The organism is Pseudoalteromonas sp. Cn5-37 (assembly GCF_021532495.1).
Taxonomy (GTDB): Bacteria; Pseudomonadota; Gammaproteobacteria; order Enterobacterales; family Alteromonadaceae; genus Pseudoalteromonas; species Pseudoalteromonas simplex.
Genome location: NZ_JAKGBA010000009.1, coordinates 1 through 57671, shown reverse-complemented (window position 1 = coordinate 57671; position 57671 = coordinate 1). Strand labels below are relative to the sequence as shown.

General features: G+C 41.6%; 54 protein-coding genes (1 of these 54 running past the window's edge). 21 read left to right on the top strand and 33 right to left on the bottom strand.

The features are described 5' to 3' along the window. Positions 1–744: the 3' end of a nitric oxide reductase transcriptional regulator NorR gene (gene norR / locus L1266_RS12480; RefSeq protein ID WP_235377637.1), read on the top strand. It extends 819 nt beyond the left edge of the window; only the last 744 of its 1563 coding nucleotides appear in the window; its start codon lies beyond the left edge, outside the window; it ends in the stop codon at positions 742–744. Here norR and L1266_RS12475 read toward each other — a convergent pair. After that, positions 741–1634, bottom strand: coding sequence for a LysR family transcriptional regulator (locus L1266_RS12475; protein ID WP_235373263.1), 894 nt, complete (start codon positions 1632–1634; stop codon positions 741–743). The genes norR and L1266_RS12475 overlap by 4 nt on opposite strands. Positions 1635–1749: 115 nt before the next feature. Between L1266_RS12475 and L1266_RS12470 the strand changes: the two genes are divergently transcribed. Further along, positions 1750–2319, top strand: a complete 570-nt coding sequence (locus tag L1266_RS12470) for an NADPH-dependent FMN reductase (protein ID WP_235377636.1) — start codon at positions 1750–1752, stop codon at positions 2317–2319. Positions 2320–2342: 23 nt separating this feature from the next. Here L1266_RS12470 and L1266_RS12465 read toward each other — a convergent pair whose 3' ends face one another. Continuing rightward, a complete protein-coding gene (locus L1266_RS12465) occupies positions 2343–2789 on the bottom strand; it encodes a tellurite resistance TerB family protein (RefSeq protein ID WP_054554468.1) in 447 nt (148 codons plus the stop codon). 175 nt (positions 2790–2964) lie between these two features. On the opposite strand from L1266_RS12465, the gene L1266_RS12460 reads away from it, so the two are divergent. Continuing rightward, complete coding sequence (locus tag L1266_RS12460) at positions 2965–3282, top strand: hypothetical protein (protein WP_251603649.1); 318 nt, start codon at positions 2965–2967, stop codon at positions 3280–3282. 2 nt (positions 3283–3284) lie between these two features. On the opposite strand, the gene L1266_RS12455 is transcribed toward L1266_RS12460, so the two are convergent. From L1266_RS12455 to fabR, 19 genes are all read right to left on the bottom strand, one after another. Then, positions 3285–3878, bottom strand: coding sequence for a hypothetical protein (locus L1266_RS12455; RefSeq protein WP_166341157.1), 594 nt, complete (start codon positions 3876–3878; stop codon positions 3285–3287). Between the two features lie 93 nt (positions 3879–3971). Next, complete coding sequence (locus L1266_RS12450; protein WP_328260331.1) at positions 3972–4895, bottom strand: hypothetical protein; 924 nt, start codon at positions 4893–4895, stop codon at positions 3972–3974. 159 nt (positions 4896–5054) lie between these two features. Next, positions 5055–5309 carry a hypothetical protein gene (locus tag L1266_RS12445; RefSeq protein ID WP_235377634.1) on the bottom strand — a complete coding sequence of 85 codons (255 nt, stop codon included), beginning with the start codon at positions 5307–5309 and terminating at the stop codon, positions 5055–5057. Further along, on the bottom strand, positions 5288–7303 hold the full coding sequence (locus L1266_RS12440; RefSeq protein ID WP_235377633.1) for an Ig-like domain-containing protein: 2016 nt from the start codon (positions 7301–7303) through the stop codon (positions 5288–5290). Before L1266_RS12440 ends, L1266_RS12445 begins: the two co-directional genes overlap by 22 nt. Before the next feature lie 131 nt (positions 7304–7434). Beyond that, positions 7435–8034 carry a 3-isopropylmalate dehydratase small subunit gene (gene leuD / locus L1266_RS12435; protein ID WP_054554473.1) on the bottom strand — a complete coding sequence of 200 codons (600 nt, stop codon included), beginning with the start codon at positions 8032–8034 and terminating at the stop codon, positions 7435–7437. Continuing rightward, positions 8034–9434, bottom strand: coding sequence for a 3-isopropylmalate dehydratase large subunit (leuC, locus tag L1266_RS12430; protein WP_054554474.1), 1401 nt, complete (start codon positions 9432–9434; stop codon positions 8034–8036). Before leuC ends, leuD begins: the two co-directional genes overlap by 1 nt. Before the next feature lie 57 nt (positions 9435–9491). Beyond that, positions 9492–10568: a 3-isopropylmalate dehydrogenase gene (gene leuB / locus L1266_RS12425; protein ID WP_054554475.1), complete on the bottom strand. Its 1077-nt coding sequence runs from the start codon at positions 10566–10568 to the stop codon at positions 9492–9494. Next, a complete protein-coding gene (gene leuA / locus L1266_RS12420; protein ID WP_235377632.1) occupies positions 10565–12112 on the bottom strand; it encodes a 2-isopropylmalate synthase in 1548 nt (515 codons plus the stop codon). The genes leuB and leuA overlap by 4 nt, the downstream gene beginning before the upstream one ends. Before the next feature lie 451 nt (positions 12113–12563). Then, positions 12564–13076 carry a DUF2931 domain-containing protein gene (locus tag L1266_RS12415; RefSeq protein ID WP_235377631.1) on the bottom strand — a complete coding sequence of 171 codons (513 nt, stop codon included), beginning with the start codon at positions 13074–13076 and terminating at the stop codon, positions 12564–12566. 17 nt (positions 13077–13093) lie between these two features. Next, positions 13094–13612, bottom strand: a complete 519-nt coding sequence (locus tag L1266_RS12410; RefSeq protein WP_235377630.1) for a DUF2931 domain-containing protein — start codon at positions 13610–13612, stop codon at positions 13094–13096. Positions 13613–13621: 9 nt separating this feature from the next. Further along, positions 13622–14140, bottom strand: coding sequence for a DUF2931 family protein (locus L1266_RS12405; RefSeq protein ID WP_235377629.1), 519 nt, complete (start codon positions 14138–14140; stop codon positions 13622–13624). 17 nt (positions 14141–14157) lie between these two features. After that, entirely contained in the window at positions 14158–14670 is a 513-nt protein-coding gene (locus tag L1266_RS12400; RefSeq protein ID WP_235377628.1) for a DUF2931 domain-containing protein, read from the bottom strand. A 17-nt stretch (positions 14671–14687) separates the two neighbouring features. Beyond that, the gene (locus tag L1266_RS12395; RefSeq protein ID WP_235377627.1) at positions 14688–15206 is read right to left on the bottom strand and encodes a DUF2931 domain-containing protein; all 519 of its coding nucleotides are present in this window, start codon (positions 15204–15206) and stop codon (positions 14688–14690) included. 9 nt (positions 15207–15215) lie between these two features. Beyond that, entirely contained in the window at positions 15216–15734 is a 519-nt protein-coding gene (locus tag L1266_RS12390; protein WP_235377626.1) for a DUF2931 domain-containing protein, read from the bottom strand. Positions 15735–15743: 9 nt separating this feature from the next. Next, entirely contained in the window at positions 15744–16256 is a 513-nt protein-coding gene (locus L1266_RS12385; RefSeq protein ID WP_054554478.1) for a DUF2931 family protein, read from the bottom strand. Continuing rightward, the gene (locus tag L1266_RS12380; protein WP_235377625.1) at positions 16241–17956 is read right to left on the bottom strand and encodes a T6SS phospholipase effector Tle1-like catalytic domain-containing protein; all 1716 of its coding nucleotides are present in this window, start codon (positions 17954–17956) and stop codon (positions 16241–16243) included. The genes L1266_RS12385 and L1266_RS12380 overlap by 16 nt, the downstream gene beginning before the upstream one ends. 3 nt (positions 17957–17959) lie before the next feature. After that, on the bottom strand, positions 17960–18616 hold the full coding sequence (locus tag L1266_RS12375) for a PGRP and LysM peptidoglycan-binding domain-containing protein (protein WP_235377624.1): 657 nt from the start codon (positions 18614–18616) through the stop codon (positions 17960–17962). A 19-nt stretch (positions 18617–18635) separates the two neighbouring features. Then, on the bottom strand, positions 18636–19784 hold the full coding sequence (locus tag L1266_RS12370) for a hypothetical protein (protein WP_235377623.1): 1149 nt from the start codon (positions 19782–19784) through the stop codon (positions 18636–18638). Between the two features lie 109 nt (positions 19785–19893). Further along, positions 19894–20526, bottom strand: coding sequence for an HTH-type transcriptional repressor FabR (gene fabR, locus L1266_RS12365; RefSeq protein WP_166341163.1), 633 nt, complete (start codon positions 20524–20526; stop codon positions 19894–19896). A gap of 116 nt (positions 20527–20642) precedes the next feature. Between fabR and L1266_RS12360 the strand changes: the two genes are divergently transcribed. Then, positions 20643–21776 (top strand): acyl-CoA desaturase, encoded by a 1134-nt coding sequence (locus tag L1266_RS12360; protein WP_058586121.1) that lies wholly within the window; start codon positions 20643–20645, stop codon positions 21774–21776. 13 nt (positions 21777–21789) lie between these two features. Continuing rightward, positions 21790–23220: a Si-specific NAD(P)(+) transhydrogenase gene (gene sthA, locus L1266_RS12355; protein WP_138618468.1), complete on the top strand. Its 1431-nt coding sequence runs from the start codon at positions 21790–21792 to the stop codon at positions 23218–23220. A 49-nt stretch (positions 23221–23269) separates the two neighbouring features. Here sthA and hemE read toward each other — a convergent pair whose 3' ends face one another. Continuing rightward, complete coding sequence (gene hemE / locus L1266_RS12350) at positions 23270–24334, bottom strand: uroporphyrinogen decarboxylase (RefSeq protein WP_054554485.1); 1065 nt, start codon at positions 24332–24334, stop codon at positions 23270–23272. 611 nt (positions 24335–24945) lie between these two features. Between hemE and rsd the strand changes: the two genes are divergently transcribed. After that, a complete protein-coding gene (rsd, locus tag L1266_RS12345) occupies positions 24946–25416 on the top strand; it encodes a sigma D regulator (RefSeq protein ID WP_166341170.1) in 471 nt (156 codons plus the stop codon). 146 nt (positions 25417–25562) lie between these two features. Beyond that, positions 25563–26609 (top strand): S66 peptidase family protein, encoded by a 1047-nt coding sequence (locus L1266_RS12340; protein ID WP_194442645.1) that lies wholly within the window; start codon positions 25563–25565, stop codon positions 26607–26609. Positions 26610–26663: 54 nt separating this feature from the next. Here L1266_RS12340 and fkpA read toward each other — a convergent pair whose 3' ends face one another. After that, a complete protein-coding gene (gene fkpA, locus L1266_RS12335) occupies positions 26664–27419 on the bottom strand; it encodes an FKBP-type peptidyl-prolyl cis-trans isomerase (RefSeq protein ID WP_054554488.1) in 756 nt (251 codons plus the stop codon). A gap of 200 nt (positions 27420–27619) precedes the next feature. Between fkpA and L1266_RS12330 the strand changes: the two genes are divergently transcribed. Both L1266_RS12330 and L1266_RS12325 read left to right on the top strand, forming a co-directional pair. Next, positions 27620–28618: a WD40 repeat domain-containing protein gene (locus L1266_RS12330; RefSeq protein WP_138618472.1), complete on the top strand. Its 999-nt coding sequence runs from the start codon at positions 27620–27622 to the stop codon at positions 28616–28618. Continuing rightward, positions 28605–28817 carry a SlyX family protein gene (locus tag L1266_RS12325; protein ID WP_054554490.1) on the top strand — a complete coding sequence of 71 codons (213 nt, stop codon included), beginning with the start codon at positions 28605–28607 and terminating at the stop codon, positions 28815–28817. Before L1266_RS12330 ends, L1266_RS12325 begins: the two co-directional genes overlap by 14 nt. Positions 28818–28840: 23 nt before the next feature. Here the strand turns inward: L1266_RS12325 and L1266_RS12320 are convergent, their stop codons facing one another. Continuing rightward, positions 28841–29044: a YheV family putative zinc ribbon protein gene (locus tag L1266_RS12320; protein WP_054554491.1), complete on the bottom strand. Its 204-nt coding sequence runs from the start codon at positions 29042–29044 to the stop codon at positions 28841–28843. Positions 29045–29173: 129 nt separating this feature from the next. Between L1266_RS12320 and L1266_RS12315 the strand changes: the two genes are divergently transcribed. From L1266_RS12315 to L1266_RS12285, 7 genes are all read left to right on the top strand, one after another. Continuing rightward, the gene (locus L1266_RS12315) at positions 29174–31093 is read left to right on the top strand and encodes an ATP-binding cassette domain-containing protein (protein WP_235377622.1); all 1920 of its coding nucleotides are present in this window, start codon (positions 29174–29176) and stop codon (positions 31091–31093) included. Then, complete coding sequence (locus tag L1266_RS12310) at positions 31080–31505, top strand: TIGR02444 family protein (protein ID WP_235377621.1); 426 nt, start codon at positions 31080–31082, stop codon at positions 31503–31505. The genes L1266_RS12315 and L1266_RS12310 overlap by 14 nt, the downstream gene beginning before the upstream one ends. Positions 31506–31725: 220 nt before the next feature. Beyond that, entirely contained in the window at positions 31726–31866 is a 141-nt protein-coding gene (locus tag L1266_RS12305; protein ID WP_074989877.1) for a DUF3149 domain-containing protein, read from the top strand. Positions 31867–32008: 142 nt separating this feature from the next. Then, the gene (locus L1266_RS12300) at positions 32009–32989 is read left to right on the top strand and encodes a hydrolase (RefSeq protein WP_054554494.1); all 981 of its coding nucleotides are present in this window, start codon (positions 32009–32011) and stop codon (positions 32987–32989) included. Further along, positions 32986–33243, top strand: coding sequence for a YheU family protein (locus tag L1266_RS12295; protein WP_138600969.1), 258 nt, complete (start codon positions 32986–32988; stop codon positions 33241–33243). The genes L1266_RS12300 and L1266_RS12295 overlap by 4 nt, the downstream gene beginning before the upstream one ends. A gap of 60 nt (positions 33244–33303) precedes the next feature. Then, positions 33304–34497, top strand: a complete 1194-nt coding sequence (locus L1266_RS12290; RefSeq protein WP_166341182.1) for a dipeptidase — start codon at positions 33304–33306, stop codon at positions 34495–34497. 129 nt (positions 34498–34626) lie between these two features. After that, on the top strand, positions 34627–35511 hold the full coding sequence (locus L1266_RS12285) for a hypothetical protein (RefSeq protein WP_187490139.1): 885 nt from the start codon (positions 34627–34629) through the stop codon (positions 35509–35511). Positions 35512–35542: 31 nt separating this feature from the next. On the opposite strand, the gene L1266_RS12280 is transcribed toward L1266_RS12285, so the two are convergent. Next, positions 35543–35755: a hypothetical protein gene (locus tag L1266_RS12280; protein WP_054554498.1), complete on the bottom strand. Its 213-nt coding sequence runs from the start codon at positions 35753–35755 to the stop codon at positions 35543–35545. A gap of 43 nt (positions 35756–35798) precedes the next feature. Further along, positions 35799–36863 (bottom strand): potassium channel family protein, encoded by a 1065-nt coding sequence (locus L1266_RS12275; protein WP_138600963.1) that lies wholly within the window; start codon positions 36861–36863, stop codon positions 35799–35801. Positions 36864–37008: 145 nt separating this feature from the next. Between L1266_RS12275 and L1266_RS12270 the strand changes: the two genes are divergently transcribed. Together L1266_RS12270 and L1266_RS12265 are read left to right on the top strand one after the other, a co-directional pair. Further along, on the top strand, positions 37009–37962 hold the full coding sequence (locus tag L1266_RS12270) for a chemotaxis protein CheV (protein ID WP_054554500.1): 954 nt from the start codon (positions 37009–37011) through the stop codon (positions 37960–37962). Positions 37963–38077: 115 nt separating this feature from the next. After that, positions 38078–39391, top strand: coding sequence for a short-chain fatty acid transporter (locus L1266_RS12265; RefSeq protein WP_235377620.1), 1314 nt, complete (start codon positions 38078–38080; stop codon positions 39389–39391). A gap of 50 nt (positions 39392–39441) precedes the next feature. Here L1266_RS12265 and L1266_RS12260 read toward each other — a convergent pair whose 3' ends face one another. Then, a complete protein-coding gene (locus L1266_RS12260; protein WP_054554502.1) occupies positions 39442–40458 on the bottom strand; it encodes a metalloprotease in 1017 nt (338 codons plus the stop codon). 173 nt (positions 40459–40631) lie between these two features. Between L1266_RS12260 and L1266_RS12255 the strand changes: the two genes are divergently transcribed. Further along, positions 40632–41852 (top strand): EAL domain-containing response regulator, encoded by a 1221-nt coding sequence (locus tag L1266_RS12255; RefSeq protein WP_054554503.1) that lies wholly within the window; start codon positions 40632–40634, stop codon positions 41850–41852. Here L1266_RS12255 and L1266_RS12250 read toward each other — a convergent pair. Further along, the gene (locus tag L1266_RS12250; RefSeq protein ID WP_166338889.1) at positions 41849–42913 is read right to left on the bottom strand and encodes a hemolysin family protein; all 1065 of its coding nucleotides are present in this window, start codon (positions 42911–42913) and stop codon (positions 41849–41851) included. The two genes, L1266_RS12255 and L1266_RS12250, sit on opposite strands and share 4 nt — an antisense overlap. 144 nt (positions 42914–43057) lie before the next feature. Here L1266_RS12250 and L1266_RS12245 point away from each other — a divergent pair, with 144 nt between their 5' ends. Together L1266_RS12245 and L1266_RS12240 are read left to right on the top strand one after the other, a co-directional pair. Beyond that, entirely contained in the window at positions 43058–45553 is a 2496-nt protein-coding gene (locus tag L1266_RS12245; RefSeq protein ID WP_235377619.1) for an alpha/beta hydrolase family protein, read from the top strand. A gap of 165 nt (positions 45554–45718) precedes the next feature. Beyond that, a complete protein-coding gene (locus tag L1266_RS12240) occupies positions 45719–46423 on the top strand; it encodes a response regulator transcription factor (RefSeq protein ID WP_138618059.1) in 705 nt (234 codons plus the stop codon). A gap of 7 nt (positions 46424–46430) precedes the next feature. On the opposite strand, the gene L1266_RS12235 is transcribed toward L1266_RS12240, so the two are convergent. From L1266_RS12235 to L1266_RS12215, 5 genes are all read right to left on the bottom strand, one after another. Next, positions 46431–47942: a YifB family Mg chelatase-like AAA ATPase gene (locus L1266_RS12235; protein ID WP_235377618.1), complete on the bottom strand. Its 1512-nt coding sequence runs from the start codon at positions 47940–47942 to the stop codon at positions 46431–46433. A gap of 39 nt (positions 47943–47981) precedes the next feature. After that, complete coding sequence (locus L1266_RS12230; RefSeq protein WP_138618064.1) at positions 47982–48596, bottom strand: trimeric intracellular cation channel family protein; 615 nt, start codon at positions 48594–48596, stop codon at positions 47982–47984. 426 nt (positions 48597–49022) lie between these two features. Next, positions 49023–52520, bottom strand: a complete 3498-nt coding sequence (locus L1266_RS12225) for a PKD domain-containing protein (RefSeq protein WP_235377617.1) — start codon at positions 52518–52520, stop codon at positions 49023–49025. A 290-nt stretch (positions 52521–52810) separates the two neighbouring features. Further along, complete coding sequence (locus tag L1266_RS12220; RefSeq protein WP_235377616.1) at positions 52811–56800, bottom strand: hybrid sensor histidine kinase/response regulator transcription factor; 3990 nt, start codon at positions 56798–56800, stop codon at positions 52811–52813. A 422-nt stretch (positions 56801–57222) separates the two neighbouring features. Next, the coding region (locus L1266_RS12215) for an EF-Tu/IF-2/RF-3 family GTPase (protein WP_328260312.1) at positions 57223–57671 on the bottom strand (449 nt) is incomplete at its 5' end.

Below are 57671 nucleotides of genomic sequence, written 5' to 3'. Positions count from 1 at the left end.
GGCGCACATACTGCTCGCCAGGGTAAGTTTCAACTCGCCGATGGCGGCACGCTATTTTTAGATGAAATCGGCGAACTTCCGCTTGCCATGCAAAGTAAGTTATTGCGTGTATTACAAAGTGGTGAAGTACAAACGGTGGGGGAAGATCAAAGCCGTTATGTTGATGTCAGAGTGATTGCAGCAACCAATCGCGATTTAAAACAAGAAGTCGCTGCGGGGCGCTTTCGTGCAGATCTTTATCACCGATTAAGCGTTTACCCATTGCATGTTGCACCACTAAAAGAGCGCGATAACGATGTTATTTTATTAGCAGGCTTTTTTATTGAGCAAACATCTAAAAAACTGGCAATTAAGCAACTTAAGCTTAGTAGCGATACACAATTACTACTGCGTCAATATGATTGGCCAGGCAATGTGAGAGAGCTTGAACATGTGATCAGTCGCGCAGCACTCAAAGCCAAACAACAGCAATGGCAACAAAGCATTGTCACAATCGAGCCTGAACATTGTGATATTGCTAAAACCGCCGTTGCCGCACCAAGCCCTATTGCAGTTAACGAACAAAAAGCCACTCGCTTATCGCTGAAAGAGGCAACTGACGCTTTTAGTTATCAATTGATTATGCAACAACTTGAACTACATAACCTAAACTGGGCTGCCACAGCACGTAGCTTAAGTGTTGATAGAGCCAACCTTGTGCGCCTAGCCAAACGGCTAGGCATTAGCGTTAAAAAGTCTGTTTAAGCTTTTAAATCTTTAAAATAGGCTTTTAAAAGCTGACTAAATGCTTGGACTTTGGCTGTGCGATGCACCAAGTGATGCGTTACCAGCCAAAGATCCGTTGGCCAGTTTAGCTCTTTAGGAAGCACTGGCAGCAGTTCAGGGTATTGGCTTGCCACTTCATGCTGTAAACCACCAATTCCTAAGCCCCTCACAATCGCCCGTGTAGCTTCTGATGTTTCAGACACCCGTAGCTTAATTTGCGAAGGTTCAATGTGTTGATCAACCCATGCAAAATAAGGCACTTTACCGTTATAGCCAGCCACCCCAGAGACAAAACTATGCTGCTGCAACTGCTCAATATTCTTTGGCATGCCATACTTTTCAATATAACTTTTAGAGGCATAAAACCCTGACGAAAGTTCAGCTAAATGCTGGGCAATATAGTCGCCTTCATCAGGCCGAGGACCTGCTCGCACGGCAATGTGTGCCTGACCGTGATCAAGACGTAAGCGGTTTTGATCAAGAATAACTTCGAGCTGCACTTGCGGGTGCAGGCTTTGAAACTGTTCGCAGACATCACTAAGCACATCAATAAAACCACTGACCGTAGTTAATAATAAACTGCCTCGCAGTTGGCTATCAGCGGCAATAATATCGTTGTGAAGTTTTTCAAGTTCAGCGTTAATCGATTTTGCAGTCGCAAACAACTTAGCGCCAATTTCTGTCACTGTATAGCCACGGGCATGACGGTGGAATAACCGCGCATCAAGGTTATCTTCTAAATTGTTGATTCTTCTAAGCACTGTGCTGTGATGAACACCTAACGATTCAGCAGCAGCGGTTAACGTACCGAGCCTTGCCACCTCATAAGCAACTTTTACATCTTGCCAATCATCAAATTGAATCGCCATAACGGCTCCTTGTGTGCATATACGCACATAAGTTTTGCGTTTATTTGGCTTTTCTGCAAGCTGTTTTTTGCTACAGTGAGTATATCAACAGTGAAGCTTAAAAAAGGAAGCCATCATGACAGCACCAAAAATTATTGCCCTAGCAGGCAGCCTACGTAAAGACAGCTTTAATCAAAAACTGATTAATGAAGCTGCACGCTTCGCCCTCGAAAGTGGTGCTGAAGTAGAAGTGATTAAATTAAGTGATTTAGACTTACCTTTATTTGACGAAGATATTGAAGCGCAAGGTACACCTGCTGGCGCACAATTATTAAAAGATAAGCTTCGCGCTGCTGATGGCATTTTATTAGCAAGCCCAGAATATAATGGCTCAATTACAGCGCCACTTAAAAACGCAATCGATTGGGCTTCTCGTACAGAGCAAGGCGCAGTACCCGCATTTCGTAATAAAGTCACAGCACTTTATGCATCTTCACCAGGTGGTTTAGGCGGCTTACGTGGTTTAAATCACGTACGTGATATTTTATCGGGTATTGGTAGTTTAGTGCTTGCAGATCAACTTGCAGTGCCTGCTATCCACAGCAAATTAGATGAGCAAGGCCGCATCAGCGATGCTGATACAGCCGATAAAGTTGCCAGCCTTGCCCAGCAACTTGTGAGCGTAGCGAGCAAATTAAATAAATAATTGCTAGCCTAGTTTTATCGCTACTAACTTAGTTTTGTCGCTGCTAACTTAGCAGCGATAAAATCTTCATGGGTTACATACAATAAACTTGCGACACGGCGAATAACCATTTCTTCATGCTTATCTAAATTGCCATCTGCGTAGGCTAAACGCCACAACAGCTCGATGATATCAATACGCTGCTCGGCGCTGCACTGGGCATTAATTTGCTTTGAAAACTGAAAATAATCTATTGCATCATCTAGGCTTTGCGATGCACTTGCAACTAACTCTTGAACCTCTTCCTCGTTAAGCGAGAAATACTTCTTTAAGGTCTCATTCAGGGTCTGTTGCTCATCATCTTGTAACTCATTATCTGCACGCATAACCTCAATCAATAACGCAGCAACGGCGGTTTTTAGGTCATGCTCAGTAATGCTAGATTGGGTATCATTCAGCGCTGAAAACAGCTGTTTTATTTTATTGAGCATCACATTTTCCCTTTTTGGGTGTTAGACTACATGTAAGACGTAACGTTACCTTAGTTTGACTATGGATGCTAATTCAGGTTCAACATCACGATGAAACAAGGTATTAATCACATGGAGTTAAGTGTTTATGAGTGAACTGAGAAGTACACAAGCACTATTAATTAGCGCCGTTTTAATGTTAGCGGGGTGCAGTAATGCACAAGCAGCAAAAGGCGAAACCGAAAAGCTCTATGACTTCGACGAAAAAGTCCATTACTACCAAACTAAATTGGCCGACGGCCGCTACCACCTCGAAATTCAGTCTGACGACTACAAGCACTTTCGCAATCAAAGCGTATTCTTACTGCGCCATGCAAGTCGCTTATGTAGAGACAAACCTTTTATGCTAAGAGTGACTGATGGGGTGCAGGAGTATGAACGTTTTCCAACTAAACCACGCGCCTATCAGCCACCTTTAACGGTTGTTTTACAGTGTGAAGACGAAGCTAAATAGTACTAGTCTTCATATCCCCACGGCGCGCTTGGCGGCGTGATAGGTTTTGTTAAGTCAAAATCAACGCGAAACTCACGTCCTTCACGCACTAAGCGATACGTAAATTGCTTTGGATAAATATACATTTGCCACGTGTTACCCATTGATTGGGGAATACCTTGACTCACAAACAACTCTTTTGAATACTGATCAGCCGGGAACGACTGTGCGTTAGCAAAACCCGCATCAAGAGTATGCCCACCATACATGGTTGATTTATCATCGCTGCCATCTTTATGGCGATGGTCATGCTTTAAACTAAGTCCACTGCCCGTTTTTGTGATGATCCAAGTACGAGATGCATCATCCCCTACATGAAATGGCACTTGTAACTCACGCTCGTTACAACGACGTACATGCATTACTAACTTTTTGCCCACAAATGAGCTCGGGCCAGCTGCGTTATCAACGCTCACTTTACCTTCGTAAGCTTTACCGCAATGGGCAGCGATATTATCAAAAAAGCCATCATGGCTTGGAATTGACACTAACGGTGCAGGTCGTGCAGCCGCTACTGATGATGCTGCCAAGAGCATCGATGCCACTAAGTATTTCATGGTGTGTTCCCTAAATAAAATTTCAGCCTAGCCTAATAGCTTAATAGCCATAAAGAAAACAATTACGATAAGCTGCTAGACAGCGAGTCGTCATCATGCTTTTACAACTAATATGTTGTCATTTTCAGCGCGAACTTTCATTAGCTTGAGAAGTGCTCGGTGAAAGTCCTGAAAGATCACCTCCCCCCATACTCGTGAATAAATGCCAAAGTTAGTGTTATCAAGTACCGTCGTTTTAAGGCTTAACAGCGTTTGATTATTACCACTTGTAACTAACTCATAACCGCCATGTAGCGGCGAAAAATATTCACCACCTAATTTCACATGCTGATCAAGTGCATGATCAGGAATTAACTCTGGGTCAATCTCAAAGTTATATAGCATTTTCTCATTCGGCAGCCACTCGCTTATTACCTCTTTAAATACAACATTTTTCTGCCACTGGCTGGTTCTAATTGCACCTACCCCATCACCACTCATATCAGCTCGAATTGGCCTAGGAATACCAATTAATTGCGAAAATGAACTTGGATATTCGCCCTCATGAATTTGGCTAACATTAGCTAATTGTTGCCACACAACATCAACAGGCGCATTGATAACAATTGTATTTTTAACTTCGTAAGTTTTCGATAAGTGTAAAAAGTTGAGCTCTAAAGAAGAAAGGATCAACGGCAACAAAGCTACCGACATCACCGCTTTGTTGCTTTTCTTTTCCCAAAGGCGATGACATAGCCCTGCTAACATACCGCCAATACTAGCAAAAAACATAAATGCAGGGAGAGCCATTGCAACGCAGATACTTCCTTCTAAAAGAGTTACTACGCTGACAAATAAGAACACAAAAATAGGTTGCCAAGCGACTACCGCCATTCTTCCATATGTCATCGGCGATAGTTGATTGTACTCAAAATGTACCCGTATAAACCCAATAGCCACAGGCACTAAAAACATAAACGAAATAGTAACAAGGCTACCGAAATTAAAGGTTCCGCTAATTTCAAGAAAGATGCGCATGCTGATGCCATAAAACACACCCATCAAGATGCCGATAGATTTAGGAGAAAGAGGCCACATAGTTATTTGTTGTTTTCGTTATCTTACCAACCAAATTAACAACTTTATTTTTTAGAAACAAATAAAAACGCGGCCTTGGCCGCGTTTCAATATCTATAGTTATTGATTTAATGGTACTGCTGAATTAAATCGAATATAAGCTTTTAACTCTGGAGATTCTCCACTTCCACATATCTGTGTAAGATTTACAGCTAATTTTTGAATTTCATCATTAGAACTTTCTTCTAATTCAAATATTTCAAAATGTCCATAAAGCGTATTGCACCCTCTATGCATACCAGAAAGCTCTAATCCTGCTGCCGAATCATCTTGAAAAGGGTAGCGAGTAGCATTTAAATATTCGCCAACAGACAAGCTTGAATCACGAGGGCTTTCAGGTTTATATTCCAATAACTTTCATCATTATAAAAAGAGAACTGCAAATGGGATTGATCATTTGAATCACGAGATACAGAAAAATCCCCCGTTGTCAGCGTCTCTACTACCTTCTCACCTTGGCTAACGTAATCACCTTCAATACCATCAATAAAAAGATATGTTCCTGAGTAAGGTAAGTACTGCAAAATTATCCTTTCTTTTGCAACATCACCTAGATCATTAGTCATCACCACTTCAATGGTTATATCTGACTCAACTCCTTCTGGTAAGCTAAAACTTGTAGAAACTGCATTTTCGTCATCAAATTCTATACCAGCATTATATAAATCAACCCACTTATAAGATTGAGCTTGGCCTTCATTGAAAGTACTACCTACAACACTCAGCGTAGGATAATGATTGTCTTGATAAAAATAGCTAGAACTTGTTAGATTAGGAATAATACTATCAGTAGTTTTTATATCCAAATCTATCCAGCTATACTCTTGTCCTGTAATACTTGTAATACCCGAAACATGTAACTCATAGATTGTATCAGCTTTTAATGGCTGTTCTGGATAAATATTAATTAATGCACCATTAACCTCAACTCTAGCTGGAATATTAATATACTTATACCCTAATGGAGTTTGAAAATATGCACTGGCAGAGGTATCAGCAGCTACAGGTCTTGAAAAAATTAACGTTACTGGACCATCTAACTGAACAGAATTATTATTAACACTTCCAGTATCAAGCACATGCTCAAAGTTATCTGCCCGAAATGTTTTGATATTGTTAAATATATTAAACGAAGACATAGCTGAAACGAGGTAGCTGGACCAATAAATTTGACGCTGCTCTTCACTATAGCTAACGTTTAGCTTTTCAGAATCTGAAACAAAATTACTAGCAAGTTGAACTGACTCTTTTGCTGAGCTAATTTTGATAGAGCCTTTATGCGGATACTCCATAAAGTACCCATACCATGCATCTTCTTGAGAGAAACTATACTCACCATTTAAATTTGTATCATTAACAGTACCATTGATATCTATAGTGTAAGTCGCTGTATTAAAGTCGATTACTTTTTCAATGTTCAATTCTTTAATATTGACGTAATAAAAAGCTTCTTCGTAGCTAAATGGCTTTAAAGATATACCTTGGAGTTTTTCATCTGCTGCTATAGCTATAGTTCGAACGCTAGGTGAATATGAAAAGTGAGTAGAGTAGCTTCCCTTAAACGTCATCAACTCATTATATGAGTAAACACTTTCCAGTATTTCAATATCACTGTTGTTGACGTTAAACTCAATAATACCGTTTTGCAGGTCAGCCTCTAAAATCGTAACTACTCTGAGACCACTTAAGGTATTCCGGTAATAATCAGAACAATCCTGGAAAGATTCCTGTAATACATCCCCTACAGAAATAGTGCTAGAATCATCATTATCCAAATATGAAAGAGTATATAACCCTCCATTTTCACATACTTTATCGAGGTCGATATTTTTTCGTTCAAGCTTTGCTAACAAGTGATTACTAATAGTTTGTGCTTCATCGAGAAGTACGTTTTGCAATAGCAAAACTGTTTTAGCTGCATCTAAAGGTTGTTTCCAAACATTAATGCGATGCTTTACATTAATTGTATGCTCAGCCTTAAATTCTTTACCTTCATAGTATACGTATAACCTGTATTTAAAAGCAGTATCTTCAACCACATCTAATGATTCTACTTTTAATATCGCCTTATCACTTACTATGCTGTTTTCTGAATCAAGCCATTGAAATGAGACATCAGTATCACTTTTGTTTATATTTGCTTGCAGCGTAAACCCGTCATCCTCCGATACACTTACAGGGCCATCTATTGAAACTGTTAATGGCTGCTCATTGGGAGCGTCTGAGTCACTTCCACCACCGCCACATCCAACCATCATTAAAGCAGCGACTAGAAGCGCTCCAAAATTCCTTTTTAACTTGTAACTCACGCAATTCACCTTACTTTTATTGTTTGTAGATTGTAGATTGTACCCATAAAACTAAATATTGTAATTTTAATTAATGCACCACAAATAAAAACGCGGCCTTGGCCGCGTTTAGGTTCACATGGAAAAACAGGTTATTGCCAAGGGCGTTCTGCTGCAAGTTGCTGCTCAAAGGCATCAATTTGGCTGTTAAGTGTTTCAGTCACACCGATAAAGTCCAAGCCACTTAATAAACGCTCTTTGATGTCATGGCGAATATCAAAGTGAATAGTGTCAAACTTATCGCTACGAAGTTGTTGGTTTTCTAAATCAACTTCGATATTAATATCATCATGCTGTTCACTCAGTACAAATAATTGCTCAAGTGTTTCTGCAGGTAATGCGATAGCAAGCATTTGGTTATTGCCGCAGTTATTAAAGAAAATATCAGCAAAGCTTTCCGCTAAGATCACTTCAAAACCATATTGCTTTAATGCCCATGGCGCATGCTCACGCGATGAACCACAACCAAAATTGTCGCGAGTTAAAAGAATTTGCGCACCTTGGTAACAAGGGCGGTTCAAAATAAACTCAGGGTTTGGCTCGCCGTTATCTAAATAACGCCAATCGTAAAAAAGCGCCGCATCAAAGCCATCACGGCTGGTCGAAGTTAAAAACTGCTTTGGAATAATTTGGTCAGTATCAACATTGTTTTTATCTAACGGGGCCATTAAGCCACTAAAAAATACACTCATTAGGCTTCTCCTCTGATATCAACAAAACGACCATGAATTGCCGCTGCCGCAGCCATTGCAGGGCTCACTAAGTGAGTGCGGCCACCGCGACCTTGGCGACCTTCAAAGTTACGATTTGATGTAGAAGCACAGCGTTTACCTGCTTCTAATCTGTCGTCATTCATTGCTAAGCACATTGAACAACCTGGCTCACGCCATTCAAAGCCAGCTGCTTTAAAGATATCTGCAAGACCTTCGTCTTCGGCTTGTTTTTTAACAAGACCTGAGCCTGGAACAATCAGCGCTTCAACACCCGCTGCAACCTGCTTACCTTCAACAATTTGCGCAGCAGCACGTAAATCTTCAATTCGGCTATTTGTACATGAGCCAATAAATACGGTATCAACAGTCGCAGAAGACAATTTATCACCGGCTTTTAAACCCATATATTTTAGTGCGCTACGGATTGCATCAGCTTTGATTAGGTCTGGTTCTTGCTCAGGATCAGGAATGAATTCATCTACGCCAATCACTTGCTCAGGGCTGGTACCCCACGTAATTTGCGGTTGAATATCAGCAGCCTCTAATTCAACAACATGATCAAACTCTGCGCCTTCATCAGTTTTTAGTGTTTGCCAGTAGGCAACGGCACTATCAAAGTCAGCACCTTGTGGTGCAAATGGGCGACCTTTTAAATAATCATAAGTTGTTTGATCTGGTGCGATTAAACCCGCTTTTGCGCCCATTTCAATACTCATATTACAAAGCGTCATACGCGCTTCCATAGACAGCGCTTCGATCCCTTCACCACAAAACTCAGCAACATAGCCAGTACCACCCGCAGTGCCTAATTTACCGATCACTGCCATGATTAAATCTTTGGCAGTAACGGTTGGACGTAGGCGACCATTTATTTGAATTTTTAATGACTTGGCTTTTTTCTGCTGCAGTGTTTGAGTCGCTAGAACATGCTCAACTTCTGAAGTACCAATACCGTGCGCTAGTGCACCAAATGCACCATGTGTAGAGGTATGGCTGTCACCACACACTATGGTTGTGCCCGGTAAGGTAATGCCCTGCTCAGGCCCCATTACATGCACAATACCTTGATTAATCGAATTTAAATCATAAAGTTGAATACCAAACTCTTTACAGTTTGCATCCAGTGCCATTAATTGATTTTTTGACACTTCACTCGCAGCATCTAATGAGCGACTTTTTGTTGAAACATTATGGTCCATAGTCGCAAAGGTTTTTTCTGGGCAACGTACTTTGCGGTTTTTCTCACGTAAACCCGCAAAGGCTTGCGGCGATGTAACTTCATGAACTAGGTGACGGTCGATATAAAGTAAATCGGTTTGATCATTTATGCTGGCGACTACATGAGCTTGCCAAATTTTATCGTATAAGGTTTGGGCCACTTGCTATTCCCTCATTTTAGTTACGCTGAGTGACGAGCTCAGCGCAAACAATTTTAATTAAATACGTGCCACAATTGCCGCAGCAACATCACTGGTGGTGTACCCTGCATTTGGGTAGATATCTGGCGTACCAACACCGGCTTCAACCGCTTCTGCCACCGCTTTTTCAATCGTACGAGCCGCTTCATCTTGACCTAGTGAGTAGCGCAACATAAGCGCAGCACTTAAAATTTGTGCGATTGGGTTTGCAACCCCTTTACCCGCGATATCAGGTGCTGAGCCACCAGCTGGCTCATACAAACCAAAGCCAGACTGATTTAAACTCGCTGATGGTAATAAGCCCATAGAGCCGGTGATCATCGCGCACTCATCAGACAGAATGTCGCCAAATAAGTTATCGCAAAGTAATACATCAAACTGACTTGGCTGTTTAACTAACTGCATTGCCGCGTTATCAACATAAATGTAGTCAAGGCTTACCTCTGGGTAGTCTTTGCTCACTTCAGAGACCACTTCACGCCAAAGTACGCTGGTCGCCAACACATTCGCTTTATCAACCGAGGTAACATGATTACTACGCAGCTTAGCGGCTTCAAATGCAAAGCGTGCGATGCGCTCAATTTCTTTACGTGAGTATGTTTGGGTATCGAAAGCAGCTTCTTGCTCCCCTTCGCCACTGCGGCCTTTTTCACCGAAATAAATACCACCGGTTAACTCGCGCACACATAAGATGTCAAAGCCTTGTGCACTGATATCTGCACGCAGCGGTGATGCAGCACTTAGTGCTGGTAATAATTGTGCTGGGCGTAAATTACAGAACAAACCAAAATGCTTGCGCAGTGGCAACAGTGAAGCTCGCTCTGGTTGCTCGTTCGGTGGTAAGTTTTCCCACTTAGGACCACCTACCGAGCCAAATAAAATCGCATCGGCATTTTCACAAGCACTCAATGTACTTTGCGGCAGTGCCTGACCAAACTCATCAATGGCAGCACCACCAATCGCGTGGTGATGACGAGTCAAAGTAAAACCAAATTTTTCGCTTACAGCATCCAAGACGGTTTCTGCTGCTGCCATAACTTCTGGACCAATCCCGTCGCCTGCTAATACTGCGATACTGTAATTCGATTGACTCATCCTGCTTTCCTCTGTTGTTTTAAATCAGACACTTTTTGTGCACGATAAATTAAGTTATAAACGCGGATCATAGCGCGTACCGACGCTTCTACCACATCCGCTGCAATGCCCGCGCCGTGATATGGGCGACCATCGTATTTAGCGATAATATTCACTTGTCCTAGCGAGCTGGCGCCTTGGCCTGTTGCTTCTAGATTATATTCAATCATCTCAACCGACATACCCGTTAAGCGCTCAATTGCTAAGAATGATGCTTCGACAGGGCCGTTACCCGTTGCTGCCTCTTGCTTAGACTCGCCATCAATTGTCATGCCGATTGTTGAGCTCGCCACTGATTGTGAGTTAGACGTAGAGTTAACAAACTCAAGTTGGTACTTCTCGTCTTTATCTTTGATTTGATTAAAGTAAATCATCGCTTCTAAGTCGTAGTCATACACAGTGCCTTTTTGGTCTGCTAATGCTAAGAAGCTGGTGTATAAGCTATCCATATCGTAATCAGATTTTTGATAGCCTAACTCTTCTAAACGATGCTCAATAACATGACGACCTGAACGCGAAGTCATGTTTAATTGGTTATTAGGTACACCGACACTTTCTGGCGACATTATTTCGTAAGTGTTTTGGGCTTTTAATACGCCGTCTTGGTGGATCCCTGAGCTGTGTGCAAAGGCATTTTCACCAACAATTGCTTTGTTTGGTTGTACTGGCATATTACAAATCTTCGCGACTTGACGCGAAGCACGGTAAATTTCTTCACTACGAATATCGGTATGCACTTTTAAGTGGTCTTCACGCATCTTCATGATCATCGCCACTTCTTCAAGCGAACAGTTACCTGCGCGCTCACCAATACCATTAATCGTACATTCGATTTGGCGAGCACCGGCTTGTACTGCAGCGATTGAGTTAGCAACCGCTAAACCTAAATCGTTATGGCAATGTACGCTTAAACGAGCCTTGTCGATATTTGGCACATTGTTCATTAAGTGATGGATCATCGCAGCATATTCGTCTGGCGTTACATAGCCAACAGTGTCAGGTAAGTTGATAGTTGATGCACCCGCATCAATAGCTTTTTCAACGATGCGGCATAAATCCCAATGCGGTGTACGACCAGCATCTTCACACGAAAACTCAACGTCATCGGTGTAGTTACGTGCAAGTTGAATCGACTTAACAGCCATTGCCGTTGCATCGTCTAAGCTCATACGTAATTTGTGCTCAAGGTGTAATGGGCTGGTTGCAATAAATGTATGAATACGGCCCTGCTCTGCCGAGCGAAGCGCTTCACCACATGCTTCAATATCTTTTGCTACAGCACGTGCTAAGCCACAAATAATCGGCCCTTTCACTTCAGTCGCAATGCGCTGTACAGAGCGAAAATCTGCTGGGCTAGATACCGGAAAACCCACTTCCATTACATCCACATTTAAGCGGCTAATGGTATGCGCAAGTTGAATTTTGTCGTCTTCGGTTAGGCTTGCTTTTAATGCTTGCTCACCATCACGTAACGTTGTGTCAAAAATCCAAACCTTATCTTTCATAAACTGTCCTCGTTCCCAATGACCCATTAGCGAGATAAAAAAAACCCCGCGGTTGCGGGGTTTTTTAATGTTCTACAAATGCAAATACACTAAGCCCCGCTCACTGATTTAAGCAGTAAGAGGTTTAGTTTTAATGTAATTGAATGTGTAATTTGCATCTTAATTTACTAAATGTGTGTTCAGTGGCTGTATTTTTAACATTCAAAAAACCAGCTTGCAAGCATAATTTTTCCACAAAATCGATTTTTAAATCGCGTTAATGAAATTAAAAATCCATAAAAACACGCTTTAAAGGTTAATTAAACCCAATTGAATGCATTGAACGTTTAAAGTTTCGGAAGGTAAAGCTTCTATTGCTTAGATTAACTTTTAAATGTGATAGTTATCACATACACATAAAGTAACAGTACGAGGAAAAAATCTAATTATTTAGTGAGGTGCTCTAAAAACATCATTGATTCTCGCGCCATTGCGCTTGCCCTGAGCCAAGTTCATGTAATACACGGCCTGTGAACCCTGCTGAAGGTGTATTTGATATCCACACTTTTATTTCACCGGTCTCACCCATACCAATAATTAAATAAGGTTTTACATCGTTAAAAACTTTACCTGTGTGCGCAGTGAATGGGGGTAAGTTTTTAGCTAATTTATATCCCGCCTTATCTATGGCCACTTCACCGTAATAAATTCTATTTTCTGATTTATCGAGCCACTCAACCGCCACTTTTTCGGGGAATTTTTGCCCATAAACACCGGCCATTGCACCTGCCGTAGCTCGGCAACACGACATTGCACCTGCAGGGACACTCCACCGCCCATCAAATTCTATTAATGTCGCAAAAATATCATTACCTTCATCAGTTGAGCCAGATACGACCATGTAATCTATTTTTCCCGTTGTCGAGCAACCTACCAGTAACAAAGCACATGCAATTGAGATAAGTGGTTTTATAAACTTGTCCATCGTTGCCAAGTGCATTTTTATTTATTCTCACGCCATTGCGCTTGCCCTGAGCCTAGTTCATGTAATACACGATCAGTTCTATTTCTTCCCGAGGGCGCATTGGATAGCCAAAAGTTGATTTCGCCTGTCTCGCTCATTCCTATTATTAAATAAGGTATGATTTCTTTTGCTTTGCGCCCAGTGCTCACAACGGTGTATCTAGGTAAGTTTTTAGCTAATTTATATCCCGCCTTATCTATGGCCACTTCACCGTAATAAATTCTATTTTCTGATTTATCGAGCCATTCAACCGCCACTTTTTCTGGGAATTTTTGGTCGTATACACCAACTGTCGCTCTTGTTTCTCCATAACAGCAACCAATAGCCCCTGATGGTATGCCCCATGCATCATCAAATACCACTGAGCGCCCCCAAATAGCATTTCCACTCTCAGTGCCTACGCCCGCTACCATGTAATCTATTTTTCCCGTTGACGAGCAACCTACCAGTAACAAAGCACATGCAATTGAGATGAGTGGTTTTATAAGCTTTTCCATAGTCGGTTTTTATTTATTCTCGCGCCATTGCGCTTGCCCAGAGCCAAGTTCATGTAATACACGGCCAATTCTATTCCTTTCAGAGCGCGCATTAGTTAACCAAACCTTAATCTCGCCAGTTTCTCCCATACCAATAATCAAGTAGGGGGTTATATTTTTTTCTATCTCTTCTGTGCTTACCCATGAATATGCAGGTAAGTTTTTAGCTAATTTATATCCCGCTTTATCTATGGCCACTTCACCGTAGTAAATTCTATTTTCTGATTTATCGAGCCACTCAACCGCCACTTTTTCGGGGAATTTTTGCCCATAAACACCGGCCATTGCACCTGCCGTAGCTCGGCAACACGACATTGCACCTGCAGGGACACTCCACCGCCCATCAAATTCTATTAATGTCGCAAAAATATCATTACCTTCATCAGTTGAGCCAGATACGACCATGTAATCTATTTTTCCCGTTGTCGAGCAACCTACCAGTAACAAAGCACATGCAATTGAGATAAGTGGTTTTATAAACTTGTCCATCGTTGCCAAGTGCATTTTTATTTATTCTCACGCCATTGCGCTTGCCCTGAGCCAAGTTCATGTAATACTCGCCCTGTGAACCCTGCTGAAGGTGTATTTGATATCCACACTTTTATTTCACCTGTCTCACCCATGCCAATAATTAGATAGGGAAAAATCTCGTCCTCAACTTCACCTGTGTAATAACTAAAATTAGGTAAGTTTTTAGCTAATTTATACCCTGCCTTATCTATGGCCACTTCACCGTAATAAATTCTATTTTCTGATTTATCAAGCCACTCAACTACCACTTTTTCTGGGAATTTTTGGTCATATACACCACTTGTTTTGCCTGCACTTTCCCAACAACAACCGAGGCTTCCCATAGGAATCCCCCAATTATCATCAAAAGTAATTGCCTGCACCCAAATTTGGTTACCTTTTTCTGTTGCACCTCCTGCAACCATGTAATCTATTTTTCCCGTTGACGAGCAACCGGCTAAAAACAAAGCACATACAATTGAGATGAGTGGTTTTATAAACTTATCCATAGTCGCCAAGTGCATTTTTATTTATTCTCACGCCATTGCGCTTGCCCTGAGCCAAGTTCATGTAATACACGACCAACCCTATTCATTTCTGAGCTTGTATTTGATAACCAAACCTTAATCTCGCCAGTTGCTCCCATACCAATAATCAAGTAGGGGGTTATATTTGTTTCTATCTCTCCTGTGCTTACCCATGTATAAGTAGGTAAATTTTTAGCTAATTTATACCCTGCCTTATCTATAGCCACTTCACCGTAATAAATTCTATTTTCTGATTTATCAAGCCATTCAACCGCCACTTTTTCGGGGAACTTTTGGTCGTACAAACTGACTGTACCGCCAGCCTCAGCATAACAACACTCAACTGCCCCTGATGGTATGCCCCATGTATCATCAAATACCACTGAGCGCCCCCAAATAGCATTTCCATTCTCAGTGCCTACGCCTGCTACCATGTAATCTATTTTTCCCGTTGACGAGCAACCTGCTAAAAACAAAGCACATGCAATTGAGATGAGTGGTTTTATAAACTTGTCCATAGTCGGTTTTTATTTATTCTCGCGCCACTGCGCTTGCCCAGAGCCAAGTTCATGTAATACACGATCAGTTCTATTTCTTCCCGAGGGCGCATTGGATAGCCAAACGTTGATTTCACCTGTCTCGCTCATTCCTATTATTAAATAAGGTATGATTTCTTTTGCTTTGCGCCCAGTGCTCACAACGGTGTATCTAGGTAAGTTTTTAGCTAATTTATACCCTGCCTTATCTATAGCCACTTCACCGTAATAAATTCTATTTTCTGATTTATCGAGCCACTCAACCGCCACTTTTTCGGGGAACTTTTGGTCGTACAAACTGACTGTACCGCCAGCCTCAGCATAACAACACTCAACTGCCCCTGATGGTATGCCCCATGTATCATCAAATACCACCGAGCGCCCCCAAATAGCATTTCCACTCTCAGTGCCTACGCCTGCTACCATGTAATCTATTTTTTCCGTTGACGAGCAACCTACCAGTAACAAAGCACATGCAATTGAGATGAGTGGTTTTATAAACTTGTCCATAGTCGGTTTTTATTTATTCTCACGCCATTGCGCTTGCCCTGAGCCTAGTTCATGTAATACACGGCCTGTGAACCCTGCTGAAGGTGTATTTGATATCCACACTTTTATTTCACCTGTCTCACCCATGCCAATAATTAGGTAGGGAAAAATCTCGTCCTCAACTTCACCTGTGTAATAACTAAAATTAGGTAAGTTTTTAGCTAATTTATACCCTGCCTTATCTATGGCCACTTCACCGTAATAAATTCTATTTTCTGATTTATCAAGCCACTCAACTACCACTTTTTCTGGGAATTTTTGGTCGTATACACCACTTGTTTTGCCTGCACTTTCCCAACAACAACCGAGGCTTCCCATAGGAACCCCCCAACTATCATCAAAAGTAATTGCCTGCACCCAAATTTGGTTACCTTTTTCTGTTGCACCTCCTGCAACCATGTAATCTATTTTTCCCGTTGACGAGCAACCTGCCAAAAACAAAGCACATACAATTGAGATGAGTGATTTTATAAACTTGTCCATAGTCGGTATCCATTTATTAGTTGTGATTGCCATTGTGTGCTTGTTTCAGCTTGGCTTGGCTGGTTATAAAAAAGCTCGCGCTGTTGGTTTTGGGTGGTAAATTCTGCTTCTTCTTCGGGGCCGTGAGCTATCGCATCAATCGTTGCCGCGTATTTAACACTATGGTGAATGTAGTCTTTGTATAAAGCATGCCAGGCTTCACTTTGCGGGCCAAAACTGCGCGCTGTATCTACAAGCGATTTAAGCTCGCTTGGTAAAACATAAGGAAAAGCCTGACCATCGGCTTGCTTACGGTTGGCAAGCTCTGCTAGGTTTTGCAACGGCACCCCTTGATTTACAGCTGTTTCGTGCATTAGCGCTAGACTGTAATGCGGCAGAATATTGCTTAACTTCCGGCGCCAATACGGCCTATAGCTGGTGTAAATTGTATTTTCTGATTTATTCCAAATGCGCTTTGGTTGCCGATTTATTCTTGGCCGGCTTGCTTTAAATTGAATATTAATTGTTGGCCAATAATATTTTTGTTCAAGTGACTGTTTAAGCTGTACGAGTTCTTTGTCGTGCTCTGGCTCACCGGCTTGGCCCGCAATATAATGCCGAGGGTAAAGAATGCTCGTTTCAACGGGGCCGTAACCGCCACCAATATCTGAGTGCACACCTGGGAGCTCAATTTCTTTGTGGTTTTCTGATAGCTGCTTATTACTATTGAGTAATGAGCTAAGAGGAAATTTATCGCGCTTTTCATCAAACGCAGCTAAGTGCATCACATACCCGGCACTGCTGCTCGCTAAGTTTAAGTTAATGGGGTAGTCAAGTTCGTCATCGGCGTAAAACTCGCTGTGGTTGTTATCGCCATCGCCGCCAATAGATGCAACACTATCAAATAAGCCCACAAAACGAATAACAGGCTTAATGCCGCCCCAATAATTTGGCTTGTCTTGATATATTGCATTGACCTGATTAATAAACGCTCGCGCTTGGGCTGCACCTCGACTAAAACCAAACACATCAATTAAAGCGATGCTAATATGCTCAAAATTACTGTTCCTTATAAAACGGTTCAATGATATGAGTGATTTTTTTATGCGCTCATCAAAACTAAACGCCAAGCCCATATCTAATGTTGAATCGCTTTTATTCGCTTCAGTGCCAATCCCTTCAATGTAATAGGCGTCTATAAACTCATCTCCTCTCGGATATAACTCAAACAACTTTACAACATTCGTAGGCTCCTTGCTGTCTGTTGAGTCTTGTATGTCGTTAAAACGGTTATTACCTGTGCCATCAAAAAACACCCCAAAGCAAGGAGGTTCGGCAAGTAAGGTGAGTTCTACATGGCCTTTAGGTAAAATTTTATGCTGAAGTAGTTGCGGGCCGCCCTTACTACCAATATTAAATGACTTTACTGTGTTTGAATTAAAATAATCTGAAAATTGCTGCTCATTAACAAGAGTAAACTCGGCCTTACCAGCAACAATTGCTTTGAGTGTATAAGGTGTATCTTGCAACAGGTTATTAAAACGGTAGTGCTGCGCAGCTTGTTTTTCAACTACGACCTTGTTGCCTTGTGAAAATAGCTGTATTTCTACATCAACATCGCCCAGTACTTTTACAATAATATGCTTTGTTGTTGCACCCGCACCGGTATTAATAACAAGTGTATTAACAAGATTTACTGCCATTGGCATTGCTTGGCTCATTACTTATGCTCCGTATACGTCAACAAGACGACGTTTAGTAATTGGCCCTGCTATGCCATCAACTTGCAACTGCTGTGCAAGCTGAAAAGCTTTAACACCTGTTTGTGTTTTTGATCCATTAATTCCATCAACCTTCCCACAATCAAATCCAAGTAAATTGCAACGCCCTTGCACTCCTGACAAGGTTTCAATAGGGTCTAAGTGCCCAACTTGAATAGCAAAACTCTTTGTTGGTGTGGTGTCTTCGTCATTGAGATATAAATCTACTTGCCCCGTAAGCGTTTTATTTTCGGTGAGCTCTACTTCAATTAAACCATCTTCTGCTATGACGGTATCAATTGTTTGCCCTGCGATATTCAGTACAATGCGCTTTCCCGTAATTTGCTCGCCATTTTCGTAAGCTAGTTTTAAACGAAAGAATTCTTTTTCATCACGCACCATAAAAGAGTTTTTACTATCTGTTTTCAGTGGCATGAATTTTTCAACTTTTGCTGGAATAGCAATTACGTCGCCGGGGTAAATTTGGTTAGGATCAGGCCTTAAAGAACGAAACTCAGCATTAAGCGGATGCAAGTAAAGACCATTAGAGGTCCTAAACCCGTATTGACGAGCAATGCGCAGCAAGGTTTCGCCTTGCGACACAGTATGTTGTAAGGTCATAAATTATATCCTTATAAATTTATTCATTACGGGAAGGGCTGGCCACCTGCCAGTCTTTGTCATCTAACTCATGAAAACTTATTTTAGCGTTTTCAAAGTCAGGGCCTGATACGTGGGCATAACCCTTACTATCTAATACTCCACTGACTACATGCCCATTACGCAAGCGAATTTTATAGCCCATGTTTGCCTGTGGGTTACCTGCTTGATCAAGCAACTCAATTTCATATTCTTGTGTTGGTTGAAGCACTGTAAAAGAGGTGGTTTCCACAAGACCTGACGCAGTCACAGTGACAGCATAAACACCTGGCTTCACAACTAAATAATGCTGCCAAAACGATATTTCATCTGGGCGCTTTTTTTCTAATTGCAATGTAATTTGACCATTTGTAGGCCCTTGCCAAACTATATCTATACTGCGGCAATTACTGCAGGAGCCTTCTATATTTAATTTCCAACCATTGGGAACTATCAATCCAGTACCTACCGGTGCGGGCTTAGCACGACTAAACCCCAAATTGTAATCATAAATAAGGTTCGCATTTTTATAGCCTGTATATTGTTGAGCTAACATTTCTACCGTTTCAGATGCTTGGAGCACATGAGTTGTGAAATTTTGCCGAACTTGGTGAGATGCTTTTAACTCTACCTTACTATTTGCAACAGGCTTATAAAGAGCTAACGTAGGTTGAAATTGTTGAGTTGCTGTTGGGCGGATAACACGACGAGTATAAGTTATGTGTTGATCTATCCTGTTAGGTTGTCCCTCAAAGCCATTGCTATGTAATAGCCTAGCTTGTTGATCTCTTAAATCAGCTGATGTTGCATTGCTAGCAGCCTCTGAGCTATGGTTCTTTGAAATAGTAGCGCTTTTTGGGTATAGCGCAATTCGGCTATAAACATGGCGAAACTGACTGTAGGGAACTCGATTCCAACCATTTTGGTTAATCCAAAACTGGCAGCGTTTGTCATCTCGAAATTGTGAGACCTGATGAGCGTCTAATACGCCAAGCAGGTTATCTTGAATTTTCTTTTGCACACTTTTCGGTAGCGAGTATAACAAACTGCGGCTCAAGTCCCGAAAGCTTGGGCTATTTTTTACCGTTGTTTCTTCACTCTGTTCTAAAAAATGGGCATGAGTATTATTCACCGGATCCTTGGTGAGCATGTGCGTCCTCGCTATTTATTCATATTTTGAGGTAACTGAATAACGAAAAATCAGTTACTTAATTTGGCAGCGAACAATACATAAAACAGGAACAAAAATCCACCATGCTTTAGGCTGTTTTTTCTACATTACCTTTACTATCACGACCATACAAAGTGGCACCGCGAGCAATATAGCGTAATTGCCAGATCAAGCGTTCAACCAGTTCTTCACGTTGTGTCCCTTCAATATCGAGGGCTTCGGCACCGGCATTAAATACTAAAGTCACCATGGCTTCGGCTTGAATATATGCATGAGTTGGGTCGCACGGAGTTTCGCTTTCAAGGTAATGCGCAAGCTCTAAAATGAAATGTTTAATTTCACGAGCAACCGCAGCACGAAATGCTTTTGAAGTTCCTGAGCGCTCACGCAATAACAATCTAAATTGGTTGCTCGAGTTATCGATGAACTCCATAAAGGTCACGATTGATGTCGTGATCACACTACCGCCGCTCTCAATACGGCGACGCGCTTGGCGCATAAGTTGACGCAGTGTTAAACCAGCTTCATCAACCATGGTCAAACCAAGCTCATTCATGTCTTTAAAGTGGCGGTAAAAAGAGGTGGGGGCAATCCCTGCTTCACGGGCAACTTCACGTAAGCTTAAATTAGAAAAACTATGATCGGCACTCAATTGATTGAATGCAGCCTCGATTAGTGCTTGTCGTGTTTTTTGTTTCTGTTGCGCTCTAACACCCGACATGGAAACTCCCAGCGTGAACTTTTAATGATTTTTCGGTTAATGAGCTAGTCTAATACTTGACGCGGAGAGAATGAAACACTATTTTAGCGTACAACTGTACGCCGAGATTTATTCAGATGAAAAAACCACCGATTATTTGGACCAATGTGCTATTTTTTAGCCTTACATTTTTGGCCGCGATCACCCTTGTTCCTTGGTATGGCTTTAGCTACGGATACACCAGTACACAGTGGATAGCCTTTGTTGGCTGTATGTTCTACGCCGGACTTTCTATTACTGCAGGTTATCACCGCTTGTGGGCACACAAAGCCTATGATGTGCATCCTGTTATTGAAGTAATTTTTGCCTTAGGTGGTGCTTTTGCATTACAAAATAGTGCCTTGCACTGGAGTAGCGATCACCGTATTCACCATGGTCAAGTTGATGATCCAATCAAAGACCCTTACGCCGCTACTAATGGCTTTTGGTATAGCCACATCGGTTGGATGCTGCGCGATTATCAAGGCGAACAATACGGTAACTACAGTAACTGCCGAGACTTACAAAAAAACAAAGTCGTTATGTGGCAACACCGTCACTATATGAAGTTAGTCGTCGCGACTAATTTTGGTATTCCTTTACTACTTGGTTTAATGCTTGGCGATGTATGGGGCATGTTATTATTGGTTGGTTTACTGCGCTTAGTATTGAGCCAGCACTTTACCTTTTTTATCAACTCGCTGGCGCATATCTGGGGCTCACGTCCATACACAGAAAAAAACACCGCCCGTGATAATGGCTTTTTAGCGCTATTCACATACGGTGAAGGCTATCATAACTTCCATCACATTTTTGCTAGCGACTATCGCAATGGCATTAAGTGGTATCACTATGATCCAACTAAGTGGATGATCCGCTCTTTAGCGGCAATCGGTCTTGCTTCAAAATTAAAGCGCACACCGATTGAGCGAATCGAAAAAGCCAAGGCAGAAACCTTGATGAATAAGACTCAAGGTCGCCTTGCAAAATTGCCTTTAGCGCAAGATAAGCTTACATTATTACAATCTGAGTACGATTTACTGCTGAAAAAACTGCAACACTTCTGTGCCTTGCAAAAACGCGTGTTAGAAATCAAACGCAATAAAATGATGAAACAGTGTGAAAAATCAGCATTAATGACACAATATCACGAGCTTGAAGCCGCTTGGGAAAACCAAAAGCAGGCTTGGCTTGCACTAAATGCGAGGTTGTTAAAAGCCTCTTTTAGTTAACATAGGAGCGGCTGTGGCCAAACAACAAGTAAAGCAAAAAGATACTCCATCTTATCAATATGATGCAATCATCATAGGTACAGGTCCTGGCGGTGAAGGTACCGCCATGAACCTATCTAAAAGCAACAAAAGAGTCGCTGTTATTGAACGTCAAGAAGCGGTAGGCGGCGGCTGTGTGCACTGGGGTACTATCCCTTCAAAAGCATTACGTCACTCTGTAAGTCGTTATATTGAATATAAAGCAAACCCGCTATTTAATATTAGTGAGCGCCCTAACCGCTTAACTTTCCCCGATATTTTGCGCCACGCAAGTAACGTCATTTCAAAGCAATCTAATTTACGTAGCAGCTTTTATGAGCGTAACCGCATTCATATGTATCAAGGTGATGCTGAGTTTATTGATAAACACACTATTAAAGTGACGCACCTAGACGGTTCGTTTGAAACGCTTACTGCACAAACAATCGTTATTGCTACTGGCTCGCGCCCTTACCGTCCACCAGGTGTAGACTTTAAACATCCACGTATTTACGACAGCGATACCATTTTAGGCCTTGAAGATGACCCTCATCGTGTGCTGATTTATGGTGCCGGTGTAATTGGTTGTGAGTATGCCTCTATTTTTAAAGGCTTAGGTGCCAAGGTTGACCTAGTGAATACCCGTGACCGCCTACTTGCCTTTATGGATGCAGAAATTTCAGATGCCCTAAGCTATCACTTTTGGAATAGCGGTATTGTTATTCGTCATAATGAAGAGTTTGATCGCGTAGAAACTCGCGATGATTGTGTGGTGATGCACTTAAAATCAGGCAAGCGCGTAAAAGCTGACTGTATTTTATTTGCCAATGGCCGTACCGGTAACACAGACACATTAAACCTTGAAGCTGTTGGCCTAAAAGCGGATGGTCGTGGCCAGCTTAAAGTGAATGAAACATACCAAACAGAAGTCGATAACATTTATGCTGTGGGCGATGTAATAGGTTACCCAAGCCTTGCCAGTGCGGCATTTGACCAAGGCCGTATTGCAGCCGATGCGATTGCATGTGGTAACTGTGATGAAAAGCTGATCATTGATATCCCTGCAGGTATTTATACAATCCCTGAAATGAGCTCAGTGGGTAAAACCGAGCAAGAGTTAACAGCTGCAAAAGTCCCTTACGAGGTGGGCCGTGCTCAGTTTAAGCATTTAGCGCGTGCGCAAATTGCAGGCACTGAGGTGGGTAGCTTAAAGATTTTATTCCACGTTGATACCAAAGAAGTACTGGGTGTGCACTGCTTCGGTGAGCGTGCCTCTGAAATCGTTCACATCGGTCAAGCTATTATGGAACAAAAGAACGGCGGTAATAACATTGATTACTTTGTAAATACCACGTTCAACTACCCGACTATGGCTGAAGCCTATCGCGTAGCTGCACTAAATGGTTTAAATCGTTTGTTTAAGTAACTTACAAAAAAGCCCGCTTAATGCGGGCTTTTTTATGACTAGCTTTTGCTTACTTGTGGTATTTACCACTGAATTCATGAACAGCGTTGATAAATACACCTGCGTTTTCTGGGTCTACATCTGGTGTAATACCGTGACCAAGGTTGAATACATGGCCAGAGCCTGTACCAAAGTCTTCTAGAATAGTGGCAACTTCTTGGCGAATGCGCTCAGGCGTACCATGCAGCATTGCTGGGTCCATGTTACCTTGTAGCGCTACTTTATCGCCAACACGACGCTTTGCATCACCAATGTTAATAGTCCAGTCTAGACCTACTGCATCACAGCCTGTTGCTGCAATTGCTTCAATCCACTGACCACCATTTTTAGTAAATAACGTCACTGGCACTTTACGGCCATCGTATTCGCGAATTAAGCCATCAACAATCTTGTGCATGTATTGTAATGAAAACTCATTGTAGTCACGTGGGCTTAATACACCGCCCCATGAGTCAAATACCATTAATGATTGCGCGCCCGCTTTAACTTGCGCGTTTAAATAGTCGATTACTGAGTCAGCTAATTTATCAAGTAATAGGTGCAGTGTTTGTGGATCTGCAAAGGCCATTTTCTTGATTTTACCGAATGTTTTGCTGCTACCACCTTCAACCATGTAAGTGGCAAGTGTCCAAGGTGAACCAGAGAAACCAATTAGCGGTACTTCACCTTTTAATTCGCGACGAATCGTACTTACCGCATTCATCACATAACCAAGCTCATCAGTTGGATCGATATTTGGGATTTTTTTAACATCTGCTAATGAAGAAATCGGACGTTCAAATTTTGGACCTTCACCTGTTTCAAAGTAAAGACCTAAGCCCATAGCATCTGGAATAGTTAAAATATCACTGAATAGAATTGCAGCATCAAGCGGATAACGACGTAATGGCTGTAACGTTACTTCACAAGCAAGTTCAGCGTTTTTACATAAACTCATAAAGTCGCCTGCTTGGGCACGTGTAGCACGGTATTCAGGTAAATAACGGCCAGCTTGGCGCATCATCCATACCGGTGTGACATCAACAGGTTGCTTTTGTAGTGCACGTAAATAACGATCGTTTTTTAATTCGCTCATGCGTATAAAATCCTAGAACTGAATGAAATTGAGCAGATTGTATCACCATATTGCGCGTCTCACTATGGATAGATAATCAAGGCTAGATATAGATCATGTTTTTTAAGCCAACCTACGCCTATAGTGTGTTTTTTGAGCGAAAACAAAATAAATTTAAAACTTTTCATTAATAAATTTGCAACATACAAAAAAGCTTGGTATAACTTATCCCGCGTTAACAAAAACAATAATAAAAATCTTATAACAATAAGAACAACAATCTTCCCATAATAATAAGAACGCTTGTTTTAACAAGTCTTAGAAAAAGAATTAAACCACCAATTTTGGTGGTTTTTTCTTTTCTAAATCAGCAAATTACAACTCATTCGCTTAGATAAAAATCGCAAAATTAATACTAGTAGTTTTGAATCAATTCCCATACACTGCAATGAGAGCAAAAAAAGTCCACTCTAAAAAAAAAGAATTTTTTAGCTTATTCAATGCTGAAAACTATGCCTTTAGAATGACTTTTACAATCTGTTGCAATTAGACACTAAGAATTTAGTTGATCTTTGTGTCATATTTCCTTTTTATATATACAAAGGAAAACCTACTCAGCGAGGAGATGAAATATGCTGACGCGTTTGGAAAAAGCTCAACAAAAGTGGGGTGGTAGTCACTCTGTAATCGACAAATGGCTCACAGAACGTCAAGAGCTGCTTGTGTTGTTCTGCCGTATTGCAGGCTTTTCACCGTACGAAAAGAAAGATCACGCCCTTCCTGATCAGCTGCAAATTCAAAACTTTTGCCAAATTCTGATGGATTACCTTTCTGCTGGCCATTTCGAAATTTACGACGACATTGCCAAAGCGTGTAAAGAAAAAGGTCCTGAAAGCCAAAAGCTGGCTAATGCCTTATACCCACGCATTTCTGAAACCACAGATGTGGCACTCGACTTTAACGACAAATACGCAGAAGTTGACAAAGATGACTTGCTTGATGAGTTTGATAAAGACCTATCAATCTTAGGCGAAGCGCTTGAACTGCGCTTTGAGCTAGAAGATGAGTTAATCGATAACCTTTATTCTAATCACACCAGCTAACAGCTTAGTTACACAGCAGAGAAACACTCTCTGCTGAAAAACACCTTTTTGCCTGCCTAAAAAGAATCATCTATTCCATTTCGTAACAAATATTTGAAATATTTTCTTCAATGCGATACTCATACTATAAAAACATGAGGCTCGCTATGAATAAACGGTCATTTTTAAAGTCACTTTCAATTCTTGCCGCAGGCGCAAGTCTGACATCAGCTCCTTTAATGGCGGCGCAGAGTGCTAGCACCCAAACATTAATTAAGCCAAAAGCTCTTCCTACAGGCGGCACAATTGGGATATGTAGCCCTTCAGCTGCCACTGCTGCGCACGCTGATATTTTATTAGCACAAGGCGTTATAGAGGCACTGGGTTACAAGGCTAAGCTTGCACCAAACATTCTAGCTAGACGCGGTCATTTAGCTGGCACTGATGCAATGCGAGCTAGCGACTTAAATAGTTTATTCAACGACAAAGAGGTTGATGCCATTTTGTGTTTACGTGGCGGTTCAGGCGCTGCCCGTATTCTACCTTTGCTCGACTACGCAATGATCCGTAACAATCCAAAACCTCTAATGGGCTATTCAGACATTACCGCTCTTCACAATGCATTACTGTCTCAAGCTGGGTTAATCAGCTTTCATGGTCCAAATGCATCAAGTGACTGGAACCCGTTTCATGTCGCGCAATTTAAGAGCATGTTCGAAGCGCGTAAGTTGATGCATTTCCAAAACTTACCAAAAGCCGATGATGAGCTTGTTAACACTCAGTACCTGACCCAAACGATTACATCAGGTAAAACCTCTGGACGATTAATCGGCGGTAATTTAACGGTACTGACAGCCCTTGCAGGCTCGAACTATTTACCTGACTTTAATGGCGCAATTTTATTTTTAGAAGATATCGACGAAGCACCGTATAGAATTGACAGGATGATGAGCACACTAAAACTTATGGGCGCACTTGATAAAATTGCAGGCTTTGTATTTGGCGATTGTAATGACTGTAAGCCAGGCAGTGGTTATGGCTCATTAACCCTTGATAATATTTTTGCAGATTATATAAAACCGCTGGGGATCCCTGCTTATCGTGGAGCTATGATTGGCCATATTAAGCGCCAATTTATCCTGCCTGTTGGTACTGTGGTTGAGCTTGATGCTGATAGTGGCACATTAAAAATGAAAGAAACGGCATTTAGTTAATAAACTTCGCGCATAAAAAAGGGCTTTTCAGCCCTTTTTGTATTGAATTAAATATTACTCAGCTGGAACAGCTTTTTCATCGCTTTGGATTTCAAGTAATTCTACTTCGAAAACAAGCGTTGAATTTGCAGGGATCTTACCAAGATCACGCTCACCGTATGCAAGTTCAGATGGAATAGTGAACTTGTACTTAGAGCCAACTGGCATTAATTGTAAACCTTCAGTCCAACCTGGGATCACACGGTTAAGTGGGAAAGTAGTTGGTTCGTTACGTGAGTATGAGCTATCGAACTCAGTACCGTCTAATAAAGTGCCTTTGTAGTGTACTTTAACAACGTCTGTTGCTACTGGCTTTTCGCCTTCACCTTCAGTGATCACTTCGTACTGTAGGCCAGACTCAGTTACTGTAACGCCTTCTTTTTTCGCGTTTTCAGCTAGGTATTTTTCGCCTTCAGCTTTGCTCTTTTCAGATTCTACTTTCGCTTTTTCTTGTTGTTTAGTGCGAATGCTTTGGTCAAGTGCAGTTAACACTTCACGAATTTTTTCGTCATCAAGTTTAGCGTTACCCGCTAGTGCGTCTTCAAAACCACGCTTAAGAAGTGCTTCGTCTAATTCAACACCTAGCGCTTTTTTATCAGCAAGGTCTTGGTTTAAGAAGTTACCAACAGATGCACCAATACCGTATGCTTGTTGTTGAGCTTCAGTCTCTAGTTTAACTTCAACTTGCTGTTCTTTTTTTGCTTCCTGATTACAAGCTGTAAGCGCTAAAACTGACGCTGCAATCAATGACAATTTAATCGTCTTTTTCATTTTATATCTCCGACACACTTTGCAGTTGTCAATTATTGTATTATTACTAGTTAAAGATTAACGACCTACATGGTAGGCTGCTTGTCTAATAACTAACGTCATGCCAATGCATGATCAGCGATTAGACTAACAACCTAGGCCTTCAACGAGACCTAGTCTAACCTCTCAATCACTAAGAGTTAAGGGGAAATACTCGTAATATGTCGATATTTCGTACTTTTTTGTATCTGCTCAGCCTTTGCTTAGTTGTAGCTTGCTCTGAGCAACATGAGCAATCAACTGCACGCTATGAGCATGCGGCTAAAGGTGCCTTCGCCTGTGCGCTGTCGCACGATGGTAAATACAGCTTAATCTCATCAATACACCATGGGGTTGCATTGTGGGATAATCAACAGCAGGTATTAAAATACCAATGGTTTCAACAACAAGCCCAAGATAGTCTCGTCCATACTGTTGCTATCTCGTACGACAACAGCCATGCAGTTACCGCTGAGAAGTCCACCTTTGCAGTGTGGAACATTGCCACGGGCAACAACACGGGTTATTACAAAATACACGCCTCAACAATTAGAGATATCGCGATAAGTAACCAAGGGCGCAGTGTATTATATGGTCGCGCCGACGGTGTAGTCGTTTACCTCGACTTAGAGAGTGGCAGGCGCATAGAGTTCCTTGGCCACCAAGAAAAAGTCAATGTTGTTGATCTATCACCTAACGGTCACTACGCCATTAGCGGCTCAAATGACTATGTTGCTTACTTTTGGGACACTCGCACAGGGCAAGTGATCCATCGCTTTAATCACCCAAGTCGCGTTACTCAAGTCGCCCTTGATCCACAAGGTCGTTACGCATTTACCGCAGACAGTATGAAGCAAGCAAATGTATGGCAACTGACTACAGGTGATCTTGTTAGCAAACTGGCGTATATTGCGCGTCAGAAAATTTTTACCGCCGTCCGTTTTAACGATGAAGGCACTTTAATTGCCACAGGTTCACCCAATCGATTGGTTGATTTATGGCAGCTAGAGTCAGGTAAAAAATTACAAACGTGGCAAGTGATTCCTCGTGAAGGAAGCCGCCCGAAATCAGCCGTGGTGTTAGATGTTGCGTTTACTGATAACAACCAAGCGTTATTAACCGAAAGCTCCAGCGGATTCGCTGAAAGTTTTAATCTAAGAGAATCAAATGAATACAATTGAAGATCGTCTAATGGAACTTGAAGCGAAAGTCGCTTTTCAAGATGAAACAATTGAAATATTAAACGATGAGCTTAAAGCGCACCAACAGCAGCTGGCTAAAATGAAGCGCCAGACAGAGTTACTTGCAGAAAAGATTAAAGAAGCGCAGCAGCCATCTTTAATGTCACAAATGCAAGAGCCGCCACCGCCGCACTATTAATTTAGTAATGATAGAGCCGGGAATTAATCGCCCGGCTTAAATACACCAATCACTTGCTCAAATTGGCGTGTTGAGGCCTGAACAGCCTGCTCTGGTTGCGTCATTTTGTGGCCACACTGTACGCACTCCACTTTTTCCACATCATGTTCTTTATAAAGCATCATGGTATCCATGGCCTTACATTCAGGGCACGATGCGCCAGCAATAAAGCGTTTTCTTTGTCTCATAGATGATCTCCCGTGGCATGTAGGCGGCTATTTTAGCCTAATAATTCTCTGTTTGATACGATTGCGAAGGCTAATGTGATCCGTGTTATGATAGCGGCAATTTAATCAGTGCTGTGCAAGTAAACATTCATGATCCAAATTTCAGACATCGAACTTCTACGTGGTGGTAACGCCTTACTAAAAGGGGCTTCTGCAACCTTATTCCCAGAGCATAAAGTCGGCCTTGTTGGTGCTAATGGCTGTGGTAAATCAACGCTGTTCGCGCTATTAAAGTCTGAATTGCAACTCGATGCCGGTGGATGCCAAATTCCTAAAGACTGGTCAATTGCCTCTGTAAAACAAGAAACTCCCGCGCTCGAAATCAGCGCTCTGGATTATGTATTACAAGGTCACCCTGAATATTACGCGCTAAGAATTGCACTACGCGAAGCCGAGCAAAATAACGACGGCGATGCGCAGGCAAAAGCACATATTGGCCTTGAACATATTCAAGGCTATAGCATTGAGGCAAAAGCAGGTGAGCTATTACACGGTTTAGGTTTTAGTAATGAGCAAATTAACAACCCAGTGAGCGCCTTTTCAGGTGGCTGGCGTATGCGCTTAAACTTAGCACAAGCACTGATCCGTGATGCCGATTTATTACTGCTGGATGAGCCAACCAACCACTTAGATCTCGATGCGGTTTACTGGTTAGAACGCTTTTTACGTGCCTACACAGGCACTCTAGTGCTTATTTCCCATGACCGAGAATTCTTAGATGCCGTTGTTGACCAAATTTGGCACATAGACGCACAAAAAATAAATGTTTATAAAGGCAATTACTCGCAATTCGAACGCCAAAAAGCAGAGCGCTTATTACAACAACAAGCGATGTTCGAAAAGCAACAAGAACAAATTGCTCATCTAGAAAAATTCATTACGCGCTTCAAAGCAAAAGCCAGTAAGGCTAAGCAAGCACAAAGCCGCGTAAAAGCCCTAGAGCGTATGGAAAAGCTGGCTCCAGCCCATGTTGACTCACCCTTTGATTTTGAATTTGCTGAGCCAACAGCACTACCAAACCCATTAATGACTCTCGACCAAGCCAAAGCAGGCTATGACGACACCACCATTTTACACAGCATCAAGCTAAACCTTGTGCCGGGTAGCCGTATTGCTCTGCTTGGCCGAAATGGTGCAGGTAAATCAACACTGATTAAATTATTAGCTGGCGATTTACAACCTCAAGCAGGTGAAGTATTTCAGCATCAGGGCTTAAATATTGGTTACTTTGCGCAGCATCAGCTTGAGTCACTTGATTTAAAAGCCAGCGCAGTGACCCATTTACAACGTTTAAACCCGCAAGCTCCTGAGCAATCATTGCGTGACTTTTTAGGCGGTTTTGCATTCTTTGGCGATAAAGCACTTGAGCCAGTTGCGCCATTTTCTGGCGGTGAAAAAGCCCGTTTAGTGCTAGCAATGCTGGTGTACCAAAAGCCAAACCTACTGTTACTGGATGAGCCAACCAACCACCTAGACTTAGAAATGCGTCATGCCTTAGTAATGGCGCTACAAGGCTTCGAAGGTGCTATGGTGACCGTATCGCACGACCGTCACATGCTTAAAAATACCGCTGATGAGTATTACCTTGTTGATAACGGCGAAGTAACACAATTTGGTTATGACCTTGATGCCTATTACCAATGGCTACTCAATGCCAATAAAGAAGCTACTAAAAGCCCTGAAGACAATGCCCCTAAAGCCCATTCAAGCGTTAACCGCAAAGAGCAAAAGCGCTTAGAAGCTGAGTTCAGAAAGTCAGTGCAGCCGTTGAAAAAGCAAATCGAAAAGCTTGAAAAGCAACTTGATAAGTACTCTACAGAGCTTGGTGAAATCGAAAACGCACTTGCCGACAATGACTTATACAATGATGAAAATAAAGCCAAACTTACAGAGCTACTCGCTAAGCAAGCAAGTTTAACACCCAAGCTTAATGACGTAGAAGAAGAGCTGCTCATGGCACTTGAAGAGCTTGAAGAAAAAGAGCAGGCCTTTGCCGATGAAACCGCTTAACAGCGAACAGTTTTGGCAGTTTGCATGCAAGCTTTACAGCAAAGACGGCATGCAAACCAAGCTACTAAGCTATCAAGACCAGCAAAGCAAAAATGTTAACCTTTGCCTGCTGCTTTATTATCTTGATTCTTTAGAGCTGGCTGTAACCCCCTCTCAACTGAGTAAGCTTGAGTCGTGCATTGCCGAATTTGACCAACAAGCTTTACAGCCCCTACGAGCCACACGCGCCTACCTTAAAACCATTCAAAACGAGGTTTCAGACTACCCTATCATTCGCAAAGAGCTACTTAGCGCAGAATTAAAGCTTGAAAAAAAGCAGCAACAATTACTGATAAACACAGCAAATACCATGATATTCACCCTCCATAAACAGGCTGAAAATATAAGGCTTTACTTAAGCGACAAGCAGTAAAATCTAGTCGGTAGCAATCTTAATTGAACTGCCCTCAGTAAAGGCCCCTTTCTATCTGCTTAAAACTTATAGCTAAAAGCTCCGAACTCCCCTAATAAACTTGATCCAAATCAACAATTAAATCACCTCCTATAGCATCAGGAAAATTGCTTGATCTGGATCATATCTGCCGTCCTCAAGCCAGCCTATGATTAACCCATAGACATTAGGAGGCACAACCATGAACGTATTCTTTAGAGATTTTTTTAGCGACCCAGTTTTATTTATGTCATTCGGCATTTTGGCAGTTGTTATCGTTTTATGCCTTTTCTATGTTGGTTACTTCATTAAAAAAGTACATGACGCAGAAGTTCCTAAGTAAGAATTAAGCACGACGCACAAAGCCCCTATCCAATTTATTGTTTAGGGGCTTTTTATTTGTGTATAGCTAAAATCTTGTAGCTGTTCTCAAAAAGCAAAAACTTGCTACAATAGGTGCTTATTTTGTTTCGAAAGTGTCAGCTATGTTACCTGAATTTAAGCCTGCGTGGTGGATGCGCAATCGCCATTTACAAACCATAATGCCGCGCTTTTTTCGCCCTTTTCATAATACCCGGTATGACTTATCGACTATCGATACCCCTGATGGTGACTTTTTAGAACTGGCTTGGGCAACACCTCATAATGAGCAAGCACCCCTCGCTATTGTATTGCATGGTTTAGAAGGCAATATAAATAGCTTTTATGCTAAAGGCATGATGAAAAAACTTAAGCAACAAGGCTTTGCTGTAGTTTTAATGCATTTTCGAAACTGCTCGCGCGAAGTTAACCGTTTAGCACGTGCTTATCACAGCGGCGAAACAGAAGACCTGCGCTTTTTCATCAATCACCTTAAGAGCAAATTCCCAAAACGCCCGTTATTTGCCGTGGGCTTTTCACTAGGTGGTAATGTACTAGCAAAATATTTAGGTGAGCATGGTACTAAATCGAACTTAACTGGCGCAGCCGTTGTTTCGGCACCATTTGACTTGTCATCATCGTGCGAAGTTATTCGTAAAAGCTTAGGTAAGATTTATCAAAAATATTTGCTCGATCGAATGAAAAAATCGATGCAAAGAAAGCTGCCACAAATCGAACAGCAAATTAGCCTAACGCCAGAAAAACTGATGGCGATTGATGACTTATGGCAATTCGATAATATGCTCACGGCACCATTGCACGGCTTTGCCGGTGCTGAAGATTACTATCAGCAAGCGAGTGCAAAACCATTTTTAAAAAGCATTGCAACACCTACGCTGATTGTGCACGCTAAAGATGACCCAATGTTATCAATAAAAGCCGTACCAGATAGCTTAGATGTGAGTGAGCATGTTACGCTGCGCATCTCAGAACAAGGTGGCCATGTCGGTTTTATTAGCGGTAAAAACCCTTTTAAGCCCGAATATTGGCTTGAACGAATTGTTCCTGAGTATTTTCAACAATTAGTTAAAAAAGAGCAGTTATGATCATTCCCCACGAACGCCTCGATAAAGAGACTCTGTATAATTTAATCGAAAGTTATGTTTTACGTGAAGGCACTGATTACGGCGAGCAAGAATTTAGCATTGAAAGCAAAGTTGCACAGGTTCATCAACAACTTAAAAGTGGTGAAGCCATGGTGTTTTTTTCTGAGTTACATGAGTCGGTTACGATTATATCTAAAGCTGAATTCATTGCTCTACAAGCTGACCCAGAGTACCAAGCGTCGTTTAACGACTAAACTTGTAAGTTATACTGTAACCCTTCACAATGGCTTTTTAACTTAAAGAGCCATTAAAAAATGAAAAAACTAAGCTCACTGGTTGCCGCTGTTTCTTTGGCCTTAATTGGTCAAGCAAATGCAGATCAGGTTACTGCATCAGATAAAGCCATTAAACTGGCAAAAGACACTATTTTAATCGATACCCATATCGATGTGCCTTACCGTATTCATAACAAGTGGGCTGACGTAACCAAAGCTACAAGCGACGGTGATTTTGATTATCCGCGTGCTGTGCAAGGTGGTTTGAACGCTCCTTTCATGTCAATTTACATTCCTGCAAACCTAGAATTTGAAGGCAAAGGTAAAAGCTACCAATTAGCAAATCAGTTAATCGACTCTATGGAAGCGATTGTACAACGCGCACCAGATAAGTTCGCAATTGCAGACTCGACTGCCGATATTATAGAGCAGTTTAAACAAGGCAAAATGTCGATTGCTATGGGTATGGAAAACGGCTCACCTATCGAAGGCGACATTAAAAACCTTAAGCATTTTTATGAGCGTGGCGTACGTTACATCACTTTAGCCCACTCGCAGAGTAACCACATTTCTGATTCATCTTATGATATTCGTCGTAAGTGGAAAGGCCTGAGCCCATTCGGTAAAGAGCTGGTAAAAGAAATGAACAACATTGGTATGCTGGTTGATGTATCACATATTTCTGATGATGCGTTTTACCAAGTGATGGAAATTTCGAAAGTTCCCGTGATTGCTTCACACTCGTCACTGCGTAAATACACCCCTGGCTTTGAGCGTAATATGAATGACGACATGCTGTTAGCACTCAAAAAGAACGGTGGTGTTATTCAAATTAACTTCGGTTCAAGCTTTGTTACGGCAAAGGCTGGCTCTTGGTACGATCAGCTTAAATCAGCAAAGGCTGAAAAGAAAAAAGACGGTACTAAGCTAAGCAAAGATTTTGATGCTGCTTATCGGGCTAAAAACCCGTTTCCATTTGCAAGCTTAGAACAAGTACTTGATCACATTGACCATGTCGTTGAGCTAATTGGCATCGATTATGTGGGTATTGGCTCTGATTACGATGGTGTAGGCGACTCTCTACCTACTGGTTTAAAAGATGTATCTAGCTATCCTAACCTAGTGCAAGGTCTAATGGACCGCGGTTATAGCAATAAAGACATCAAAAAGATTTTAAGTGGCAATATGCTACGTGTATGGCAACAAGCTGAAGCATACGCAAAAGCCCATTAATCGACATAAACTCTATTTAAAAGCGCAGCTAACTAGCTGCGCTTTTTGTTTTTATCATCATAAGTAATTGATAATACAAATGGCTTGTTTTAATCTGCTGATATTACAAAGCAACTTGGATGATGTGATATGTCGACTTGGCAAGGGAGTACTGCGCTGGCATTTGCAAGCATTGCACTGGGCTTATCAATTTATAGCTATACAAAAGTAAACTCGACTGACAAGCCTGTAGTTATACAGCAGGCAAAACCTAACTTAAAAGAGTTAACCATTCCAGAGCAAGACAGAGAAAACCTAGTTGCCTTACATGGCTATATTTTAGATCTCGAAACACGCATTCACGAGCTTGAAAATCAAACCCACACTCTTGACCAAGAGCGACTGACCTCATTGGTAAAACAAGCAATGGCACAGCAAGAAAGTGAGCGACGAGCTGAGATAGAAAAAAGGAACCCAGCAATGGGTTGGCTAGGAAATTTACCTGATGACTACCGCGAACGCATCAAAGCAGACCCACAATATGCCGACAACTCAATAAATGAAGCTCTTGCTACCTTACTCAATTTGAGTAAGTCCGAAAATGAGCGCTTAGCAGCCTACGGGCAACTAAAAATGACCTTAAGCATGCTCAGACGCGACTTAGATGAAAACCAAGAAAATGCTGTTATCGATGCCATGATAAGCATTAGCGAATACACTAATGATCCTAAGATTCGTGTCAGTACTTTAGAGAATTTATCTCGCCAAAATAACGTCTCGCCTAAGCTCGCTGAGCATTTTCAAAAGCTGTTACAAACTGACGATAATGATTATGTTCGCAATATTTCTGCCACAGCCCTCATCGGCCAATTTTTTCGCGCCACAAGAGACGGCAACAATAGCTATGCCAGTGATTTAGCAGAACGAATAACCACTATTGAGAATAGCAGTAATGCAAAAGCTGCCGAAATCATGGCTGAAAACCTAAAAGGTCCACGCTTAAGAGAAGAACTAGATAAAGCGTTGGGGAAATAAAAAAACCGTAAGTTGCCACTAGTAAAAGGCTCTAGCTCTTGGGTTTTACTTTACGGTGCTTTTTGACTCGCCCGTGTTTAGGGATAATTGTTAAGTACATTACTAAAGCTAACCACGAAAAGAAGATGATACCGATTAACCAAGCATTCTTTTCGTGGCCTTGCGTGCGTTTACTATTGAGCACAATGACCACAGGTAAAATGTAGGCACTGAGTACGATAATTAAAAACACAACTTCATTCATATATACCAATTCACTTAATTAAAAGTATTATTGCGGATTGGTACTATACCAACGCTGACCAATCAACTTCGTCGCTCAAAACTCGTTCAGCAGCGATATAATGCAAAATATCTCCCTCACTCACCACGTAATCAAGCGGCGGGTTTAAGTCCATATTTTTTGCACTCAAATTATGTGCGACACCCAGTAATATAGCATCGTGACTATATTTAAAGTGATGAAACAGCTTGCCAAATTCCATTGCTTGCACGCCTTTTGGAATTGGTAAACTAAATTGAGTATCACCGTGCAATGTCGATAGTAACTCTTCTTGCACGCGACTTGAACCTGGGTCTTGCATTGAACGCACTAATATCTCGGCTGATTTAGCACTGCTACATTCTACATTGTGGCAATGCTCATGTAGCATTTCGATTTTCGTTTCATCAGTAAAGTGTGCACTAATGTGGCACTGTTCATTTACCAACTTGCTAATACGTAATGCCGTTGTAAACGTTTGGTCATCATCTTGGCCATCAATAATAATTTTATCGGCCCGGCCAATCGCAATTCGGTTCAACTCATCTAGGTCAGTAAAGCTAGTTAAGCGTGCAAAATCAACCATCGGGTTTGCTAAAAATGGATGCTCCATTTGCTCCGTAACGGCCAATAAAATACGACGATCTAAACGTTTATGATCGGCCAAGATATAATCGACCATCTTCTTAGTACGTGTATCATGCCAACCAAAGATAATAATGTGATTGTTTATATGTGCGAAGCTTTTATCACCCGTCATAGCGCGCCTAATTAAATAAGTTACTGTTTGCCCTGTTTTTCCTAACAGAACGCCAAATAATGCTAAACCAAAAGGTATTTGCAGTAATGCGACAATCCAACGGCCAAGCTCAGTGCTCGCACTAAAGTCGCCATAGCCAACTGTTGACGTAGTTACTACATAATAATAAAAATAAGTGCCAAGAGGTGTAAGAGCTTGCTCTCCTGCAAGCATAAGCAGCCACCAAATTAGTAGCATATGCAAAAGCGTGGTAAGCACCACAGCCTGCCAACTTACTTGATCAATATGGCTGCGAATAAGAACTACTATTCGATTAAAAAAATAGTGCATGATCCTTGCAATCTATCGTGGGGGAAATTATCGATACGGTACTGTAATGCAGGATATTTAGCAACAGGCGCTAAATTGAACATACATGTCGATGAAAAATAATAGTAGACTATACTATCTCTGTATTAGGTGTTTAGGGTGAAATATGTCAGGTGTTCTTGCTTCTGTTGATAAGCGTACGCAACTGGTCGGTGAAAACCGCTTAGAGCTTTTGCTATTTTACCTTCACAGCCGTCACTTATTTGCTCTAAATGTGTTTAAAGTTAAAGAAGTAGTAAAGCTGCCACCAATTAGCAAGATCCCTCATGCGCACCCAAAAGTATCGGGGGTAGTCAATATACGCGGTGAATCAATTCCGGTTATTGACTTACGCAAGGCGATTAATATGCCTGAAGCTAAAAACATCGAAGATACAAACCTAGTTATCACTGAATACAACCGCACTGTGCAAGGCTTTTTAATTGGTAAAGTTGATCAGATCATTAATATGACATGGTCAGATATCATGCCACCGCCAACCGCAATTGGTAAAAATCACTACCTAACAGCCTTAACTAAAGTAAAACGCGATGGCCAAGAACATCTAGTTGAAATTATCGATGTAGAAAAAGTGCTCGCCGAAATCGTTGAGTATGAAGTACAAATATCTAATGACATTCTTGATAAAAGTATCGTGAATGAATTTGCAGGCCGCAAAATTCTTCATGCCGATGATTCGCCAACGGCTCGTAAACAAGTAAGCGATACCTTGTCGCAACTTGGCATCGAAATCATACCTGCTCGTAACGGACTTGAAGCACTCGAAATGTTAAAAGGCTGGGCTGATCAAGGCAAAGATGTTGAGAAAGAATTACTCATGGTGATCACCGATGCAGAAATGCCGGCAATGGATGGCTACCGCTTAACACACGAAATTCGTAACGACAGCCGCATGAAAAACCTATATATCGTGCTTAACACATCTTTGAGTGGTAGCTTTAATCAAGCTTTAGTTGAGAAGGTTGGTTGTAATGCGTTTTTATCAAAGTTCCAGCCAATACTGCTAGTCGAAGAAGTTCAGGCTCGCTTAAAAGCGGTGCTTGAGCAAGATTCACAGTAATTAATTTTAGCATTTTTTTTTGAAGGCATAAGCTCAAGCAACGACGTCGCAATTTGCCAATCATCGTTATTCATGATTTATTGGCACTATCGATTCGACGACAACAATAAAAACCATGCTAAATCGCATTGCTAAACCATTCACTAATCTAGTAGAGCGTTATCTACCCGACCCGTTTGTATTTGTTATATTACTCACCTTGCTGAGCTTTATCGTTGCGAGCCTCTTTACTCCGTCAACGCCCACGCAAGTGCTCGCGGCTTGGGGTGGTGGTTTTTGGAACCTATTACAATTTGCCATGCAAATGTTGCTGGTGCTGCTAACGGGGTACATGCTAGCGAGTACCCCGGTGATGCGCAGCATACTCAACAAGCTTGCGACTTTCGCCAACAGCTCTGCCAAAGCGATTATACTCGTTACGCTCGTGTCATTATTGGCTAGCTGGCTAAATTGGGGCTTCGGTTTAGTTATTGGCGCTTTGTTCGCCAAAGCAATTGCGAAACAAACCCGCGTTGATTACCGTTTGTTAGTAGCCAGTGCCTATTCAGGTTTTATTGTTTGGCATGGTGGCTTAGCCGGTTCAGTGCCGCTGACCATCGCAACCGATGGCCACTTTGCACAGCAAAGTATTGGGGTAATAGACACCGAAAACACAATTTTTTCGGCATTTAATATCGCTATTGTTGTGGGCTTGTTTATTATCATGCCGTTGGTAAATCGCTATATGCTGCCAAGCGAAAAAGATAGTGTTTATGTTGACCCCGCAAAGCTTGATGATGAAACGCAGCAAATAGCAACACCCACCCGCCCTGCCGAAGTCATAGAACATAGTCGTTTGCTTGGTATGGGAGTAGGTGCCGTTGGTCTTGCCTATTTATTTTATTATTTTGTGTTAAACGGAGGCGGCTTAAACTTAAATAGCGTGATCGCAATTTTCTTATTTAGCGCAATTTTACTGCATCAAACACCGCATAATTTACTTAGCAGCTTACAGCAAGCAATCCCTAGTGGCGCTGGCATTGTGATTCAATTTCCATTTTATGCCGGGATCATGGCGATTATGGTAAAAACGGGACTTGCTCAACAAATATCTGAAGGGTTTATTGCCATTGCAACAGCCGAAACACTGCCATTTTGGAGCTTTTTAAGTGCAGGGTTTGTGAATATATTTGTGCCATCAGGCGGCGGCCAATGGGCGGTGCAAGCGCCGATTGTCATTCCTGCAGCACAAACACTTGGCGCGGATATGCCACGGGTTGCTATGGCTGTCGCATGGGGCGATGCTTGGACTAACCTTATTCAGCCGTTCTGGGCACTCCCCGTACTTGCTATTGCCGGCTTAAAAGCAAAAGACATCATGGGCTTTTGCCTTGTGCAGCTGATCATCACCGGCGTGTTTATATCGTTAATGCTGAGTTTTTATCCTTAACACCAAATTAGGAAGTGATAAAGACACTTCCTAATATCTGGCAATACGAGTTAACTTGCTAATATCTTCATTGGTAAGCTTAAGATTGGGCTTTCTGAGTCGGCAAAGTGCATCATCACCGCAACGTGACCAGCAACAACCAGTGCGTACATTACTGCTGAAAAACCTTGCCCGTAAGTATCAAGAGGAATGAGGTGTGAGTAGTGACGCCCGCGCCACTCAAAGATAATCTCAAGTGCCCCTACAAATAAGAAAAACACCAGTAGCATCAAGCCAAAGGTGTAACTCAGCCACAAGCCAAATAACACACCTAATAAACATACACTTAGGCCTATCCATGAACGCATCGAAAAACTAATGCTTTTAAGTACATGGCCACCATCCAAGGGCAGAATAGGTAACAAGTTAAATAGGTTTAACAATGCACTGAGTACCGCCACACCGGCGAATATTTCCATTTCAGTGGCGTAGTAAAGCACCACTCCTAGCACTGAGGTAATTAAGCCAAAAGCGGGCCCCATGAGTGAGATCACCACATCTTGCCATCGCGTGGTAATTTTATCATCAGAAACAGCCAAACCACCCACAAAGGGAATAAGGTAAATACCTTTCGTTTTAATGCCAAAATATTTCATTGCGCGCACATGACCGTATTCATGCACAACCAAGCAAGCGATTAACATTAAGGCAAATTCAATGGAAAATAGCCAAGCGTAGCCAGCCACCGAGGCACCCGCTAACGCAGCTTTCACGACTTTTGCACTTTTGAATAATTTAAAGCCCAGTGCCAGCAAACCAATAATGCCGCGTTTTGGTTCGGCTTCTTGCAACTCAGGTAAAGCAAGTTGACTTACCTGCTGCTGATTAACAAAAACCACTAAGCTTTTTTCGTGCACTTTACTGGTATCAAGGCCAATACGCTGCCCCTGAAAATCAAACTCATAAAGTTTTGGCTCTGGATTATCGAAGGCAATTGCTTGTTGTTGATGAAAAAGCTGAATTAACTGTGAGCCGTTTAAATGCAAAATAAAGATTTCATCTGCGAGACTCAACTGAAGTCTGACCATAGTTCTTATAAATACGAATAAAAAGTGCGGCTATTATACTTCGCACAGATAAAATTACGAGTTTCAACCCCTTAAGTGATTGTTCATTTATTATACAAAAAGAAATCAATAAACATGACTTAATGCAATTTTTCTACTACTTTTATAATAGTATTCTCATTCAAGGAATGAATATGGTTAAGTCAAATAGGCACATTCTCGTCGTAGATGATTCGAAAGCAATTTTAATTGTCATGCATGCTATTTTGAATGAGCTCGAAGTCCCTCATATCACCACCAGCTTAAGTGCTGAGGAAGCACTAGAAAAAATAAAAAAAGCCCCGAAATACTTTGATGCTGTTTTTACTGATCTCAATATGCCAGACATGGATGGCATGGAACTTATCCGCCATTTAGGCGCCATGAAATACCAAGGTGCAATTGCCATTATTTCTGAGATGGACCCTAAGGTTATAGACCTAGCTGCTGACTTAGCTCGCAAGCATAACGCTCACTTAATTGGTAATGTTTCTAAGCCAGTACAATTAAATCAAGTTTACTTACTACTTCAAAAGTTGGAACACTTTGCTATTCATGTTGAACGAACTCAGGCGCCTATTTCTGAATCATTACTACTGCATGCTATCAGCCACAATGAAGTGATCCCGTTTTATCAGCCTAAAATTAATCGTCATGACAACCGGGTTGAAAGTATTGAAGTATTAGCACGGATCAACACGCGTCAAGAACAAGAAATCATTTTGCCCGAACGCTTTATTTGTGTTGCTGAAGATTTGGACTTGATAAACCTTATTACTTTTCAATTATTTGAAAAAGCCACTAGCGATTTTATTGAAATAAAGGAAAACTTTGATCAAAACTTAAAGCTCGCTTTCAATTTATCACCCTCGCAACTAGAAGATTTAAGCTGCCCAGATAAACTTGCGTTAATCTTACACTTAAATAATTTAACTCCAAGTGAAATCATCCTCGAAATCACTGAGCAGTATGCACTTAGAAGTGCGGCACAGCTCGAAACACTCAACCGTTTACGAATGCGCGGTTTTGGTATTTCGCTCGATGACTTTGGCACTGGCTTTACTAATGTTCAACAACTCAAAACGCTACCTTTTACCGAAATTAAGATCGATCGCACCCTGATTAGCAATATTGAAACCGATCAGTTTTCCCAAGTGATTGTTAGTAGCTTAGTGAATATAGCGATACAAGAAGATCTCGCTATTGTAGCCGAGGGCATTGAGCGAGTGGAAGAACTCGAATACCTCGACCGCTACAAAGAGTTTATTCTTATGCAGGGCTTTTTGCTGTGCCGCCCGAAAGCCAAAGAAGACTTTTTAAATTGGTCACTCTCATGGCGACAAATGGTAAAAACCGCAGCGGGGCATCGCCGCTAAGGTTTACGCTTATCGTCACTGACGATGGTATTACTCGATGCTAAACGTTGTCGCCAACGCTGTTTGGCGACTTTTTGCATATTAGCTGATTGATCGTGCTCATCAACAATTTCGAGCCCCATTAATGCTTCGATTAAATCTTCAAGGGTGACAATACCTTGCACATCACCGTATTCATCCACGACTAAACAAATATGCGTGCGCTCAGACAGTAAGGTTTCGAGTAAAGTCGGCACATGTAAGGTTTCTGGTACGGTGTAAATAGGCTTAACGAGCTTGCTAATTTTATAGTCTTCACCTAGACGATGATAAGCTAGCATAATGTCATTTTTATGCACAAAACCAATAATATCATCACCATTTTTGTCATAAACCAATACCCTAGAAAACGAAGAAGAACCATGCTCCGCCAAGTATTGGTTTACAGTTAAATCTTTATGTACTTTAAAAAGCACCGTACGTGGTGTCATTAAGGTATCGAGTTTGGCATGACGAAAATGCAGCAGGCTGCGAATGATTTCAGATTCATCTTGCCCAAGGGCTCCTGATTCAGTACCAATATCAGCCATGGCTTCAATTTCTTGGCGAATATAATAGGCCTCATCGTAATTACGCCCTAAAAAGCGCGTTAAAATATCTGCAAACCACACAAAGGGTTTTAGAATAAACACCAACCAAATTAGGCTCACACTAACAATGGGTGTTAATCCTCGCCAATAATTAGCCCCTAATGTTTTCGGAATAATTTCAGAAAGCACTAGAACCAATAGCGTCATAATTGCAGAGGCAACGCCAACCGCAGCATCTGAAAACACCACTGCAGCTTGTGCGCCAACACCAGCGGCACCTGCTGTGTGCGCTATGGTATTTAACGTAAGTATTGCTGCCAGCGGTTGGTCTATATTGTCTTTAAGCTTACCAACACGTTTTGCCAGTTGTGGTTGTTGCTTTCTGAGCATGGCAACATAACTTGGCGTAATACTTAACAGTACCGCTTCCATCACTGAGCACAAAAACGAAACCGTAATGGCAACAAACATATAAACAAGTAACAATGTCACTGTAAGCCCTCTTAAAAAGTTAACCTGCTCACCATAGCAATTGAAAACCACAAGCTCAAACCCGACTGCAATCTAACGCAGAGCACTTTTTGGCTAATTTGCAGCGTGCTATATTGGTTTAAATTACCTTCAACAGGCGAAACTATGACACTTTCTACTACTTGGCTAAGCCAATCAGCCAAGCTAAAAACAACATTTAGTGCATTAGCGTTATGTGCGTTAAGCAGTACTGCGATGGCCGCTGCCATTGATAAATCAGCGGTGCAATTTATTGGCCCTCTTGGCGAAGATATGCAACTTAAGCCATATCAAACGGATCATCGCGATGCCATTATTGCTAACCTATTACCAAGCTTGCAAAACAGCAGCGATAGCATGCGTGTTTTTGGTAATGAACTTGACTGGCAATCATTCGATAAAGTGAGTGCGCTAACACTTGGTGGTTTACAGGCACTCAAATTTACCGCCTCAACTGAACGTTTTAGCCAAGGCTCATTAACACTTAAAGGCATTGAAAACGCGCAGCTATTTATTGATGGTGAAAAGCAAACAGAAAAAAATAAAAGCTATGAGCTAGCTTTAAGCCAAGGCGATCATCTGTTTGTTATCATCACAGAGCAAGTAGCCAATTGGAATGAGGTTGAGCTGGACTTTACAGCTAAGTCTGAACTAGATGCTGTGCAATTTAGTGCTAAACAACAACACGGTTTGTCAGCTAAGCAATTATTCGATGCGCCAACGGTTAGTTATATTTCAATGGCACCAAATGGCGATTACTTCATAACTAGCCAACGTCATTACGAAGATGCAACCGCTAATCAAGCGCAATATGTTACTGAGCTTAAAGACGCAAAAAACAATACACTTTATCGCTTTGAGTCAGCCCAACCGAGTAACATTACTTGGAGCCCAGATAGCAAAAGCTTAGTGTATTTATTAAATGGCGAGCTTAAGCGTTTAAACCTAAAAACCATGCAACTTAGCGTCATTGCTAAAAACCTCGCGGGTGCAAGTGGCTTTCAGTTTTTTGATAACAACAGCTTAATTTTTAGTTGGTCAAAGTCTCCAACAGACAATGGCAAGCTCACTAAGCATTACCAAGGCCTGCAAGACCGTTGGTCGTATGCTCGTACCACGTCGCAAGTATATTTACTCGATATACCAACAGGTCTTAGCAAAATCTTAAGCCAAGGCCCACTTAGCCATTCACTTGAAGATTTTGACGCTAAAAGCGGCCACGTTTTAATGAGCCGCTCAGCACAAGCAATGCAGCTATCACCACAGCCTGCAACAGAGCTTGTTGAGCTAAACCTAGCTACATCGGCTCTTACGGTACTTGGTCAATACAATACATTTAATCAGGCCAAATATACTGACGACGGAATTTATGTCACTGCCGGACCAGATTTTAATAATGGCTTAGGTCGTAATCTTCCTGAAGGAATGCTTGCTAATAACTATGACGGTCAACTTTATTTACTCAGCCGTGACGGTAAAAAGGCAAGAGCGTTAAGTAAAGAGTTTAACCCGGCTATCGGCCAGTTAAACGTACTTAAAAACGGTGATGCGCTTATTAAAGTGACCGAGCAAGATACCGTACAACTTTATCAATTCGACTTAAGCAAAAAGCGTTTTAATAAAGTGAATACGGGTTTTGATGTTGTTGAGCAAGTTAGCTACTCACACGAACGCACCCCGCGCATTTTGGTTACCGGCACCACAGCGTCAACACCTCAGCAGTTAAAACAACTAAGCTTAGGTAAAGGTCGTGCTAAAGTAGTGTGGGACTCTAAGCCAATTGGCTATAAAAATACGCAAGTAGCCTCACTGGAAGAGTTTAACTTTACTAATAAAGATGGCATTGAAATTAAGGGCCGCGTTTATTTACCCCATGATTTAGATAGCAATAAACAATACCCTGCACTGGTTTATTATTATGGTGGCACTTCACCAGTAACTCGTGGTTTTACAGGCCGTTACCCGTTTAACTTATGGGCTGAGCATGGCTATGTTGTTTACGTTGTACAACCTACGGGCGCAACAGGCTTTGGCCAAGAGTTCTCGGCTAAACACGTCAACGCATGGGGTGAATACACCGCCAACGATATCATCGACGGCACAAAAGCCTTTTTAGATAAATATAACTTTGTAGATAGCAAACGTGTGGGTAATTTAGGTGCCTCTTACGGTGGCTTTATGACCATGCTACTCGCAACTAAAACGGATATGTTCAGTGCATCGATTGCCCATGCAGGGATTTCAAACATCACCTCGTATTGGGGCCAAGGTTGGTGGGGTTACTTATACTCAGCTGAAGCATCTAAAAATAGCTTCCCGTGGAACAATCCTACACTTTACAGCCAACACAGCCCGGTTTTTCATGCTGACAAAGTAACAACGCCGTTATTACTCCTTCATGGTGATTCGGATACCAACGTACCGGTTGGTGAAAGTCACAATATGTACACGGCATTAAAGTTATTAGGTAAAGATGTTGACCTGATTGAGTACAAAGGTGCAGATCACCAAATTTTTGCTCGTGATAAACGCTTCGACTGGTGGAATACCATGTTGGCTTATTTCGATAAAAACTTAAAAGATCAGCCACAATGGTGGCAACACCTTTATCCTGAAAAGTAGTTTAATCACTTGGCTGAGCACTGTGCGAGTGCTCAGCTTTCATCCTTTGCAACTATCGCTAAGCCATTAAATTGTAAGAAATAGTTATAAACCTTATCATGACTCTTCTCAGCCTTTGCCATACAGTGCTAACATTACAACAAATCAAGTGTGAAATTAAAGCGAATGACTATTCAAGTTTTATTGGTTGAAGACGACGAACTACTCGTTAAACGCATTCTTAATCATTTTAATGAAACTGAGTTTAATATTGAGGTAGATTCAACGGGTGCAGATGCATTAGGCATTGTACAATCGCGTGCTTCATCAAAAAAAGCAATCTCTTTAGCCGTTATCGACATTGTGTTACCAAAACGCGATGGGCTTTTGCTTGCCAAAGAGCTTAATGCACTAACAGACATTGGCGTTATTGTGCTGTCTAGTCGTGACTCGCAAGCTGACCGTATTGCAGGTCTTGCACAAGGTGCCGATGACTACATTTGCAAACCAGTTGACTTACTTGAACTTGAACTAAGAATGCGCGCCCTGTTTAAACGCATAAAAGGCTCTCAGCAAGATGATGAGAGCGAAGAGTTTATTGAATATGCCGACTTTAAACTGCACCCTGATAACCGCACATTAGTCACCCCTAATGGTGAAGAGTCTCGTCTTACTGAAGCAGAACACAAGGTACTTATTTGCCTTATTGCAAATGCGGGTAAAGCGACATCACGTGAAAAAATTTCCGAAGAAATTGGTCAGCCTGACTGGAGCCCAAGCGATCGTACCGTTGATGTACTTATTGGCCGCTTACGTAAAAAACTCAGCGATGAAAAAGACCAAAAGCGTATCGTAACCGTTCGCGGTAAAGGCTACATGCTATCAATTTAAAAGCTCACTAAAACTGCGTTAATTGGCTTATTAGCCGTTCAAACGCACGATAATTCAACGCCTCTTTTAATTCATTTAAGGTAATTGCTGGCTGTGCTTTCAAGTCGCTAATGGTACGCGCCACTTTAATAACACGATGATATGAGCGTGGTGATAACGCCAGTTTTTCGCTGGCTTTTGCTAAAAACTGCAGCTCAGCAGCTGCCAACTCACAATGAATGCTCATTTCTTTATTATTCAAGCGCGCATTCACTTTGCCTTGCCGGTTGAGTTGAATTGCATAAGCTCTTTCAACTCTGGCTCTTACTTGTTCACTGCTTTCTTCTACTTGCGTGCTCTGTAATTGGCTACTGGTGAGTCTCGGCAGCTCAATTTGTAAATCAATCCTATCGATAAATGGTCCAGATACTCGAGATAAATACCGCAATACTTGATCTGGCGTTGCACGCTTATCGGTATGGCTTCCTGTGGGGCTAGGGTTTAACGCAGCAATTAACTGAAACTGTGACGGGAACTCCATTTGTCGTGCCGCACGCGATATGGTCACCACACCTGTTTCCATTGGTTCACGCAATGAGTCGAGCACTTTTCTTTCAAATTCGGGTAACTCATCTAAAAACAGAACGCCATTATGAGCGAGAGAGATTTCACCCGGTTTAGGATTTGAGGAACCACCAACAAGGGCAACAGCAGAGCAAGTATGATGTGGATTTCTGAAGGGGCGTTCACGCCAATTAGATAAATCAACCGACTGACCAATTATCGAATATAATGCGGCAGTGCTTATTGCTTCATCATCTGACATGGTTGGCATAATCGTAGGCATACGCTGAGCAAGCATTGACTTGCCAGTACCTGGAGGGCCAAGAAATAGTAAATTATGACCACCAGCCGCAGCAATTTCGAGCACTCGTTTAGCCCCAGGTTGACCTTTCACATCACTTAAATCGAGTAGCGAGTCACGCTGCGGCTGTTGCTCTGGATAACAAATATTAAGTGGCAGGGGTTGCTGGTTTAATAAGTCATTCCAAACATCTTGTAAAGAGTAAACGGCCTTTCGAGAAACGCCCGAAACAAGGCTTGCAAGATTATCGTTTTCGGCGGGTAAGAAACAACAGCGACCCTGCTCTTTCGCTCCTAACACCGAAGGCAAAATAGCATTCACCCCTCTTACCTCACCATTTAAAGCCAGTTCTCCGTAGAACTCATAACGATGAATATCGGGGCAGTTTATTTGCCCAGAGGCGACCAAGATACCCACTGCAATAGCCAAGTCAAAACGGCCACCCTCTTTAGGTAAATCAGCAGGCGCAAGGTTGACGGTTATTCGTTGGTCAGGAAAGCCAAACTGTGAGTTTTCGAGTGCGCTACGCACTCTATCTTTTGACTCTTTGACTGACGCTTCTGGCAAGCCAACGATATGAAAAGCAGGTAAGCCGTTGCCTAAGTGTACTTCTACAATCACTTCAGGAGCTTGCACACCTACTTGTGCACGAGAAAATATTCTAGCTAAAGACACGATCCATGATGTCCCTATCATTCATTCTTAATACTAATCTTAGTCGGGATATTTAAAAACGTGTAATGTAAGGTGCCATTTCATTGCAGCTAAACGCAGTGATAAGGTCATAAGCATAGCCAACACCATGGCCATTTCGGTCACTAAACCCAGTGAGATACTTAATGTGTAAACAATCCCACCTGCGATGCAAGTAATAGCATAAAGCTCACCTTTTAAGAGCATCGGCATATTTCCAGCCAACACATCACGGATAACGCCACCAAAACACCCTGTGATCACACCCATAATAATCGCGGTGGTATCAGGCACACCGGCAAGCATGGCTTTTTGCGCCCCCATCACCGCAAAAAATGCTAAACCAAAAGCATCTGCCACTTGCAATGCATTAAGTGAAATCGAACGCTGTTTATTGATTAAACGAGTGGTAACAAATACAGAAAGTAATATAGCCCAGAAATAGCTTTGATCATGTAACCAAAATACGGGCACATCTAAAATAACGTCGCGCACAGTTCCACCGCCAATAGCAGTGACTGTGGCTAACACAACAACCCCAAAGCCATCCATTTTTTTGTCGTACGCTAATAGCGTTCCAGAAACAGCAAACACGGCTACGCCGATTAAATCAAACCAATGGTAAAGTTCAGTCATGTTTGTAACTAAAAAGTAATGTTAGTGCCGTTGTAACATAAACTTTTCAATCTTTTAAGCGAAGATTAGATCTAAGTAGGTTAGCTGGTGTGTATTTTGATTTACTACGACTATCAATCCTAAAAAACAGCCCAGTACTTCATACAGTGCTGGGCTTTATATACCCAAACCATTTCAAGGTGCGAGTTTCAGTTGGAATTAAAAGCGATTTAGGCAAGGCATTGATTGCAAGTAATAGTGGTTCTATTGTTAAAATCAATAACGCAGTATAAATCGCTTTTAAACCAACCCTTTGGGCGCTTCGCAGGCACTTACTCTCATCGTTGTTACTTCTTAAAAGGGACTGCCATTCTTACAAAGTAACGCCTTGATTTTAAGCACCTGTGAAACGCTAAATTCTGCATCTTGAGGTGGTTTGGGTATAAATTACTGCTTAATTAAGCTGCCTGACAAAAATGTATGTAATGCAGGGTCATCATCGTCGTTATAGCTTTCTGGTACTTCAAAACCTAAAGTTTCAACGCTAAATCCTCCATCAACGGTTGTGATAGGAGTCATTAACACGCCATAACCATAATTCTGACTCTCGGTAGCCTCACTAAACATCATTAAAGATCCTAAATGCAGCTCCCAAGACGCACTACGAACTTCACCATCTAATTCGAATGAAGCGCTGCCATCTTCAGCAATGACAACATTTGATGTTTCAACACCACCACTCTCGGCCATATAGGTGAAAATATGTGTACCAATTAAGTCGACTTCGGTAAAAGAATCTTGCTCAATAACTCGCGTAATTCTTTGCATTACACCGAAGTCATCGCCATCTTTAAATTGTAAAAAGTTGCCTTGTGCTTTGACAATAAAGTGCGGGTCAGCTTCTTCTATTGGGCTACCGTATGTTTTTTCATAGAAATCGACAAACACTTTTTGATTCTCAATGTCATAATTATAGTAGCCTCCAGATATACCCAGCTCATCATTTTCAGTGTCATGAGCAAGCTCTAAGAAAGTACCGTCTTCTTTAAATATGCCCATAAAGAAGTCACCATCAAGCGAACCATCGAAATAAGCACCTACTAGTGGATTTCCCAGACTATAAATACGTGTTAGTACAACATCACCTTCCCCTTCAATTTCAAGAGTAAGTGTATCTGCAGAGACAGACGCTATAATGCTGCCAGCATCGTCAATCCCAAAACTTCCATTGGTATCTTCGCTTAGTTCAACAGCAAACTCACCTGTACTCTCATTCCAAGTAAAATCGCCTAACTCAAATCCCGGATGAGCATCATCAACGCCTTCATCTGCCATTGCTTGAATCTGAATCCACTTCCCATCACGTAAAACCACTGCAACATCAGGTTCATCGGCAAGTTGCCAGGCGCCATCTAACGGGTGCTCTGTTGCAGGGCGATCAATATCAACCTGCGCTTCCGCCATCGCTTTATCAAAGAACCAAGCTTGCTTATCACCTTCAGTACAACTCGCTGACTGCGCATAAACACAAACCGTTAAGAAATACCTATCAAAGTCACTAACCTCTGCTTGCGATGTATTAAACATCAATTTGCCGGAGGCTAAGCTGTAGTCATATTCAGTTAAAACTCCAAGATATGAAAAGCTAATTCTACGTTTATATTCATCTAATTCATCGTTATAGATTGTCTCAACTTTAATAGTTTCAACACCACGTTCCCTTGGCGAATAAAGCTCAATAAAACCAACGTTTATCGGATAACCATTTTCATCATAGCTAGCGTTTTCTTCTAACCAGTAGGGAGCAAATTTAGATACGCCATATTCATTAGAAACTGAGAAGTTACGAAGATGTGATGAGTAATCCTCTGGGCGTTCGGTTCCGTCATAATTAAAAAAGCGATACTTACGGTAAGTAAAGTTTTGCCCGTTACTGGTTGCTAGCAGACGTTGAGAAAACTCACTATATACTTGGCAAACATCATCTTCAGGGCAGATTGGCTGAATGCCATTACTTGTAAAATAGTTATAACGTAAGAATTCTCCATCACTACTTACTTGCCAAGAACGAAAGTTTTGATTCAAATTAAAATTCATTAAACCATCGTCATAAACGTCGTAATGAAGGTCTGTTTGTGGTGAGTTATAACCTTGGTACACAGTCCATTTACCAAGTAGATCTGCTTCAGTAAATGAAAGCTGGTTATCTTTCACCATTAAACCAGTAACTGTTCGCGAGCTATCATCTGTTTTAGCTTCGAGTGATGCAGCAAATTGATAACCAACTTGTACATTTTTAACTAACCAAATTGCGATGTCATAATTGATACTTTCTGCGCTATTACTTATAAGCAGTTGATTCTCATCGACTTGCCAAGTAACACTTACAGGCGTTTTATCGTTATCAGTGAGCGTCCCAGTTCCACCAGAAAGTAGCTCAATACTTACAGCACTACTATACCCACCAAACTCGCTCAAATTATCAATAACCCAAGTACCAATAAGCTCATCTGCTGTCACTGCAAGTGTTTGTCGTTGTTCAATAAGGGTGGCGTTATAATTAGATTCAGAGCTGTTATACACTTCACCGCTGTTACTGAAACGAGTTTCAGTTTTGCGAGAAAACTCTACAGTTCTATTAGCATCATTTTCCAAGAGAATAATTAGATCTAACTCAACTAAATACTCACATACCTCCTGCTGCTGATCATTTTCATCATTGCTAAATGAGCAGTTTATAAGTACAGGCTCAGCTAAATTAATTGTAATATCCTGCTCTTGCTGAGACCAATTAAAGCTTGTATCGACATCAATCAAACTAGCATAGCCAGTTCCATCAGCCTTAAACTCTAACTGCGCAGTTGATGCTCTATAGTATTGCGGCTGCATTAAAATATACTCACCCACAATACTAGTAACGGTCTGATCTACAAGTTCATCATCTTCTTTAATTTCTTCTTTTGTCGATTCAATTAGACCCGGTTCTTGGCTCTCTACGGTATTAACAAAGTTATCAATATCCTCAGAATTTGATACAAGGTCTAAGGTTGATTCGACGCCTTCAGGAAGTTCATAGTTTTCGTTATCAACAATAATTTTAATTAATGATGCTAAAAGTAACTTCTCATCCGCATCAACAGCTAACAATGCATCATCGAGTGCTTCTTCGGAGTTGATATCAGCACCATCACGAGTCAATAATGCAAACTCTGCGGTAGTAACATTAGTTACATTAACGCCAAAATTATCCTCTTTACTAAGCTTTCCATCAGCTCCTGCTTGCGCCAGCAAAGTTGAAATTGATTTTAGCTGTGAGACAAACTCTACACCGGGATTGATTGAATTATTACCATATGCGACTAGCTTCACTAATTCATTTGCATCAGAGTCATCCACTTCAATATCTACGCTAAAACGACCCAGGGCATCCGCGGTTACTTCAAACTGTTCATCACCAATGTGAGCTACAACACTAGAATTAACAATTGGCTCATCAGTTACAATGCCTTCAAATGTTATTTTTAGTGCCTTGCGCTTCAGAGCTATATTAACTTCTGCACTTGCAGTTGCATCGTCATCATCTGTTACAGTCAAAGCAAGAACAATATCTGCATCTTCTTCAACTGCAGGTGCTGTAATTGTTAAGGTGCTTGTATCGCTACCAGAAAGATCAAGGGTAGGACCAGATACTTGTGTCCAAGCATATTGACTAATACTTCCGTCACTATCAGTCGCTGTCGCCTGTAAAACTAGCTCCTCTCCCTCTAATAACTCTGTGTCACTGTTAATTGATACTGTTGGACTTTTATTCTCTTCAGCAACGGGAGGGGTATCATCTTCGTTATTGCTATTATTCCCACCACAAGCTGTTAAGCTAATAATACTGGCTGCGAAAAGTAATTGTTTTATAAAATTCATAGACCTGAAATTTGGAGGGCTCATCATGTTAATCCTTACATTGATTGCGGTATAGCTCACTAAAAAGAGGCAACTGCCGAGCAGTTGCCAATCTCAAAGGAAGCAAATCTTAATAAACGTATGAACAAGGTCAGCGCTCGATCACTCTTTTAACCATAAATTAGACTTTATGTTTGCCCGTCAATTTGAGTACCTCGAAGCATGTTTTCCCGTTCATTTTTCATTAAGGTTTTATGGTAGATGAGTTATTCAAATTGTGTGTACTGAATGCCGACAAAAATGTACTCAAATACGACATGTAATTAAAAAACAGTAGGTTAAAGTTTTTGACATTGATATTCTTTTGCCGTCACACCATATTTTTCTTTGAAAAACTTAGAAAAATACGAACGTGAAGAAAAACCAACATCATCTATAACTAGACTTACTTGGCGACCCTGCTGTAACAACTCAGCAGCTCTTTGCAATCTATATTCGCGAAGATATTCACTTGGTGTGATATTTAACAATACTTTTAACTTTCTTTGGAATTGACGCTCACTCAATGCTAAGTGCTTCGCACATTCAAGCATAGAAAAGCCCTGCTGATGAAAATGCTCAGCAACATATTCAGCTAACTTTTCAAGCAGCTTTTTGTCTCTCGGGTCGAGTGAAAAGGCCGTTCTTTGCTGAGCTTTATGTGGCGACTTTTCAGATTTCGATTGTTGTGCATATTGAGCTACCCAGCCTAGCCAGTTCTCAATTTTTAAAAATAGCTCTTCTCTATCGAATGGTTTAGTGATCACATCTAGCGCGTGTTGCTGCAAACTACTCACTCGAGTTTCATAATCGCCCTTTGCGGTCAAAATAATTACTGGGATATGGCATGTAACGGGCGAGTTATGTAATGAATCTAACACAGTAAAGCCATCAACTTTAGGCATCATTAAATCAGTGATGATTAAATCTGGCACTTGGCTCAAAGCTATTTGCAATCCAACTTGGCCATCTTGCGCTAATAAAACTTGGTAGCGGTGTTGTAACTCAGATTTAAGGTAATGGCGTAACTCATCGTTGTCTTCAATAATTAATACACTGGCTTTATTCTGCACTTCATTTGATTTTGAACTGATACTTGCAGCAGAAGCTTGAGCTGCAAATTGCGTTGCTTGAAATGAAAGTTTAAAACTAGTTCCTTCCCCTAAGCGACTTGCCAGCACAAGCGTGCCTTTGTACTTATCAACCAAACGCTTAACGATGGCTAGGCCAACGCCACTACCTTCTACATTTGCATGACTACTCACTCTGTAGAAAGTATCAAATACTTTGCCTTTTTCAGCGTCTGCGATACCTTTACCTGTGTCTGTTACTTCTATGTTGGCAAGCTCACCTGATACGCTTACAGTTAAGCTGACTTGACCTTGCTGAGTATATTTAAATGCATTGCTTAAAAGGTTGGTAAGAATCGTGATCACCCCTTCTCGGGTGCTTTCGATAAATACGGCTTCTTCAATATCGACCTTAAAGTCGATAGACTTTTCACCTAACACAGCAAACTGCCCTGCGACCTCTCTGGCAATTGCCGATAGTGACACAACTTTTATAATCTCTTCATGGCGCTCATCATAACGAGTCAGCGTTAATAGCTTATCAACCAAATTTTCTAAACGCCGGCTATTTCGCAATACCAAATTCAGCTGCTCACGCTTTTCAGTAATTCGCTCATCAGCTATTAGCTTTTGCAACGGCGCAATCAACAAACTCAAAGGAGTACGTAATTCATGAGATGCATGCGTGAAGAAGCGTACTTTATTTTCGAGTGAATCACTCAGAGCTTCAGCTTGCTGTTCGATGAGCGTTTTTTGCTCTGCGATTTCGTCGGTACGCTCACTAACAATTTGCTCCAGATAATATTTTTGTTTGCGTATCCGGCGAGTCCAAAGCACTGTGAATAGCCAGACCATCGCCAAAATCAGCATAGCCGCTAACAGATAAAACTCACTAGTTTGCCACCAAGGAGCAAGAACGGTTATGTTTAACAGTAATGGAGTGAGCACATTTGCCCCGCTTTCACTACTAGCATTAACTTTCAACTGATATTTACCAGCAGGAAGGTTAGTATAATCAACAGATAAAAAAGGCCCTGTAGCTTTACGCCATTGCTGTTCAAAGCCCGCTAACTGATAAGAGTACAGGTTAGTCTGTGGCTCAGAGTAGTGTAGGTAACTAATCTGAAAGTGAACCCGTTTGATGCCCGCAGGAATAGTCACTGAACGGCTTTTTTCTATTTGGTATAAACTGCCTAAACGACTGACTCCTTCGTTTACCACATCCTCATCATCAAATTGCAAACTAGTAAGTGCCAATTGCCCGCCAATAGTATTAACTTCAAGGTCAGCAGGATTAATGACACTCACCCCCTGTGTGCCACCAAACATCAAGCGGCCATCACGGGTTTTTAAATAAGCACCGGCATTAAATTCATTACCTTGTAAGCCATGGCGAGCTTTATAGTTTTTAATGCTCATGGTTGCAGGATCTATTTTAGCGAGGCCGTTGTTGGTACTGAGCCAAACCCAATCTTCATTGTCTTTTAACAATGCATAAACGACTTGATTAGGAAGGCCTTGAGCGACATTAAGCTGATGAACTTGCTGGTTGCTCAAATCAATAATATTTAAGCCGTTCGACGTTGCGAGCCACATTTGCTGGTCAATTTCTAAAAACGCACGCACTGTATTATCAGATAAAGCCAAGTCGCCTTTGCGATAATTAGTGAGGGTATCGGTTGCAGCATTGTAATGATAAGCCCCATCACCATCTGTGCCTATCCACAGCTCTTCTTGCGAGCTTTTATATAAACTCGTCACCCGCGCAGTCGGAATTATAAGTTGTGTATTCGCTACAGGCTGTGCAAAACTAATAAATTTGCCACGCTGTCTATCAAAACAAAACAGCCCTCCACCATTCGTGCCAACCCAGACATTATTTTTCTCATCGACTAAAAGAGCATATATACTGTTCTCAGTTAAGCCATGCTCGCCTTCACCTGCTCGAAAGTGACTGATGCTGCCATCGGTATGCAAAACATCAATCCCTTGCTGCCAACTGCCAATCCATATATCGCCATTACGATCTTCGGCAATGGCTTTAATTGCATTGCTACTAATTGAATACGGTGAACTTTCGGTGGTTATGCGCTCTAAACGATTTAATTGCTGCTCAAGAATATCGATACCGCCACCCCAGCTGCCATACCAAATACGTTGCTTTGAGTCTTCAAATAGCGCCCACGCATCGTTACTTGAAAGTGGCGCTGGCTTTTTTAACTTACTAAATTGCAATGATGCTGGGTCGAGCTTACTGATCCCATTTGCAGTACCGAACCACATAATGTCGCTACTGTCTCGGTAGATACTATAAACCCGGTTATGAGCAAGACTATATTTATCAAATGGGTCATGTGCTAAAACGGTGAAGCTTGCATTAATTGGATCGTAAACATTAATCCCGCCACCTCGCGTTGCCAGCCAAACTTGGCCTTGGCTATCAAACTCAATATCACGAATTTCATTACTGCTAAGCCCAACACCGCCATCATTAGAGGTAAGCCACTGCGTCATTGTTTTAGTGCTTAACTCAATCTTGTATAAGCCACCACCCTGACTTGCCAACCAAATACTGCCATCAGCTGCCTGTTTGATAGCAAAGATACTGGCATGAATATCTATTGGCTCAGCAAAGCCAGAAAAAATAGTATTAATTTGTTGTTTATTAATAAGATCATAATGAAGTAACCCAGCTCCATGGGTACCAATCCAAAGGATGTCGGCAATTTTTGATAGCGCATAAATAGGCTTTTTTAAGTCTGTTATTAGCCTTTCAAGTTGCTGTGTTCGCTTATCGTAACGAAACAGGCTGCCGTCGTATGTACCAATATAAACGTGCTGTTGCGCTACCAATAAACTGGTGATGCGACGCTCTTTTAAGAGTGGCTCAGAAAATTGATAATTATGTAATGCAAGTTGGTTTACACCACTATTTCGCGTACCTATAAACAGCTGTGATTCGCTATCAAGTGCCAATGGATAGATATAGTTATTTGCTAGGCTATTTGTCTCATCAGAGGCTGTGAATACGGTAAACTTATTGCCATCATAACGGTTTAAACCTGCCTGCGTCGAAAACCACATAAAACCTTGCTGATCTTGCACAATATCGAACACAACACTTTGCGATAATCCATCCTCAATATCGTAATTATGAAATGCAGACCAAGCTGAAGGTAAAAACAGAACTGCTAACAGCGCTATAAAAAAACGGATCATCCCTAAATCTACACATTTATTATTAGTTATTAATCAAGCGTAGTTCAGTTCAGCTAACATTCATAATCATTTCCCAATTTAGGGATGAATAACCAAGATAGATATCAAGGGGTTGGATTTAGATGCGAGTTAGCGAGGGTAAAGGCTCTAGGTTATAGGTCAAGCATAACCTTGGGAGTGTTTTATGATGGTTTGGGTTTACCAAAGAAAAGGTTTACATGGATTGTGTTGGGTTTCGCTACGCTCAAACCAACCTACCCGAAGAATGAACAGGCCGAATGCTGAGTGAGACACCGCACAAAACAACTCCACCGTTCTAATCTGACGTCTGAAAGCTGACAGCTGATAGCTTTTTTCACCCATAAAAAAACCCGAGACTAAGCTCGGGTTTTTCTTAATGCTTAATGCATCACTATAGTTGATTACTCAACGATAGTTGCAACAACACCAGCACCAACTGTACGGCCACCTTCACGGATAGCGAAGCGTAAACCTTCGTCCATCGCGATTGGGCAGATTAGTTCTACAGTCATCTTGATGTTGTCACCAGGCATTACCATTTCAACGCCGTCTGGTAACTGTACGTCACCTGTTACGTCAGTTGTACGGAAGTAGAACTGTGGACGGTAACCTTTGAAGAATGGAGTGTGACGACCACCTTCATCTTTAGAAAGTACGTATACTTCTGAAGTGAACTTCGTGTGTGGAGTGATTGAACCAGGCTTAGCTAGTACTTGACCACGCTCAACGTCTTCACGCTTAGTACCACGTAGAAGTGCACCGATGTTCTCACCCGCACGACCTTCGTCTAGAAGCTTACGGAACATCTCAACACCTGTACAAGTTGTCTTCGTAGTTTCTTTGATACCTA

What these genes read in the sequence shown, in the direction of transcription:
- L1266_RS12245 (WP_235377619.1), top strand. Translation starts at nt 43,058, where the DNA reads ATGACACTTTCTACTACTTGGCTAAGCCAATCAGCCAAGCTAAAAACA.
- L1266_RS12450 (WP_328260331.1), bottom strand. Translation starts at nt 4,895, where the DNA reads ATGCGCATCTTTCTTGAAATTAGCGGAACCTTTAATTTCGGTAGCCTT.
- L1266_RS12370 (WP_235377623.1), bottom strand. Translation starts at nt 19,784, where the DNA reads ATGCTCACCAAGGATCCGGTGAATAATACTCATGCCCATTTTTTAGAA.
- L1266_RS12305 (WP_074989877.1), top strand. Translation starts at nt 31,726, where the DNA reads ATGAACGTATTCTTTAGAGATTTTTTTAGCGACCCAGTTTTATTTATG.
- rsd (WP_166341170.1), top strand. Translation starts at nt 24,946, where the DNA reads ATGCTGACGCGTTTGGAAAAAGCTCAACAAAAGTGGGGTGGTAGTCAC.
- L1266_RS12360 (WP_058586121.1), top strand. Translation starts at nt 20,643, where the DNA reads ATGAAAAAACCACCGATTATTTGGACCAATGTGCTATTTTTTAGCCTT.
- L1266_RS12460 (WP_251603649.1), top strand. Translation starts at nt 2,965, where the DNA reads ATGTTAGCGGGGTGCAGTAATGCACAAGCAGCAAAAGGCGAAACCGAA.
- L1266_RS12475 (WP_235373263.1), bottom strand. Translation starts at nt 1,634, where the DNA reads ATGGCGATTCAATTTGATGATTGGCAAGATGTAAAAGTTGCTTATGAG.
- L1266_RS12455 (WP_166341157.1), bottom strand. Translation starts at nt 3,878, where the DNA reads ATGAAATACTTAGTGGCATCGATGCTCTTGGCAGCATCATCAGTAGCG.
- L1266_RS12220 (WP_235377616.1), bottom strand. Translation starts at nt 56,800, where the DNA reads ATGATCCGTTTTTTTATAGCGCTGTTAGCAGTTCTGTTTTTACCTTCA.
- L1266_RS12330 (WP_138618472.1), top strand. Translation starts at nt 27,620, where the DNA reads ATGTCGATATTTCGTACTTTTTTGTATCTGCTCAGCCTTTGCTTAGTT.
- fkpA (WP_054554488.1), bottom strand. Translation starts at nt 27,419, where the DNA reads ATGAAAAAGACGATTAAATTGTCATTGATTGCAGCGTCAGTTTTAGCG.
- L1266_RS12410 (WP_235377630.1), bottom strand. Translation starts at nt 13,612, where the DNA reads ATGGAAAAGCTTATAAAACCACTCATCTCAATTGCATGTGCTTTGTTA.
- L1266_RS12340 (WP_194442645.1), top strand. Translation starts at nt 25,563, where the DNA reads ATGAATAAACGGTCATTTTTAAAGTCACTTTCAATTCTTGCCGCAGGC.
- L1266_RS12310 (WP_235377621.1), top strand. Translation starts at nt 31,080, where the DNA reads ATGAAACCGCTTAACAGCGAACAGTTTTGGCAGTTTGCATGCAAGCTT.
- L1266_RS12240 (WP_138618059.1), top strand. Translation starts at nt 45,719, where the DNA reads ATGACTATTCAAGTTTTATTGGTTGAAGACGACGAACTACTCGTTAAA.
- L1266_RS12380 (WP_235377625.1), bottom strand. Translation starts at nt 17,956, where the DNA reads ATGAGCCAAGCAATGCCAATGGCAGTAAATCTTGTTAATACACTTGTT.
- L1266_RS12280 (WP_054554498.1), bottom strand. Translation starts at nt 35,755, where the DNA reads ATGAATGAAGTTGTGTTTTTAATTATCGTACTCAGTGCCTACATTTTA.
- L1266_RS12275 (WP_138600963.1), bottom strand. Translation starts at nt 36,863, where the DNA reads ATGCACTATTTTTTTAATCGAATAGTAGTTCTTATTCGCAGCCATATT.
- leuB (WP_054554475.1), bottom strand. Translation starts at nt 10,568, where the DNA reads ATGAGTCAATCGAATTACAGTATCGCAGTATTAGCAGGCGACGGGATT.
- L1266_RS12390 (WP_235377626.1), bottom strand. Translation starts at nt 15,734, where the DNA reads ATGGACAAGTTTATAAAACCACTCATCTCAATTGCATGTGCTTTGTTA.
- L1266_RS12290 (WP_166341182.1), top strand. Translation starts at nt 33,304, where the DNA reads ATGAAAAAACTAAGCTCACTGGTTGCCGCTGTTTCTTTGGCCTTAATT.
- L1266_RS12375 (WP_235377624.1), bottom strand. Translation starts at nt 18,616, where the DNA reads ATGACCTTACAACATACTGTGTCGCAAGGCGAAACCTTGCTGCGCATT.
- L1266_RS12230 (WP_138618064.1), bottom strand. Translation starts at nt 48,596, where the DNA reads ATGACTGAACTTTACCATTGGTTTGATTTAATCGGCGTAGCCGTGTTT.
- L1266_RS12270 (WP_054554500.1), top strand. Translation starts at nt 37,009, where the DNA reads ATGTCAGGTGTTCTTGCTTCTGTTGATAAGCGTACGCAACTGGTCGGT.
- L1266_RS12385 (WP_054554478.1), bottom strand. Translation starts at nt 16,256, where the DNA reads ATGGACAAGTTTATAAAATCACTCATCTCAATTGTATGTGCTTTGTTT.
- L1266_RS12295 (WP_138600969.1), top strand. Translation starts at nt 32,986, where the DNA reads ATGATCATTCCCCACGAACGCCTCGATAAAGAGACTCTGTATAATTTA.
- L1266_RS12465 (WP_054554468.1), bottom strand. Translation starts at nt 2,789, where the DNA reads ATGCTCAATAAAATAAAACAGCTGTTTTCAGCGCTGAATGATACCCAA.
- L1266_RS12415 (WP_235377631.1), bottom strand. Translation starts at nt 13,076, where the DNA reads ATGGACAAGTTTATAAAACCACTTATCTCAATTGCATGTGCTTTGTTA.
- L1266_RS12255 (WP_054554503.1), top strand. Translation starts at nt 40,632, where the DNA reads ATGGTTAAGTCAAATAGGCACATTCTCGTCGTAGATGATTCGAAAGCA.
- L1266_RS12225 (WP_235377617.1), bottom strand. Translation starts at nt 52,520, where the DNA reads ATGATGAGCCCTCCAAATTTCAGGTCTATGAATTTTATAAAACAATTA.
- fabR (WP_166341163.1), bottom strand. Translation starts at nt 20,526, where the DNA reads ATGTCGGGTGTTAGAGCGCAACAGAAACAAAAAACACGACAAGCACTA.
- L1266_RS12320 (WP_054554491.1), bottom strand. Translation starts at nt 29,044, where the DNA reads ATGAGACAAAGAAAACGCTTTATTGCTGGCGCATCGTGCCCTGAATGT.
- L1266_RS12395 (WP_235377627.1), bottom strand. Translation starts at nt 15,206, where the DNA reads ATGGACAAGTTTATAAAACCACTCATCTCAATTGCATGTGCTTTGTTT.
- L1266_RS12470 (WP_235377636.1), top strand. Translation starts at nt 1,750, where the DNA reads ATGACAGCACCAAAAATTATTGCCCTAGCAGGCAGCCTACGTAAAGAC.
- L1266_RS12315 (WP_235377622.1), top strand. Translation starts at nt 29,174, where the DNA reads ATGATCCAAATTTCAGACATCGAACTTCTACGTGGTGGTAACGCCTTA.
- L1266_RS12405 (WP_235377629.1), bottom strand. Translation starts at nt 14,140, where the DNA reads ATGGACAAGTTTATAAAACCACTTATCTCAATTGCATGTGCTTTGTTA.
- L1266_RS12265 (WP_235377620.1), top strand. Translation starts at nt 38,078, where the DNA reads ATGCTAAATCGCATTGCTAAACCATTCACTAATCTAGTAGAGCGTTAT.
- L1266_RS12300 (WP_054554494.1), top strand. Translation starts at nt 32,009, where the DNA reads ATGTTACCTGAATTTAAGCCTGCGTGGTGGATGCGCAATCGCCATTTA.
- L1266_RS12260 (WP_054554502.1), bottom strand. Translation starts at nt 40,458, where the DNA reads ATGGTCAGACTTCAGTTGAGTCTCGCAGATGAAATCTTTATTTTGCAT.
- L1266_RS12400 (WP_235377628.1), bottom strand. Translation starts at nt 14,670, where the DNA reads ATGGATAAGTTTATAAAACCACTCATCTCAATTGTATGTGCTTTGTTT.
- hemE (WP_054554485.1), bottom strand. Translation starts at nt 24,334, where the DNA reads ATGAGCGAATTAAAAAACGATCGTTATTTACGTGCACTACAAAAGCAA.
- leuD (WP_054554473.1), bottom strand. Translation starts at nt 8,034, where the DNA reads ATGAGTGTATTTTTTAGTGGCTTAATGGCCCCGTTAGATAAAAACAAT.
- leuA (WP_235377632.1), bottom strand. Translation starts at nt 12,112, where the DNA reads ATGAAAGATAAGGTTTGGATTTTTGACACAACGTTACGTGATGGTGAG.
- L1266_RS12285 (WP_187490139.1), top strand. Translation starts at nt 34,627, where the DNA reads ATGTCGACTTGGCAAGGGAGTACTGCGCTGGCATTTGCAAGCATTGCA.
- L1266_RS12325 (WP_054554490.1), top strand. Translation starts at nt 28,605, where the DNA reads ATGAATACAATTGAAGATCGTCTAATGGAACTTGAAGCGAAAGTCGCT.